This is a genomic window from Ectothiorhodospira sp. 9100, assembly GCF_022227565.1.
Taxonomy (GTDB): Bacteria; Pseudomonadota; Gammaproteobacteria; order Ectothiorhodospirales; family Ectothiorhodospiraceae; genus Ectothiorhodospira; species Ectothiorhodospira marina.
The window spans coordinates 1-56582 of the sequence record NZ_JAJNAN010000008.1 but is presented as its reverse complement, the minus strand read 5'-3'; the positions used below and the strand labels follow the sequence as shown (position 1 = coordinate 56582).

The window sequence follows — 56582 nt, the reverse complement described above, 5'->3', positions numbered from 1 at the left end:
AGGCCGGCAGGAGAGCGACCATGATCTTCAAGCGTAAGCCATCGCAGGATTTCAAATACAAGGGCATCCGGGCGGCCATGGACGGCAACACGGCGGTCATACACTGTGAGCGGGAGTCGTCGGACGCCGCCGGCGCCTATCCCATTACCCCTTCCACCCAGATGGGGGAGATGTGGGCAGAAGAGGTCTCCAAGGGCCATGTGAACATCTCTGACCGTTCCCTGGTGTTCATCGAGCCGGAATCCGAGCACGCTGCCGCCGCCGTCACCGCCGGCCTGGCCATGACCGGCATGCGGGCCATCAACTTCTCCTCGGCCCAGGGCGTGGCCTTCATGCACGAGTCCCTGTACGCCGCTGCCGGCAAGCGTCTGCCTTACATCTTGAATATGGGCTGCCGCGCCATCACCAAGGCCGCGTTGAATGTGCACGCTTCCCATGACGACTACCACTGTGTGGACGACACCGGATTCTTCCAGGTCTTCGCCAAGAGCGCCCAGGAAGCCGCCGACCTGAACGTGATCGCCCACAAGGTGGCGGAGCTCTCGCTGACCCCCGGGATCGTCGGTCAGGACGGCTTCCTCACCACCCATCTGATCGAATCCCTGAAGGTGCCCGAGCGGGAGCTGATCGCCGAGTACCTGGGCCGCCCCGACGACATGATTGATTGCCCCACGCCGGCGCAGCGCATGATCTATGGCGAGAAGCGTCGTCGTATCCCGGCCACCTGGGACGTGGACAACCCCATGTTGTCGGGCACCTCCCAGAATCAGGACGCCTACATGCAGCAGGTGGCTGCTCAGCGCCCGTACTTCTTTGATCACGTAGCGGATCTGACTGATCAGTGCATGGAAGAGTATTACGAGATGACCGGACGCCGCTATGAGCGTGTGTCCGGCTATCGCACAGATGATGCCGACTACCTGATCATGGGGCAGGGCTCCATGGTGGCCACCGCCGAGGCTGTGGCGGATCACCTGCGCAAGACTCGTGGCATCAAGCTGGGCGTGGTCAATCTGACCATGTTCCGTCCCTTCCCGGGCGCGAAACTGGCTGCCCTGCTGAAGGGACGCAAGGGCGTGGCCGTGCTGGAGCGTACCGATCAGCCCCTGGCCGAGGACCTTCCGTTGATGCGCGAGGCGCGCGCGGCCGTGAGCAAGGCCATCGAGAACGGCGTGGCCGGCAAGGCGCTGCCTCATGCCGACTACCCGGCCTTCCGCAGTGGTGACATCCCCCGTATGTACTCCGGAGCCTATGGCCTGGGTTCCCGCGATCTGCAGCCCGAGGGGCTGATTGCCGCAGTGGAAAACATGCTGCCCGATGGCGGTCAGCGCACCTTCTTCTACCTGTCGGTGGATTTCATTCGGGACAAGGCCTCCAGTCCCAAGCAGGAGCTGCATCAGCAGGCCCTGGAAGAGGCCTATCCCAAGGTGCGTCAGCTGGCCCTGCGTGGCTCGGAAAATCCCAGTCTCATGCCCGACGAGGCCATTGCTGTGCGTCTGCACTCCGTGGGCGGTTGGGGTGCCATGACCACGGGCAAGAACCTGGCCATGACCCTGTTCGATCTGCTGGATTTCCACATCAAGGCCAACCCCAAGTATGGTTCCGAGAAGAAGGGTCAGCCCACCACCTATTATCTGGCGGCTGCCCCCGAGCCCATCCGCGTGAGCAGCGAGCTCAAGACCGTGGATGTGGTGCTCTCACCCGATCCGAACGTGTTTGATCACTCCAACCCCCTGGCCGGTCTGAAGAAGGGTGGCGCGTTCATCATTCAGTCCAGCCTCGAGAATCAGGAGGCTGTGTGGCAGAGCTTCCCGCCTGCGGCTCAGCGCTTCATCATCGAGAACCAGATCCGCGTCTTCTACGTGGATGCCTTCAAGATTGCCCGTGATGAGGCCTCCAACGCCGATCTGCAGTTCCGCATGCAGGGCATCGCCTTCCAGGGTGCCTTCTTTGCTGCCTCCCCAGTGATGGAGCGTCGTGGCCTCACTGAAGAGACCCTGTTCAAGGCCATTGAAGAACAGTTGCAGGACAAGTTTGGTGGCAAGGGCGCCCGCGTGGTGGAAGACAACCTGCGCGTGGTGCGTCGCGGCTTTGAAGAGCTCAACGAAGTCACCGACAAGGTGGTCACCCAGGGTGCCATCGCATCCGACCAGATTCGCGTGCCGGACATGCCGGTGATGCTCAAGCGTTTGCCCCAGTCCACGTCGGCCAGCTCTGACATCCATCGTTTCTGGGAGCAGACCGGCAGCTTCTATGTGTCGGGGCAGGGCAACGACAACCTGGCGGATCCCTTCATCGCCCAGTCCATGATCCCGGCCTCCACCGGCATCTACCGGGACATGACCCAGATCCGTTTCGACTACCCGGAATGGAAACCCGAGAAGTGCACCGCCTGCGGCGACTGCTACACCATCTGCCCGGACAGCGCCATCCCGGGCCTGGCCAACACCCTTGGCGAGATCTTTGACACTGCCGTGCGTCGCATCGAGATCGGCGGCAAGCCCACCCGTCACCTGCGTCGTGCCGTGCGTGACCTGGAAAAGCGTCTGCGCCAGGGGTTGGTCGCCTCCGGTGATAGCGCCGATGTGCGTTCCGAACTGGACTTCGCCATCACCCACCTGCTGGCCGAAACCGAGCTGGCCGGTGATGACAAGGTGAAGCTGGAAGAAGAGCTGGGCTGGCTGAAAAACTCTATTGGAGATTTCCAGTTCGCCACCACCCGCCCGTATTTCAGTGCCCAGGAAAAACAGGCCAAGGGCACCGGCGGTCTGTTCTCCCTGACCATCAACCCCTACACCTGTAAGGGCTGCATGGAGTGCGTGAGCATCTGTGAGGAGGGTGCCCTGGAAGTGGTGCCGCAGACCCCCGAGTCCGTGGATATGCTGCGCCGCAATTGGGATTTCTGGCTGGATCTGCCCACCACCAACAGTCAGTACAACCGCATTGATGATCTGGACGAAGGTATCGGCGCCCTGGAAACCCTGCTCATGGACAAGCGCGCCTACAACTCCGTGAACTGCGGTGATGGCGCCTGCCTGGGTTGCGGCGAGAAGACCACCATCCACTTGTTCAGCTCCACCGTGACGGCGCTGATGCAGCCCCGGGTGAAGGCCCAGGTGAAAAAGGTGGACGGCCTGATCACCCGCCTGGAGCAGCACGTGCGTTTGAAGCTGGCCGAGGGCATGGACCTGTCCGACATCAATGCCGTGAACCAGGTGATCGGTCAGCACACCGACAAGGACCTGACTCTGTCCCGCCTGTCCGACGCACTGGACCAGGGCCGCGGTACCCATACGGTGGACCCGGAATGGCTGCAGTGGGTCAGTGGCGTGCTGGCGCAGCTCAAGGATCTGCGCTGGCGCTATGTGGAAGGCCCCACCGGTCGTGGCCGTTGCGATCTGGGCATGATCAACGCCACCGGTTGTACCTCGGTGTGGGGTGGGACCTTCCCATACAGCCCCTATCCGTTCCCCTGGGCCAGCCACCTGTTCCAGGACAGCCCCTCCATGGCCATGGGTATCTTCGAAGGCCACATGGCCAAGATGGCCGAGGGCTTCAAGGCCGTGCGTCAGGCCGAGCTGGAACTGGCCGGCAAGTATGATCCGCTGGAGCACGAGCCCTTCTTCTCCCAGTTCAACTGGGAGCAGTTCAGTGATGAAGAGTTTGCCCTGTGCCCGCCGGTGGTGAGCGTGGGGGGTGATGGCGCCATGTATGACATCGGTTTCCAGAACCTCTCCCGTGCCCTGATGTCCGGCATGCCCATCAAGGTGCTGGTGCTGGACACCCAGGTGTACTCCAACACCGGTGGTCAGGCCTGCACCTCCGGCTTCATCAGCCAGGTGTCCGACATGGCCCCCTATGGCAAGGCCTGGAAGGGCAAGGAAGAAACCCGCAAGGAGATCAGCCTGATCGGCATGGCGCACCGCACCAGCTATGTCATGCAGGGTGCCATCTCCCATGTGACCCACCTGCTGGAGAGCTTCATTGAGGGCCTGAACAGCCGTCGTCCAGCGGTGTTCAACGTGTACGCCGTGTGCCCGCCGGAACATGGTGTGGGTGACGACGTGGCCTTTGCTCAGTCCAAGCTGGCAGTGGAGTCCCGCGCCTATCCGCTGTTCCGTTACAACCCGGATCGCGGCGTGACCTTCCGCGAATGCTCCGATCTGGAGGGCAACCCGTCGATGGGAAGTGACTGGCCCACCTACACCCTCAAGTACCAGACCGAGGAAGGCCAGGAAGCGAGCATGGAACTACCCATGACCTTTGCTGACTTTGCCCTCACCGAAGGCCGCTTCCGCAAGCACTTCCGCCCGGCGCCCCAGAATACGTGGAACGACGACATGATCGCCTTGCATGAATTCCTGGAGATGTCGGAAGAGGATCGTGAAGGCCGCTTCCCGTTCATCTGGACCGTGGATGGCAAGAACCAGCTGGGCCGCGTGCTGGTGTCCGAGGAACTGGTGCGCTCCGCCGAGGAACGCCGTGACTTCTGGCATCAGCTCAAGGGCCTGCTGGGCATGGATCAGGAAGTGGTGGATGCCGACGCGGTGGCCGCACAGACCCGTAACGATATGGCCCAGCGCCTGAGTGCAGCCCTGCTGTCCCTGGCCAGCGGTGAAGGCAATGGGCAGTTGGCTGCGGCCCTGGAAGGGTCCGCTGCACCGGCCCAGGCACCGGCTCAGGTCCCTGCGGCAGCTGCTTCGGCTTCCACCCAGGCGGTATCCCAGGGGGTGGCCAACCCGGCCAACGATGGCGGCAATGGCGCCCCGGCCTGGGAATACGAGCCGGTGTGGGTGGAAACCAGTGAGTGCACCGCCTGTGATGAATGCCTGGAGATCGCACCGGGGGTGTTTGCCTACGACGATAACAAACAGGCCGTGGTGGTGGATCCCAAGGGCGGTTCCTATAAGGACATCGTCCGCGCCGCGGAGAAATGTGCCGCCATGGCGGTGCACCCTGGTACCCCGGCCAGCGCCAAGGAACCGGACGCTGAAAAGCTGATGAAGCGCGCCGCGAAGTTCAACTGATCATGGGCGTCATGTCATTCCTGACGGGATTGACCTTCCCCCGGGGGATTCACCCCCCGGAGCTGAAGGAAGACACCCAGCATCAGTCCATCCGGCGTCTGGCGTTTGCCCCTCGCATGGTGGTGCCGCTGCAGCAGCACTTTGGCCAGCCGGCCAAGGCGCTGGTCAGCCGCCACCAGGAGGTGCTTCGCGGTCAGCTGATTGCGGAGGCCGACGGTCATATGTCGGTGCCGCTGCACGCGCCGGTGACCGGCGTGGTGGAGGGGATCGAGTTGATGCCTTCTGCCCGCGGGCCCAAGGGTGAGGCCATCATCATTCGCACCGCCCCGGGCGACAGTCAGGCCGTGCGCTGTGCCAAGCCTCGGAATGATCTGATGCAAGCCTCGCGTCGCGAGATCATCCAGGCCATTCAGGATGCCGGTCTGGTGGGGCAGGGGGGGGCTGCGTTCCCCACCCACGTGAAGCTGGCGGTGCCCCAGGGGCATGCAGTGGACACCCTGTTGGTCAATGGTTGCGAATGTGAGCCCTATCTGACCACTGATCACCGCATCATGCTGGAGTACACCGATGATGTGATCACCGGCGTGCGCCTGGCCATGCGGGCGGTGGGAGCCGAACGAGCCATCATCGGCGTGGAGGACAACAAGCCCGACGCCATCCAGCGTCTGCGCGAGCGGCTGGGCAAGGACGATGTCATCTCTGTGGGGGTGGTGAAATCCAAGTATCCCCAGGGCTCGGAAAAGATGCTCATCAAGGCCCTGCTGAACCGGGAAGTGCCTTCGGGTGGATTCCCCTATAACGTGGGTACGGTAGTGAACAACGTCGGCACCATGTCGCAGATCGGGCGATTGCTGCCGGCGGGAGAGGGATTGATCGAACGTGTGATCACCGTGGCAGGGCCGGGCGTGCAGCGCCCGGGCAATTACCTGCTGCCGGTGGGCACGCCCATGCGTTACCTGCTGGAACAGGTGGGTTTCCAGGGGGAAGATGCCAGCCATCTCATTCTGGGCGGCCCCATGATGGGGAACACGGTGTCTTCGCTGGATGTGCCCATCACCAAAAGTGTCTCCGGCATGGTGGTGCTCCCCGAGGCAGATCCGGACTCCGAGGCGGCCCGGGTGCATCCCTGCATCCGTTGCGGTCGCTGTGTGGATGCCTGCCCTGTGGGGCTTAACCCCTCGGATCTCGGGCGTCTGGCCGCCAAACGCCAGTATGAAACCATGCAGGAACGTCTTCACCTGAGTGATTGTTTCGAGTGTGGTTCCTGCGCTTACGTGTGCCCGTCCAATATCCCGTTGGTGCAGTACTTCCGCATCGCCAAGGCCCTCAATAGGGAGCGTATTTCGTGACACCGCTGCGTATTGAACTCAAGACCTCGCCGCACCTGAAACAGGCCGGCAGCGTTGAGCAGATCATGCGCAACGTGGTGCTGGCCCTGCTGCCCATCTGCGGGTTCTCGGTGTATCTGTTCGGCATCAGCGCCCTGGCGCTGATGATCACCACCACGGTCACCTGTGTGGCCACCGAGCAGCTGTTCAACAAGCTGTCCGGGCGTCCTGGCACCGTGTCCGATTACAGTGCCGTGATCACCGGTCTGCTGCTGGCCCTGACCTTGCCACCGTCATTTCCCCTGTGGATGGCGGCCCTGTCGGGCTTCATCGGGATTGGTCTGGGCAAGGCCATGTTCGGTGGGCTGGGCTTCAACCTGTTCAACCCGGCGCTGATCGGCCGGGCCTTTGCTCAGGGGGCGTTCCCGGTGTCGGTGTCCACCTGGACGGTGCCGTTCCACCCGGATCGGTTCACCGAGTTCCTGTCCTCCACCTTGGCCATGCCGTTCACCACGCCGGCTTCGGTGGATGCCTTTACCACAGCCACGCCACTGGCACAGTGGAAGTTTCAGGGCATCCACACGGATAGCTGGGACCTGCTCACGGGTATGGTGTCGGGGTCGGCAGGGGAGACCTCCGCCATCATCATCCTGCTCTGCGGGTTGTATCTCATTGCTCGGCGCATGATGAACTGGCGTATCCCGGCTGCGGTGCTGGGCGGTGCCTTCCTCACGGCGGCGGCGTTTTACGCCATCGATCCGGAGTTTTATCCCACGCCATGGTTCGTACTGCTGTCGGGTGGCCTCATGCTCGGGGCCTTCTTCATGGCCAGCGATATGGTGGCCTCGCCGGTCACCCGGTCCGGGATCTGGATCTACGGACTCCTGATCGGTTTTCTGGCCGTCATCATCCGCTTCTTCGGTGGTCTGCCGGAGGGCATCATGTACGCCATCCTGCTGGGGAATGCCGCCTCGCCCCTGATTGAGCGCATCACCCAGCCTCGACCCTACGGAACCCGCAAACGGAGGCAGTCATGAGCAGCTCGGCATCGGTACAGCCACAAAGACCGAAGCCCACCTCCAGCGTCAAGCTCATTACCACCCTGGGCTTGATTGCTTTGTTCTCCGGGCTGCTGGTCGTGAGCGTCTTTGAATTCACCAAACCGTATATTGCCGAGAACCAGCGCATTGCGCTTGAGCGTGCTGTCCTCGAGGTGATCCCCGGCGCCGTGGAACGGCGAGATTTCATCCTCACTGATGAAGGTGTCTTCCCCAGGGATCAGGCCCCCGAATCGGGCAGCATCATTCATGCCGGCTTTGATGAGGCAGGCCGGTTTCAGGGCGTAGCCCTGGAGGCCTCCGGGCGCGGCTACGCGGATGTGATTCGGGTGCTTTACGGTTATGACCCGTCTTGCCAGTGCATCGTGGGCATGACCGTGCTCGAGAGCCGCGAAACCCCAGGCCTGGGCGACAAGATTGAAACAGACCCTTCGTTCGTGGCCAACTTCGAGCGCCTGGATGCCCGTCTGGCGGCCGATGGTTCCGGACTGGCCAACCGCATCCGCACAGTGGATCCGGGCGCCGCCGAACAGCCCTGGGAGATCGATGGCATCACCGGCGCGACCATCTCGGCGGAAGCCATCGGCAACATGCTCAACCGCAGCGCCGACTCGGTGTTGCCGGAGCTCGCCCCGCACTGGGCGGCGTTCGAACAGAATAATTAGGAAGATCCCATGGCGGCCAAGACCGACAACAACCCCATTACCATGGACACCTTCCTCAGCGGTATCTGGAAGGAGAACCCGGTATTCGTCATGCTCCTGGGCATGTGCCCGGTGCTGGCGGTCACCAACTCCGTGGCCAATGCACTGGCGATGGGCCTGGCGACCACCTTCGTGTTGCTGTGCTCCAATGCCCTGATCTCGCTGCTGCGTCACCACATCCCCAAGGAAGTGCGTATCGCGGCCTACATCGTGATCATCGCCACCTTCGTGACCGTGGTGGATTATCTCATCCATGCCATCAGCCTGGAGGTGTATAACGCCCTGGGTGCCTTCATTCAGCTCATCGTCGTGAATTGCATGATCCTGGGTCGCGCCGAGGCCTTCGCCTCGCGCCACCGGCTCAGCAGTACCCTGATCAACGGGCTGGGCATGGGGGTCGGCTTCACCATTGCCCTGCTGTGTCTGGGCTCGGTGCGCGAACTGCTGGGTGCTGGCACCCTGCTCGGTTTCCCCATCTTCGGCGAGGCCTTCGAGCCCTGGGTGATCATGCTGCTCCCGCCGGGGGGGTTCTTCGTGCTGGGCGCCTGGCTGCTGCTGTTCGCCTGGGTCAAGGAAAGACAGATCAAACGTTCCGCCGCTGCCAGCGTCGGGGAGGCTGCCGCCAATGCACGCTGATTCGCTGGGCTTCATCTTTCTCAATGCGGCCATCATCAATAACTTCGTGCTGGCCCTGTTCCTGGGGATCTGCCCCCTGCTGGGCGTCTCCGGCAAGCTGAACACGGCCTTCTCCATGGGCGTGGCCACGGCCCTGGTGATGTTGATCAGTTCAATCTCCGCGTGGCTGATCAATGAGGTGCTCACCCACTTCGATCTGGAGTTCCTGCGCCTGATCGCCTACATCGCGGTGATCGCCTCGGCGGTGCAGTTGGTGGAGATGACCATCAAGAAGTACAGTCCGCCGCTGTACCGGGCCCTGGGCATCTTCCTGCCCCTGATCACCACCAACTGCGCCATTCTCGGGGTGGCACTGTTTCAGACGAATTATGAGTACAGCTTCGTGCAGTCGCTGTTCTACAGTCTGGGTGCCGGGGCCGGCTTCATCCTGGCCATCGTGCTGATGGCCGGTCTGCGGGAAAAGCTGGAACTGGCGGATGTCCCCTCCATCGCCCGCGGCGCTGCCATGAGCCTGATGCTGGCGGGGATCCTGTCGCTGGCCTTCATGGGCTTCGCAGGCCTGGGGGGCTGAACAATAAAGGTAAGTTGCAGTTGGAGGGAATGGCCCGTAGGGGCGCTTCGAGAAGCGCCCGGCTGGAGCCGACCACGCCTCCCCTCTCAATGAAACGTTCGGAGGCAATGGATACCGCGCCAGGGCCGTTCGCGAACGGCCCGTACAGGTTGTCAGACGCCCAGCGCCAATCCACACCTGCACTGGGCTGCCTGATATTGAGGAGTTGTCCCGCATGATCCAGTACCTACTTGCCTTCCTGATCATCTTCGCCCTGTTCACCGGCTGGGTGCTGGTGCAACACGCCGCCCGCCGCTTCGCCCAGCATCATCCCGAGTTCGGGCCTGCCAAGGAAGAGGGCGGCGGTTGCGCCACTGGCTGCGGCGGCTGCGCCTCAGCCCACTCCTGCGGCAAGCGAGACTGACACCAGAAAAGGGGACAGATTTATTTTCCCGCCCCGAAGGGCCGGGAAAATAAATCTGTCCCCTTTTCTGGTAACGTGAACCCAGGTTCATGACGAAAGGATGCCTTGAATGGGAACGCTGCTGATCATCAAGACCGGGACCAAGATCCCATCCCTTCAGGATCACCCGGGAGATTATGAGCACTGGATTGCCCAAGGGATGCACTGGCCCATGGAGCAGGTGCATGTGGCCAACGTACAGGCCGGGGATCCCTTGCCCGACCCGTCCGGGTTGGCGGCAGCGATCATCACCGGCTCCGGCGCCATGGTGACTGAACAGGCCGCCTGGATGGTCCGCACCGCTCAGTGGCTCACCGTGGGGGTGGATCGGGGGCTACCGATCCTGGGCATCTGTTTCGGACACCAGTTACTGGCCTGGGCCCTGGGTGGGCATGTGGACTACAACCCCCGTGGCATCGAGGTGGGGACCACCACCGTGAACCTGACCGATGCCGCTGCCGAAGATGCCCTGTTCCAGGTGCTGCCAGAGCGGTTCCCGGCCCAGGTGAGTCATAGTCAGTCGGTGCTCACCCTGCCGGCGGGCGCGGCGCGCCTGGCCTGGAGTGACATGGATGAGCATCAGGGATTCCGCTATGGCCAGCGGGCCTGGGGGCTGCAGTTCCATCCCGAGTTCGATGAACGGATCGTGCCCCATTACGTGGAATACTACCGGGAGCGCCTGGTGGAGCAGGGGCGTAGCGCGGATGAGTTGCTCGGGAAGGTGCAGGCGGCGCCGGAGAGTGTGGGGGTGCTGGGGCGGTTCGGGGAGTTAGTGCGCGGATAGGAAAAGGGGACGAGGAAAAGGGGACAGACACCTTTTGGAAAAAAGGTGTCTGTCCCCTTTTCCTCGTCCCCTTTTCCGTTAAGCCCGGTCGAGCGCCTTGCGGTCTTCCTCCAGGCGCTTCACCGATACCTTCTCAACCGTGCGGATCTCCTGGGCGAACAGCGACAGGCGTAGCTCCTCGATGCGCCAGCGATAGCGTTGCAACTCCTGCTCCCTGTCGGGGTGTACGCCGGCCTTGAGGCGGGTCTTGCAATCGTCCCATAAGGGTTCGATGTCCACCCGGGCGCGGCGGTCCTTGTCCGGGGACTGATCCAGGCGCTCCAGGCGACGCTCGATGCCGGCCAGGTACTGAGGATAGCGAGCCAGCCACTCATGTGGTGTGTGCAGCACAAAGTGGGGATAGATCAGGTGATCCAGTTGATCCCGCACGTCGCCTGCCGCCTCGATCCAGGATAGGGGCAGGGCACCCTTCAAGCGTGAGCGGATGCCCTGGTACGCCTCCAGGATCGTGCCCAACTGTTCACACAGTTCGTTGCACTGCCCCACCAGTTCACTGCGCCCGGCCTCCAGGCGTGCTTCAAAGGTCTCGGCGTCACAGGGCCAGGGCTCGGCCATGAACACCCGCTCCACGGCGGCGAAGACCAGGTCATCCTTCAGGACCTCGCAGCGATCCACCGCGTTGTACTGCAGGCACAGGCGCTGGATGTTGGGCAGGTGGCGGTAGAGGTATTTCACCTGGTCCCGCACCCCCAGCATGAACAGCCGACGCAGGCCGGCCCGGTGGGTGGCCCGGGCCCGCACGGGGCTGTCGATGATCACCCGGGCAACGCTGTCGCCCCGATCCTCCAGGGCGGGGTAGCCCCTCAGTGTGGCCCCGTGCTGCTCGAACTCCACCCATTCCTCCAGGGGGCCGAAGTCCCACTGGGTGATCCCCTCGCGCTCGAAGCCCTCCGGGCGGTGCTCCTCGAAGCTTTCCTGGGCATGGCCGGAGAGTTCGGCCTTGAGGGCCTCCAGATCCCGCCCGGCGGTGAGTTCACCCCCTTTGCCATCCACCACCCGGTAGCGCAGGATCAGATGGGGTTCGAGCCGCTCCGGATGCCATTCATCCAGGGGGATGTCGGTGCCGGTGATCTCCCGCAGGGCCCGGCTGATGGCCGGGATCAGCGGCCCCTGCGGCTCGCTCATGCGCCCCCGAGCGGCCTTGGCGAACTCCGGGGCCGGCACGAAATGGCGCCGGAGGGCCTTGGGCAGGCTCTTGATCAGCGCAGTGACCTTCTCCTCCAGCAGGCCGGGGACCAGCCAGTCCCCCACGTCGGGATCCAGGGCATTGAGGGCGGCCAGTGGCACGGTGAGGGTGACGCCGTCGGCCTCGTGGGCGGGATCGAAGTGATAGCTCAGGGGCAAGCGCAGCCCGCCGGTGTGCAGCGAGTCGGGAAACTGCTGTGCATCCAGCGCCGGGGCCTCGCGCTGCATCAGGGTGTCCCGGTCCAGGTGCAGGATGGCCGGGTCCTCCCGCTCGGCCTGCTTGCGCCAGCGCTCGAAGGAGGCGGCGTCATGCACCCGGTCGGGGATACGGCTGTCATAGAAGTCGTATAGCACCTGCTCATCGGCCAGCAGATCCCGGCGCCGGCCTCTGGCCTCCAGGTCCTCGATCTCCCGGATCAGGTCCCGGTTATGGGTCAGGGCATCGGCGCGGCTGCGCAGGCGCCCGGCCACCAAGCCCTCGCGGATGAACACCCGGCGTGCGTCCTCCGGGGCCACGCGCCCATAGTTCACCTTGCGCTTGGGATTGATGATCAGGCCGTGCAGGGTGATGCGGTCGTAGCCGCCGACGGTGCCCCGCCGAGGCTCGAAGTGGGGGTTGAAATAGTGATGTTTGAGCAAGTGGCCGGCCACCTGCTCCAGCCATTCCGGGCGGATGGCGGCGCATTCCCGTGCATACACCCGCGTGGTCTCGGCGATCTCCGCCGCCATCACCCAGCCTGGCGAGCCCTTGAACAGGCCCGACCCCGGATGGATGTGGAATCGCCGGTTGCGTGCGCCCAGGTAGTCCCCGCGCTCGGTCTTCACGCCGATCTGATTGACCAGGCCGGTGAGCAGGGCCCGGTGGATGGCGGCGGGATCGGCCGGTTCCTGATTCTCCTTGAGCCCCATCTCCGTCAGGTGCTGGCGTAACTGGCCGTGCAGGTCCTGCCATTCGCGCATGCGGATGAACGAGATGAATTCCTCCCGGCACCAGGCGCGCAGCTTGGACTGGGACAAATGCCTTGACTGCTCCCGCCAGGCCTTCCACAGATTCAGATAGCCCAGGAAATCCGAACCCGGTTCCCGGTGCCAGGCATGGGCCTCGTCGGCCGCCTGGCGTTTCTCAGCGGGGCGTTCCCGCGGATCCTGGATGGCCAGCATGGCGACGATCAGGTTCACCTCTGCCAGGGCTTGTTCACGGGCGCCCGCCAGCAGGATGGCGCCGAGCATGGGGTCCACCGGCAATCGGGCCAGTTGCCGACCCACTTCGGTGATTCGATGAGCGCCATCCACTGCCTGCAGGGTCTCCAGCAATTTGAAGCCATCGCGGATCAGGCGAGTGTCCGGGGGTTCCACGAAGGGGAACTGCTCCGGATCACCCAGGTTGAGATGGGCCATCTGCAGGATGACCGACGCCAGATTGGAGCGCAGGATCTCAGGATCGGTGTATTCCGGCCGCAGCCCGAAGTCCTCTTCGGAATACAGACGTACACAGATGCCCGGTCCGAGCCGGCCGCAGCGCCCCGCCCGCTGGTTGGCCGAGGCCTGGGAGATGGGCTCCAGGGACAATCGCTGCACCCGTGAGCGCCAGGCGTAGCGGGCCACCCGAGCCAGGCCTGAGTCGATCACGTAGCGGATCCCGGGCACGGTCAGCGCGGTCTCGGCCACGTTGGTGGCCAGCACCACGCGGCGGCCGGTATGGGGAGCGAATACCTTGTTCTGCTCTGCCGCCGAGAGCCGGGCGTACAGGGGCAGGATCTCCGTGTGTTTGGGGTGATGCTTGCGCAGGGCCTCGGCGGCCTCGCGGATCTCCCGTTCACCGGGCAGGAATACCAGGATGTCGCCACGCCCCTCCGCAGCCAGTTCATCCACGGCCTGCAGCAGGGCATCGTTCAGATCCCGGTCGGTCTCGGCATCCTCTTCGCCGGTGACCGGGCGATAGCGGGTTTCCACCGGGTAGGTGCGCCCCGGCACCGTATAGATCGGGGCGTCATTGAAATGCCCGGCGATCAGCTCCGGGGCCAGAGTGGCAGAGGTGACAATCACCTTGAGATCGGGCCGACGGGGCAGCAGGCGCTTGAGATAGCCCAGCAGGAAGTCGATGTTGAGGCTGCGTTCGTGGGCCTCATCGATGATCAGCGTGTCGTAGGCGGTCAGGTCCGGGTCCGAGCGCATTTCCGCCAGCAGGATGCCGTCGGTCATGAGCTTGATGTGGCTTTGCGGGCCCACGTGGTCGGAAAAGCGCACCTTGAAGCCCACCGTCTCGCCAACCCGACCATGCAACTCCTCGGCAATGCGGTTGGCCACGGAGCGGGCAGCAATGCGTCGTGGCTGGGTATGGCCGATCAGGCCATCCACGCCCCGGCCCAGGGACAGACAGATCTTCGGGAGTTGCGTGGTCTTCCCGGAGCCGGTCTCGCCACAGATGACCACCACCTGATGCTTGTCGATGAGCCGAGCGATCTCGTCCCGATGCGCACTGACGGGCAGGTCTTCGGGGAAATCGGGTCTGGGCAGCGTGGCCAGGCGCTGCTCACGGGCCTGGGTGGAGGCCTGGATGCGTTGCTCAAGCCGAGTCTGAAGACGATCGGCGGGTTTGCCGGCGTTCAGGCGGCGACGCAGGCGGTCCACATCCTTGGCCAGGGTAGGGCGGTCGGGAGCCAGGCAATGGGGCAGGCGGGATAGCAGGGTGTCGGGGGAGGGGGTGGACATGGCGCCTATTTTGCCTTGGGCCGGCCCTCACCCCAACCCCTCTCCCCGAGGGGGAGAGGGGCCAGGAGGGGCTTCAACCGGATCCGGGCTTTCTCATCATCATCGTCTGGATCTGATTGTCATGCAGACGATCGCGGATGCGGTTCAGTTGATCCAGGTCGCTGAAGGGCCCCACCTGGACCCGGTGCCAGGTGTCGTTGTTCACTTCCACCTGACGGATGCTGGCTTCCACCCCCAGCATGGCCAGGCTGGCACGCATGCGGTCAGCGTCCTGGGAACCCCTGAACGAGCCCGCCTGCAGAATGTACTCGCCGGGCTCCTCTACCCGGGAGGGCGGTGGAGGTTCACCGCCCGGGGCCGACGGCGGATCCACGCGGGGCTCGGGAACCACCACTTCCAGTTCCGGGAGCAGGGTGTAGAACTCGAACCGATGCCGTGATTCCGTTTCCGGCCCCGCCGGTGGGGCCTGTTCCACGCGAGCCTGGGGTGATGGTTCCTGCACTGAGCCTTGAGTTTCCAGGTAGACCAGAAGGGCGGCAAACAGGCCGATGGCCAGGCCGGCCACACCCCAAACCCAACCGGGCAGGGGGGCCGTCTCCTGCGGTGGCGGCTTGCGTCGGCTGGCCTGGCGTCGGGTGTTGCGGGCCATTACATCTCCTCGGGTGCGGAAACGCCCAGCAGCTTGAGGCCATTGGCGAGCACGTGGCGCACGGCCAGGATCAGGTTCAGGCGGGCGTCTCTCAGGTCTGCATCGTCTACCAGGAACTGATGGGCGTTGTAGTAGGTGTGGAAGTCATTGGCCAGATCCCGCAGGTAGTTGGCCACTTGGTGGGGCTCCTCGGCCAGGGCGGCGGATTCCACCAGTTCCGGGTAATGGGCCAGGCTGCCGAGCAGGGCGGCCTCATGGTCTTCCGTGAGGCGCGCCAGATGGGACTGACCGTTGGCCAGGTCGTGGCTCAGCCCCTTGGCCTGCATCTGCCGCAGCACACTGCAGACTCGCGCATGGGCGTACTGGATGTAGTACACCGGGTTGTCTGCCGATTCGGACTTGGCCAGGTCCAGGTCGAAGTCCAGGTGCTGTTCACAGCGGCGCATCACGTAGAAGAAGCGTGCCGCGTCCTTGCCCACCTCGTCGCGCAGTTCGCGCAGGGTGACGAAACTGCCCGAGCGGGTGGACATCTGCACTCGCTCCCCACTGCGATAGAGGATGGCGAACTGCACCAGCAGCACGTCCAGGCGGGCATCATCCTGGCCCAGTGCCTGCAGGGCAGCCTTCACCCGGGGCACGTAGCCATGATGGTCGGCCCCCCACACGTCGATCACCCGGTCATAACCGCGCTCGAACTTCTCCATGTGATAGGCGATGTCCGAGGCAAAATAGGTGGTCTGACCATTGTCGCGTTGCACCACGCGATCCTTCTCGTCGCCGTATTCGGTGGAGCGGAACCATAGGGCACCGTCTTTTTCGTAGACCTGACCATGATTGCGCAAGATGTCCAGGGCGCGGTTCACGGATCCCTTTTCAGTGAGCGAACGCTCCGAGTACCAGGTGTCGTAGTGCACCCCGAACTCTCCCAGATCATCGCGTATGTCATCAAGGATGCTGTTCAGGCCCAATTCGAAGACGTAGCGGTACCGGTTCTCGCCCAGGGCTTCCTGGGCGCGGCGGATGATGGCATCGATGAAGATTTCCTTGTCGCCGCCGTCGGGCTCGTCGGCGGGCAGGCCACTCATCAGCGCCTCGGCGCTGATGGCGTAGTCCTTGCCGTGCTCCTGGAACAGGGTGTCGGCGATGTCGCGCACGTAGTCGCCCTTGTAGCCGTTGGCTGGGAAGTGGAAGTCGACGCCACAGCGTTCCAGGTAACGCAGCCACACGCTGGAAGCCAGTATGTCCATCTGCCGGCCGGCATCATTGACGTAGTATTCCCGGTGCACGTCAAAGCCAACGGTCTCCAGCAGATCCGCCACAGCGGCCCCGTAGGCGGCTCCGCGGCCATGGCCCACGTGCAGCGGTCCGGTGGGGTTGGCAGAGACGAATTCCACCTGCACGCGCTTGCCTTCCCCGAGATGGCTGCGACCGTAGTCTTCGCCGGATTCCAGCACCTGGGTGATTACCGCCAGCCGTGCGGCCTGGCTGATGAACAGGTTAATGAAGCCTGGTCCGGCAATCTCCACCTTTTCCACCAATGGCGACTCGGGTAGATGATCAATGAGGGTCTGGGCCACGTCCCGGGGCCTGGAGCCCATGGGTTTGGCCAGTTGCATGGCCAGGTTGGTGGCAAAGTCACCATGGGCCTTGTCCCGGGTGCGGGTCAGCTGCGCCTCCACATGATGCCCCTCATTGAGGGCGCCGCTTTGCTTGAGGGCTTGGAGGGATTGCTCGAGAAGGGCCTGGAGTTGCGGTTTCAAGGTTTTGGGTATCCGAGATTGGGGCGAAGGGCCTGATTTGCTGGCCAGATTTTACCGGGGTTGGTGGGGTGGGTGAATACCTTGGGGCAAACCCGGGCGGTATTGCCCGCCGTACGGGTCGTTCGCGAACGACCGTACAGGGTCGGAGATGTAGGAGTTTACCGTGCCTGCTGGGGTCGTTCGCGAACGACCCGTACAGGTTGGGGGTGTAGGGGTTTGCCGGACCTTGCTGGGGTCGTTCGCGAAAGACCCGTACGGGTTGGGGTGTAGGGGTTTGCCGGACCTTGCTGGGGTCGTTCGCGAACGACCCGTACGGGTTGGGGGTGTAGGGGTTGACCGGGCCTTGTAGGGGTCGTTCGCGAACGACCCGGGCAGGGCTTGGCGAAGCCTGAGGGATCGGGGCTCCCGTCACGTGAGATCCGCCGGGTCCACATCGATGGACCAGCGCACCTGCCGGGCACCCCGCAAGCGGGCCAGCGCTGTCAGCCAGGGCCCCAGGGCGCGCTGCAGATCCTGCCGCCGGGGCGCATGCAGCAGTAGATGCGCTCGATAACGCCCGGCACGTCGTTCCATGGGGGCGGGCGCCGGGCCCCAGGGATGAATTCCTGGCAGCGACAGCGTCTGCAGATGATCCCGCGCCTGCTCCAGAAAGGCCAGGGGTGTTTGTGCGTCCACGGCCTCGGCCCGCAGCAGGGCCAGGGAGGCATAAGGGGGTAGGTTGGCCTCGCGTCTTTCCGCCAGAGCGGTGCGTGCAAAGGCCCTGTAGCCACCGCCCAGCAGGCTGGACAGCAGAGGGTGATCCGGTTGGTGGGTCTGAATCAGCACTTCGCCGGCCCGCAGGGCACGACCCGAGCGGCCCGCCACCTGGATGATGGTCTGTGCCAGGCGTTCCACGGCACGGAAATCCACACTGAACAGGCCCTGATCCGCATCCAGGATGGCAGCCAGGGTGACATTGGGGAAATCATGCCCTTTGGCCAGCATCTGCGTGCCCACCAGGATGCGGAATCGGCCCTCGCGCACGCCCTCCAGGGCGGACTCAAGCGATCCCTTGCGGCGCGTGCTGTCCCGGTCGATGCGAATGGCAGGGTGGTGGGGGAAGTGCTTGTGCAGAGCCTGTTCGATACGCTCCGTACCCTGCCCCCGCGGGGCCAGGGGGCTGCCACAGGAGGGGCAGCGGGCGGGAAGCCCGGTCTCGTGACCACAATGGTGACAGCGCAGCTGATGCGCGCCGGCATGCCAGGTCATGCGGGCGTCACAGCGGTGACAGTCAGCCACCCAGCCGCAATCATGGCAGATCAGGGCTGGGGAAAAGCCGCGCCGGTTGAGGAACAGCAACACCTGACCATCCGCATCCAGATGGCGTTGCATGGCATCCAGCAGGGCTGTGGACAGCCCCTCGTCCATGAACTGTTGCCGCACGTCCAGCACCTTCAGATGGGGTGCCACCGCCCCCCCGGCGCGGCCAGGGAGTTCGATTCTCTGATACTGCCCCCGCTCCACGTTGCCCAGGCTCTCCAGCGAAGGGGTGGCCGAGCCCAGCACCACCGGCACGGCTTCCCTGTGCCCGCGCATCACGGCCAGATCCCGAGCGTGATAGCGAAAGCCCTCTTGCTGCTTGAGGGATGCGTCATGTTCCTCGTCCACGATGATCAGTCCCGGGCGGGCCCAGGGTGCGAAGACCGCCGAGCGGGTGCCAATGATCACCCCGGCCTCGCCGCCGCGGGCCGAGAGCCAGGCACAGTGACGTTCACCCTCGTTCAGGCTGGAATGCAGCACGGCGATGGGGGTGGCCAGGCGCTGGCGAAAGCGCTCCAGCAGTTGAGGGGTGAGGGCGATCTCGGGTACCAGCACCAGGGTTTGCAGGCCGCGTTCCAGCACTTGTTCAATGGCGTGCAGATACACCTCGGTCTTGCCGCTGCCGGTCACCCCCTCCAGCAGATGACACGTAAAGCCCCCAAGGCTTTCCGTGATACTCGAGACGGCGGCCTGCTGGGCCGCATTGAGTGCCGGTGCGTCCGGGCGTTCATTCCGGGGCGGTTCCAGACAGGGCTGGTGATGTCGCTCCACCAGTCCCTTGTCGATCAGGGCCCTGAGGGCCGCGCGCGGATCGGTGTCCTGACCTTCGCGCAATTGCTCCAGGGTGATTCCTTCAGGATTTGCCTGAAGGCGACGCAGCACCGATGCCTGGCGGGGGGCGCGGGTGAGGCTGTCGGGGGCGATGGTCCGGCCGGACTCAGTGACATGGTAGCGTTCGATGCCTCGGGCGATGGCCAGCTTGCCCTGGCGCAGGGTCTGGGGCAGGGCGGCACTGATCACTTCGCCGAGGGGGTGGTGATAATAGTCGGCGGCCCAGCGCAGCAGGTTCAGCAGCGGGGCGTCCAGCAGCGGTGTCTCGTCGAGCACGGCCTCGATGCGTTTGAGCCGGGCATCCGGCAGCGCCGAGCCTTGCCCATGCCCCACCACCAGCCCGACGATCCGGCGTCGCCCGAAGGGCACCCGCACCCGCCCACCCACCGGGGGGAGCGGGCCCTGGGCAGGGGGCAGGTAGTCGAAATGCCCATGCAGTGGCGTGGGCACGGCGACCTGAACGATGGTGGGGGGGGATGAACTCGGCATGCACCTGATGACTCAAGGCCGGGGACTGGCACCCTGAATCTCATGCATCACGGTAGTGAGGCATTTCGACGATGAAAGAGGGTGACTTACCAAGCCCCTCTACCCTGCGGGGAGAGGGGTTGGGGTGAGGGGGAGGGCCGGCACCGTGCCTGCCTTGCCCCCTCACCCCCGGCCCTTCTCCCCCTCGGGGGAGAAGGGAGTGTTTGTGGCTGAACCTTGCCTCGTTCACGTTAACTCTCCTTGCGCCCAAAAAAAAGCCCGGGCACAAGGCCCGGGCTCCTCAAGCTGGCAACCCTCGAGAGGGTTAGCCCATTTCCTTGATGCTGGAGATGAGCTGACCGGCTACCTTCTGGCCGTCGCCGTACAGCATGCGCGTGTTGTCGGCGTAGAACAGATGGTTCTCCACGCCGGAGAAACCCGCCCCCTTGCCGCGCTTGATGACGATGACGTTCTTCGCTTCGTCGGCATTGAGGATGGGCATGCCGTAGATCGGGCTCTCCGGGTTGGAGCGGGCGACGGGGTTGACCACGTCGTTGGCACCGATCACCACGGCCACATCGGCCGTCTTGAACTCGTTATTGATCTCATCCAGATCATAGATGACGTCGTAGGGCACGCCGGCCTCGGCCAGCAGCACGTTCATGTGACCGGGCATGCGACCCGCCACCGGGTGGATGGCGAACTTCACCTGCACATCACGTTCCTGCAACAGCTGGGTGAGTTCCCAGATCTTGTGCTGTGCCTGGGCCACGGCCATGCCGTAACCGGGGACGATGATCACCTTGTTGGCAAAGGCCATCATCACGCCGGCATCGGAGGCCTCGATCTCCTTCATGCTGCCGCTGACTTCTTCCTGCTCGCCGCTGGGCGTTTCGCCAAAGGAGGAGAACAGCACGTTGGTCAAAGGCCGGTTCATGGCCTTGGCCATCAGCTGGGTGAGCAGCGTGCCGGCGGCACCCACCACGATACCGGCGATCATCAGCGCGGCATTGTCCAGCACCAGGCCCTTGAGGCCTACCGCCAGGCCGGTGAGGGCGTTGTACAGGGAGATGACCACCGGCATGTCGGCGCCGCCGATGGGGATGGTCATCAGCACACCGAAGGCCAGGGCCAGCAGCACGAACAGGAACAGCAGAGTGCCGTTCACTTCGGCCCCACTGAAGGCGATGATGATGCCCAGCAGCACGGTGGCACCCAGTACGCCCAGGTTGATCTTCTGCTGCATGTCAAAGCGCAGCGACTTCTTGATCAGGCCTTGCAGCTTGCCGAAGGCGATCAGAGAGCCGGAGAAGGCCACGGAGCCGATGATCACACCGGCCACGGCAATGAACTGGATCGTCCAGCTCATGCTGTAAGAGCCCATCAGGGCCACGATGCCGATACCGGCCGCGGCCCCGCCGCCCATGCCGTTATACAGGGCGATCATCTGCGGCATGTCGGTCATGGGCACGCGCTTGCCCGTGTACCAGGCCAGGCCGCCGCCGATGCCGATACCGGCGATGATCAGCAGATAGTTGACGAAGCCGATCACCTGGGGGTGCAGGAAGGTCACGACGGTGGCGATGACCATGCCCCAGCCGGCCCAGATGATGCCGCGTCGGGCGGTCACCGGCGAAGCCATCTGCTTCAGGCCGATGATGAACAGGATGGCCGCCGCAAAGTAGGCGAGATTGACGATAAAGCTCATTTACTTGGCCCCCTTGCTGGACTTGAACATCTCAAGCATGCGCTCGGTCACCACGTACCCGCCCACGGCGTTGCCAGCGGCCAGGATCACGGCCACGAAGCCCACCAGTTGCTGCAGGCCGGTCTCTGACTGGCCCAGGGCCACCATGGTGCCCACGAGCACGATGCCGTGGATGAAGTTGGAGCCGGACATCAATGGTGTGTGCAGGATCACCGGCACCTTGGAAATGACCTCGTAGCCGGTGAAGGCGGCGAGCATGAAGATATAGAGTGCGACGAAACCCTCGATCATGATTGACCTCCTTCTACAAGGCTGCGGGTCGCTTCGTGCTTGATCTCACCCTCGTGGGTGAGACAGCTCTTGGCAATGATCTCATCTTCCCAGTCCAGCTCCAGCTTGCCCTCGGGCAGCATGGGGGTGAGGAAGTTGAGCAGGTTTTTGGCATACATCTCGCTAGCGTGCAGCGGCACCTGGCTGGCCACATTGAGCGGCCCATGGATGGTGACCCCCCCCTTGTTGATGGTCTTGCCGGGCTTGGTGAGTTCGCAGTTGCCACCGCCCTCGGCGGCCAGGTCGATGATCACCGCACCGGACTTCATGCCGTTCACCATCTTCTGCGGGATGAGCATGGGGGAGGGCTTGCCGGGGATGGCGGCAGTGGTGATCAGCACGTCGGCCTGACTGATGAACTTGGCCAGGGCCTCCTGCTGCTTATCCTTTTCCTCATCGGTGAGTTCGCGGGCATAGCCGCCTTCACCTTCGGCCTTCACGCCCAGGTCCAGGAACTTGGCGCCCAGGGATTCCACCTGCTCCTTGGTGGCCGAACGCACATCATAGGCCTCCACCATGGCGCCCAGACGGCGTGCGGTGGCGATGGCCTGCAGGCCGGCCACGCCGGCGCCGATGACCACGACCTTGGCCGGGCGGATGGTGCCGGCTGCCGTGGTCAGCATGGGGAAAAAGCGGCAGGACAGATCCGCCCCCATGATCGCGGCCTTGTAGCCGCCCACGGCGGCCTGGGAAGACAGCGCGTCCATGCTCTGGGCACGCGAGATACGCGGAATCAGTTCCATGGCAAAGCTGGAGATCTTCTTCTCCTGCATGGCTTTGACCACTTCCGGGTTCTTGTGGGCGTGGAAGAAGCCGGCGATCATGGCGCCGTCCTTCATCATTTCCACTTCTTCCTTGCTGGGTGGTGCCACTTTCACGACGATATCCGCTTCGCCCAGCAGGGCCTTGGCATCGTTCACCACGCGGGCATCCGCGTAGGCCTCGTCGGGGAACTGAGCCTCGGCACCCGCCCCCTTCTGAATCATGACCTCGAGACCCATCTTGGCGAATCGGGAGGCCACCGAAGGGTCCAGGGCAACTCGCCGCTCACCGCGGTCGGTCTCTTTGGGTATTGCAAGTTTGATCGGCATGGCTTAACTCCGTCTGCCCGTGCAGGGATAATGGCCGGCGGTCGACCGATCCTGGCGTTATAGGACTGCAACGGTTCTGGGGTGAATATTGACCATTCGGGGGGCCGTCAGGCCCAGCTTTACTGAATTTTTCCGGGATGTGCCCAAAAACAGGGCATGGTAGCGGAATTTTGCCGACCTTTGAACATCAAAGCTCTGTCCGGGGCGCGTTTCGAGGCGGTGTGGCGGCTTGATAATTGCTTTCTGGGCGGGATTGGGGCAGAGTCATGACGTGCCGGTATAACCTCCGGGGGGCGCAGGGGTGTACGAGTTCACTCAGCAGGTGCTTCGCACTGATGCTTCAGGCATGCCGATGGAGTGGATCGACTATCAGCAGGCCGTGCGGCTTTATCACGCTCAACAGGTGGCGTTTACCTGCGGCGCGGTGCTTTACCGTATTCACGGGGGTGTCAATGCACGCTCCGGGCGCCGCAGCGTGGTGGAGGTGAACTCCATCATCGCCACCTACGGCACCAACAGGGCAGTACGTGAGCGCTACGTGCCACCGCTCAACAACTCGGCCCTGTTCAAGCGCGACGCTCACCTGTGCCTGTACTGCGGCCATCCCTTCCCGTACCGGGATCTGTCGCGGGATCACGTCACCCCCATCAGTCAGGGGGGGCAGGATCACTGGAGTAACGTGGTGACGGCCTGCAAGCGTTGCAACAATCACAAGGCGGGTCGCACACCGGAACAGGCCGTCATGCAGTTGCTGGCCGTGCCCTTCGTGCCCACCCATGCCGAATACATCTACCTGCAGGGACGGCGGGTGCTGGCGGATCAGATGGAATTCCTGCAGGCGCATTTTCCGCGGACCAGTCCGCTACGCCTCAGGGCCTTACAGTAGTGCAGTCACGCCGGGTCGCTTCCCGGGGCGGAATGCGACAAAACCGAAACCAAGTCAAAGCATGGCGCCTGAACTCTGGTGAATCGACGCGTGTCGGTTTACAGTCTCGCCTTGTGTTCTGGGGGATGAGTCCATATGGCTCTTGAGTTGTACAGAGAAGCGGTCGATCTTGATGCCCCGGTAACGCGTCGCAAGGACGAGTCGGCGGAAACCTCAGCGGATCGTTCGCCCTCGGGGCTGTCTTCAAACCAAAAAGCAGAACGTACCATGACCTATATTGGCGAGCCGGACTATCGTCATGGGAGCCCCCAGAGTCTGGGAATCCTGATCACCAACCTGGGGACTCCGGATGCCCCCACGCCGGCGGCACTCAAGCGCTATCTCAAGGAGTTCCTCTGGGATCCGCGGGTGGTGGAGGCGCCGCGCCCCCTGTGGTGGTTGCTGCTCAATGGCCTCATCCTCAACACGCGCCCTCGCAAGAGCGCCGCGAAATATGCCCAGATCTGGGGCGAAGACGGCTCGCCGCTGCTGACTACCACGCGTGCGCAGGGCGCCGCCGTGGCAGAACGCATGGCGGAGCGCCTTCCCGGTCCGGTGAAGGTGGCTGTGGCCATGCGCTACGGCAATCCCTCCATCCGCGCCGGTCTGGAAGAATTGCGCCGCGCCGGTGCCCGGCGCATCCTCGTGTTGCCGCTTTACCCGCAATATGCCGCATCCACCACCGGTTCCACCTTCGATGCGGTCACCCACGAGGTGAGTCGCTGGCGCTGGGTGCCCGAACTCCGTTTCATCATGGGGTATCACAGTGATCCCGCTTATGTTCAGGCGGTCGCGGACAGTATCCGCGAGCACTGGCAGGCCAACGGCCAGGGCGAGCGCCTGTTGTTCTCCTTCCACGGCATTCCCCGGGACTACCTGGACCAGGGAGACCCCTATCACTGCTACTGTCAGACCACGGCACGCCTGGTGGCAGAAAATCTGGGGCTGCCCGAGCACCAGTGGCAGGTGGCCTTCCAGTCTCGCTTTGGCCGCCAGCAGTGGCTGACGCCCTATACCTCGGAGACCATCACCGGTCTGCCGGAGCAGGGCGTGAAATCCCTGGATGTGGTCTGCCCCGGGTTCTCGGCCGACTGCCTGGAAACCCTGGAGGAGATCGCCGATGAAAGCCGCGAGGCCTTCCTGGAAGCTGGCGGCGAACGCTTCAGCTACATTCCCTCCCTGAATACACGGCGCGACCATACCGACGCACTGGCCGACCTGATCCTGCGTCATATTCAAGGCTGGCCGGAGGCGGATACAGGTTATGACTACGAAGCCAGGCGGGAACTTGGGGAACAGGCACGGGAGCGGGCCCTGGCCATGGGCGCGAAGAACTGAAGTGGGGGATGGCGTGCATATCACCGCCCTGATCATCGGTGACGAGCTGCTGTCCGGTAAGCGTCGTGACAAGCACATGGAGTTCCTGATCCAGGCCTTGAGCCAGCGGGGCCTGGAGCTGTCCTCTGCGCGCTTTGTAGGTGATGATGCCGATTTGCTGACCGAGCATCTCCGCCAGACCCTGGCCAGCGGTGCCGTGGTCTTCAGTTTTGGTGGCATCGGGGCCACGCCTGACGACCGTACCCGGCAGTGCTTTGCGCGGGCCGCCAACGTGGATCTCACCCTGCATTCAGAGGCAGTGGCCATTCTGGAGGAGCGTTTCGGGGAGTCGGCCTATCCGCATCGCATCCGCATGGCGGAGCTGCCTGCGGGGGCCTCGTTGATTCCGAACCCGGTGAACCGCATTCCGGGTTTCAGCATGCAGCATCATCACTGTGTGCCGGGCTTTCCCAACATGGCCTGGCCCATGGTGGAATGGGTGCTGGATACTCATTACACCCATCTGTTCGGCAAGGTGCCGGTGATCGAGCGACTGGTGCTGGTGAGTGGTACGCCGGAATCGGACCTGGTGTCGATCATGGAGGCGGTCATGGAGCGTTTCCCCGGGATTCGCCTGTCCAGCCTGCCATCCACCCAGGCGGGCTGTCGTGAGGTGGAGTTGGGCATCAAGGGCCCGGCGGATGATGTCATGGAGGCCGCTCAGATGCTCCTGGCGGCGCTGGATGCACAGGGGGTTCGCTGGCAGGAGCAGCCCCAGGTGAGTGCGGTGGCCAAGCCCTAGGCCCAGACCTTGGGCATCGGGCCACGGACGAGCCGTCATCAAAAAAGCGGCCCTTGGAGGCCGCTTTTTTGATGACGGAAATGGATCTGACGGGCTGTGCTCCTCCCAAGACGGCGGGAGAGGCACAGCCCGTTGCCTTAGCGGCCCAGGCTGATCCGGTGCATGACCCAGTCGCCGCGACGCTTGTGACGCAGGCCGGCACCGATATGCAGCACCAGCACGGCGATGATGCACAGTCCCAGAATCATGTGAGCCTGGAAGAGCTGTTCCGCCAGGGCCGGGTTCTCGGCGATCATGGCCGGCAGTTCCCAGGTGAAGAAGTTGACCGGGAAGCCGGCAGCCGCTGTGGCCAGGCTGCCCACGATAGGAATGGCGATCACCATCACGTACAGCAGGAAGTGCACCAGCCGGCTCATGAACCGCTGGAATCCGGACAGCTCCACCGCGTAGGGCGGTGTGCCCTGGAGCAACCGCACCACCAGGCGCAGCACCATGAGACCCAGGATGGTGATGCCCAGCGTCTTGTGAGCCATATAGGCGATATTGGCGATATCCGTGCCCACGAGCTCCACAATGCGCTCATGGCCCAGGGTGCCCAGGGTGAACCCGCCGATCAGCGAGAAGGCCAGCAGGACGGCAATCAGCCAGTGCAATACGCGCAGGGGAAAGGAATGGCGCGGCAGCCCGGAGGCTACGCCAACACTCGGATAGTCTGTACTCATGGTCGCTCCCTTATTGGTTTGTGATGGGGCCGGCTTCGAGCGCGGTTTGCGTTGACCGACCCATTGGTTAACCCGCACACAGTTTAAGCCCTATTTCGGTCTTAATATAAGCCGCAGGGCTGTCATCGGACCTGTTCGGGTGCGTTGTTCATGTGATGTTTTCGCACCCCGTCCCTCCCCAGCTTGGCCGTACTCGCCGTTCGCCGTGCTGATCTGTGTCAGTGTGTTGGGCTGGTGAGGCGCAATCGGACGCACTCCCCACGCAATCCCACGGTGTTCATCAGGTGGAACCTGGCGCTCATCTGGATCATAGTAGTATGCCAATAGGATCTGGTTAACCCCGGCGCGTCACGGTCGGGGCTGTTCGCAAACGACCTGTACAACTCACGTCAGCTGCATGTTTGGGTTGGCTCGTACTGGTTTGCCAAGAGGAGTCGGGCTATGTGGTGGTTCGTGGTCGGATACGTCATCGGGCACATCGGCTTCATGCTGGGCTCCATGCCCATCCTGGCGGTAGGGGGCGCGTTGTTCCTCTATGGGGCCTATGTGGTGGTGTATGGGACGAGCAGGGAAGAATGAGGAGGGTTTCGGTGGCCAGGGATCAATCTGGTCGAAGGCATCCCTGTGAGCCGTATATGGACAACCTTCCACTGACGTAGCAACATGCCTACATGGGTGGTTCATTTGGGAGGTGTCACCATGACCATCACGACCTTATCCAGTCGAGAACTTAACCAGAATGTTACCCGCGCAAAGCAGGTGGCCAAGAGTGGGCCCGTATTCATTACGGATCGCGGTAGGCCTGCTCATGTGCTGTTGAGCATCGAGGAATACCAGCGACTTACGAGGCAGCGCCGCAACATTGCGGATTCGCTAGCCATGCCGGGGGTTGCCGACATCGAGTTCGAGCCGCCACGTGTGACTATCGGAGCCCGGCCGGCTGATTTCTCGTGAGGTTCGTTCTCGACACCAACGTGGTGTCCGAGCTGCGAAAGGTGCGGATTGGCAAGGCTGACCCGAACGTTGCGGCATGGGCCGAAAGCGTCGATGCCGCTGACCTTTTCGTGTCAGCGATCACGATGCGCTCATTGCAGCAACGGCCCTGGTGCATGGCATGACGGTGGTGACTCGCAATGTCGCCGATTTTGAACCCACAGGAGTGACCCTCCTCAACCCGTGGAAGGCGTAGAGATGGTCGATGTAAATGGTGGGCCCGGTCGGACTCGAACCGACGACCAAGGGATTATGAGTCCCCTGCTCTAACCAACTGAGCTACAGGCCCGGTATTGATGGGCAAAACATGAAAGGGGTCGGACTACAGGGGCGGTGGGTGCCTCGTGGTTGTAGCCCGACCCACGGGAGAAACAATTACTCCAGGTCGAGGAAGCTGCGCAGCATCTCCGAGCGGGAGGGGTGGCGCAGCTTGCGCAGGGCCTTGGCCTCGATCTGACGGATGCGCTCGCGGGTCACATCGAACTGCTTGCCCACCTCTTCCAGGGTGTGGTCGGTGTTCATGTCGATGCCGAAGCGCATGCGAAGCACCTTGGCCTCGCGCGGGGTCAGGCTGGCCAGCACCTCGCGGGTGGTCTCCGACAGGCTCTCCCGGGTCGCGGAGTCGATGGGCGACTGCACATTCACATCCTCGATGAAGTCACCCAGGTGCGAGTCCTCGTCGTCGCCAATGGGCGTTTCCATGGAGATGGGCTCCTTGGCGATCTTGAGTACCTTGCGCACCTTGTCCTCCGGCATTTCCATGCGGTGGGAGAGTTCTTCCGGGGTGGCCTCGCGGCCCATCTCCTGGAGCATCTGCCGGCTGATGCGGTTGAGCTTGTTGATGGTCTCGATCATGTGCACCGGGATGCGGATGGTGCGTGCCTGGTCGGCGATGGACCGGGTAATGGCCTGACGGATCCACCAGGTGGCGTAGGTGGAAAACTTGTAACCACGCCGGTATTCGAACTTGTCCACCGCCTTCATCAGGCCGATGTTGCCCTCCTGGATCAGGTCCAGGAACTGCAGGCCACGGTTGGTGTACTTCTTGGCGATGGAGATCACCAGGCGCAGGTTGGCCTCCACCATCTCTTTTTTGGCGCGACGGGCCTTGGCTTCGCCGATGGACATGCGGCGGTTGATGTCCTTGATCTCGCCGATGCTCAGGCAGGACTCTTCCTCGATATCCACCAAGCGGTTCTGGGCCTTGATGATCTCATCCCGGTGCTCCGCCAGTTGCGTCTTGTAGCGGGCGGCCTTGCCCTTGAGCACGCCATCCAGCCATTTCAGGTTGGTTTCGTTCTCCGGGAAGGTGGAAATGAACTCCTTGCGGGGCATGTTGCACTGGTCCACGCAGGTGCGCAGGATCACGCGCTCCTGACCGCGAATGCGGGCCACCATGCCATGCAAGTCAGCGGTAAGCTGGTCCACCAGGCGTGGTACCAGCTTGAACTCCATGAAGTAGCGGGCCATTTCTTCCCGGGCCTGAGCGTATTCCTCGTTCTTGCCCTGGGCGGCGCACTCCATGGCGCGCTCATACATGTCCTCCAGCTGCGTGAAGCGCGCACGCGCCTCTTCAGGATCCGGGCCGGTGTCTTCGGGGGCGGCATCAGCGTCGGAATCGTCCGAGTCGCTGTCGTCGCCGTCATCGTCGTTGTGATCCGAGGCCTCCGCGGCGGCTGGTGTGGCCGGGGAGTCCTCGCGGGGCGGAGCCACGGAGGCAATCTCGTCGGCGTCCGGATCCATGAAGCTCACGATGATGTCGGTGAGCTTGATTTCTTCCGCCTCCACACGGCCATATTCCGATAGCAGCGATGCGATGGACTTGGGATAGTGCGCCAGGGCGAACAGGACCTGCGAGAGGCCTTCCTCGATGCGCTTGGCAATCTTGATCTCGCCTTCACGGGTGAGCAGTTCCACGGTGCCCATCTCGCGCATGTACATGCGCACCGGGTCAGTGGTGCGCCCGAATTCCCCGTCCACGGAGGCCAGCGCAGCGGCGGCTTCCTCGGCGGCATCCTCGTCGGTGGACACGGAGTTGTCGGACAGGATCAGGCTGTCGGTGTCCGGCGCCTGCTCATGGACAGTGATCCCCATGTCGTTGATCATGGCGATGATGTCTTCGATCTGCTCCGGATCGACAATGGTGTCCGGGAGGTGGTCATTCACCTCCGCATACGTCAGGAAGCCCTGTTCCTTGCCCTTGGCGATGAGCTCCTTGAGGCGGGATTGCTGTTCTTCGTGATTCATGGAAACCTGCTCAAGCTGGACCTGTGCGAACCGGGTGAGGCGCTGGCCAGGGGTTAAACGGTCAAGTATAGCATTGCGATGGGTTGACGACCACTTTCAATCGGCGTAGTGATATCAGGTTGGGTCTTGCATGCCGAACTTGCCCTTTCGGGGTTTGAGCGCCGCTTTCAACTCTGCCTTTTCCGCCTCCGTCAGTGGCTGTTGCGCCGCCCGGGCCAGCAGGGCATCGGCGCGCTGGTGCTCGTACTGACGATACAGGCGGTCCAGGGCATCATCGATCATGCGTTCCAGGTGGGCTTCCTCCGAAGGCGGAGGTTGCCACTGAGCCAATTTTAGTAGATGCGGCCACGCTGCGCTGTCGCGCCAGCGCTCCAGCAACGCTGCGGTGGTTAGATGGGGGTGTGCGTGCAGAGTTTCAAGGACCTCGGCCAGAAGCTTCACCCCAGGTACTTCCATCGACTTGAGCCAGGCGCTGTTTTCTGCACGCGCAGCCAGTGATGGACGCTCCAGCAGCAGGGAAAGCGCCAGTCGGACCGGTGTCACTGCCAGCTTGCGCCCCAGGGCTTGTCGTTGAGCGGGCCGCCGGACGGGTTCGGTCGGCACGGCCGTGGCGGTCGAGCTCGGTGCGCCCATTCGTCTCTCGAACTGCTCGGTGGACACACCCGACAGGCGAGCGATATCGCCGATGATCTGGCTGCGCAGTAGCCCTTCGGGCATGGTCGAGAGGAGTTTGGCAGCCTCGGTCCCCAGCGCGGCCCGGCCCTCGCGGGATGCCACGTCATGGCGCCTACGCAGCCCTTCCAGCAGGGCATCGGACAGGGGCTGGGCGGCCTGGATGCGCGCCTGCACGCCCTCGGGGCCTTCCTGACGGATCAGCGTATCCGGGTCTTCGCCCTCGGGCAGGAACAAGAAGCGCACCTCGCGGCCGTCCCGCAACGTGGGCAGGGCCTGTTCCAGGGCGCGCCAGGCCGCCTTGCCCCCGGCGGCATCGCCATCAAAACAGAACACCACCCGGGAGACCACCCGGAACAGCCGCTCTAGGTGGTCGCGGGTGGTGGCGGTGCCCAGGGTGGCCACCGCGTTGCGCAAGCCAAACTGCGCCAGGGCGATCACATCCATGTAGCCCTCCACCACCAGCAGTTCCTCCAGTCGCGGTGCTGCCTTGCGGGCCTCGTAAAGGCCATAGAGTTGTTGTCCCTTGTGGAAGACGGGGGTCTCCGGGGTGTTCAGGTATTTGGGTTCCCCCGGGCCCAGCAGGCGACCACCGAAACCTACCGTGCGACCGCGTGGGTCGCGGATGGGGAACATGATGCGGCCGCGGAAACGGTCAAAGGGGCGTCCGCCTTCCTTGCGGGAGGTGAGGCCCGCGGTCTGGAGTTCCTTTTCGTTGAATCGACCGGATAGCACCTGGCTCAGGTCATCCCAGGCCTCCAGGGCAAAACCAAGGCGATAATCCCGGGCAATGGCCCCGGTGAGGCCACGTTGTTTCAGGTAGTCCACTGCCTGGGGGTGCCGGCGCAGGTTCTCGACAAAATGCTCTGCTGCAGCCTCCTGTGCCTCGATCAGGCGGGTGAAGCGGTCGTTGTCTTCCCGCTGCCCGGACTCGCGGGGGACCTCCATGCCCGCCTGTCGGGCCAGTTCCTCTACGGCCTCCACAAAACCCATGTTGTCGTGGTTCATGAGAAAACCGATAGCAGTGCCGTGGGCACCACAGCCGAAGCAGTGATAGAACTGCTTGCGGGGGCTTACATAGAACGAGGGGGTCTTCTCACTGTGGAAGGGGCAGCAGGCTGCGTATTCGCTGCCCTTTTTCTTGAGTTGCACGCGGGTGTTCACCACATCGACGATATCGGTGCGGGACAGGAGTTCGTCGATGAAGGCGGAGGGAATGCGGGACATGGGGCCGCGGGGCGCGGCCCCGGGTGGGGGCCGCTTCCAGGGGATCAGTCGGCCATGGCGTCCTGCACGGCACCAAAGCTGCGGATGAAGGGCTGATTGCGTCGGATGTCAGCGGGCAGGGCGGTGATGGCACTACGGGCCGCGGTGGCGCCGGGGTAGGAGCCGAACACCAGCGCGTACATGTCCTGTCCATCGCGCCGCATGCGGAACCAGGCGACGTCGCCAGGCAGGTCGGCGTCCTGGGCGAAATCCTGCACCCCGGTTTCGCTGCTGCTCACCAACAGTTGCACGGTGTAATGGGTGGGGTTCTGGTCGCGCAGCCACTGGGCGTCACGGATGCGTTTGTCACCGCCAAGCTCCGGTTCGGGTTCCCCTGCCGGTTCCGGAGTGGGTTCTGGCTCGGGTTCCGGTTCCGGTGCTGGGGTCGGTTCCGGCTCTGGTGCGGGCTCGGGTTCTGGTTCCGGCGTCGGCACCGGTTCGGGCCTGGGGGCTGGCTCTGCCGGCACTTCGGCCCGGGGGGGCGACGTGGGCTCGGGGGCGCTGGCTGGAGGCGGTTCTGGAGCAGCCGGTGCGCGTGGTGGTTGCTCCGGCAGCACCAGGGGTTGGCTGCGCACCGGCTGAGGTTCATCGTCGGAGCCGCCCAGCAGACTCAGCAGCGTGACCAGTGCCGCCACCAGAATGATCCCCGCCACGGCCGGCGCAAACCAGCGTTGCTGCCAGAAGGCCTTGCCGCCATGACTGGCGGCGGTGGCTTGTTCCCCTTGTGTCGCTGGTGTCATGGCGCCCCCCTCACAGATGTCCCGCAGGCGTTCCATGGCGCACGTGTTGATGCGACCCGGTAGCCCGGCGGAATCTCGATGGATATCTTCAATGGTTTCCCGATCCAGTAGATCGGTCCTTTCCAGTCCGGCAGCCTGCAGGCGATGGTTCACATAGGCCCCCGTCTGTTCTCGGGTGAGCGCGCGAACCTGCACGGTCATCTGGGCCTCGGGGATGTCCAGGCCCTCATCCACTGCGGTCAGTCGTTCCTCGATTTCCGGTTCACCCACCAACAGCAGGCCAAAGCGGCGGTCGCACTGATCGTGAATGCGTTGCCGGGTCTGAATAAGCTGGCGCAGGACATCCGGCTCCAGCAGGTGGGCATCGTCGATGGCCAGCACCGGTCGCATGCCACTCTGGATCAGGCGGGTGAGAAACTGCTCCAGGGGTTCATTGCCCTCCTGTTCGACCGGCGCGGCTTCCTTCCAGTACTGGCGCACGGTGTACTCCACCGCCGCCAGGCTGATACCGGAGCGGGCCTTGAAGGCGCAAAAATCCATATTCTCCCGACCCTGGGCCAGCACTCGCAGCAGTTGCGTGCTCTTGCCGGCGCCCTGCTCGCCCTTGAGAATGACCACGTTCTGGTCATTCTCAAGGTGCTCAAGGGTGACGTTCACCGGCATGTCGGTGGCCGGGTCGGAATAGAGGAAGTCTTCGCCAGCAATGGAGGCGAACGGTTGTTGCCTCAGCCCCAGTTGGTCGAGGCAGTCGGCGGGCAGCGTGTCGTTGGCCATGGGATCCCTGGATGTCATGAAAGTGTGTTCGGGTCGAACAGACGGCCGTGTTCGGCAATGGCAAAACGGTCGGTCATGCCGGCCACGTAATCCGCCACGGCGCGGGCACGGCCGGCGTCACCGGACTGGGCGGACAGGCGTCGTGCCTTGTCCTCGTGCTCCGGGGGCAGCAGGGCGGGCTCGGCCATATAGGCGGCAAACAATTCCCTGAGCACCCGGGCCGCCTTCATGGTCATGCGGTTCACCCGATAATGCCGGTAAAGATGCTGACGTAGAAACCGTTTAAGTTCAAGGTTGTATTCTCGGATCTGTGCACTGAAGCAAATCAGCGGGCGCCCCTGGGCGCGCACGGTGTCCGGGTGGTCGGGGGCGGCCTCGCGGATGCGGGCCAGGCTGCTGTCCACCAGATCGGTGACCAGACGGTTGATCATGCGCCGGATCACCTCGTGGCGGGCACGTTTTTCGGGCAGCGCTCCGTAACGCAAGCGCACAGCCTCGAATGCCTCCCGGAACAGGGTCACCTCCATGAGCTGCTCCAGGGTGATCAGCCCGGAGCGCAGGCCGTCGTCCACGTCGTGATTGTTGTAGGCGATCTCGTCGGCCAGGTTGTTCAGTTGTGCCTCCAGCGTGGGCTGCTGCCCCTCCACGAAGCGCCGGCCCACCTCGCCCAGGGTGGCGGCCACCTTGGGGTCACAGTGCTTGAGGATGCCCTCGCGGGTCTCGAAGGTGAGGTTCAGGCCATCGAACTCGGCGTAATGGGCCTCAAGGGACTCCACGACCCGCAGCGACTGAAGGTTGTGTTCAAAACCGCCATAGTCGGCCATGCAGGCGTTGAGGGTGTCCTGGCCGGCATGGCCGAACGGTGTGTGGCCCAGGTCGTGGGCCAGGGCGATGGCCTCGGTGAGGTCTTCGTTCAGGCGCAGCACCCGGGCGATGGCGCGGGCGATCTGTGCCACTTCCAGGCTGTGGGTGAGGCGAGTACGGAACAGGTCCCCCTCGTGATTGATGAATACCTGGGTCTTGTATTCCAGGCGCCGAAAGGCAGTGGAGTGGATGATGCGATCCCGGTCCCGCTGAAACTCGCTGCGGTAGACCGGGGAGTCCTCCGGATGGCTGCGGCCACGGCTCAGGTCATCCCTGGCTGCGTAGGGAGCCAGGTAGGCGGGATCGTTCAGTGCGGCCGGTGCGGTGTTCATGGGCGGGTCAGGGTGCTCAGGGTGCTGTCAAGTGCCCCGGGGTCGAAGTCTGCCGTCACCACGGATGTGCCGATGCCCTTGAGCAGTACCAGTCGCAACTGGCCCTGGAGGACCTTCTTGTCGCCCGCCATGATCTGTTTGAAGCGCTCGGCGGACAGCCCCGTCGGCGGGGCCACCGGCAGGCGCGCCGCCTGGATGAGGTGGGTGGTGCGATTCAGGTCGTCGTCATCGATCCAGTCCATCTGCCGTGACAGGTGGGCCGCCATGATCATGCCGGCGCCCACTGCCTCGCCGTGCAGCCACTGGCCATAGCCCATGCCGTTCTCGATGGCGTGGCCGAAGGTATGGCCCAGGTTCAGCAGGGCGCGGCGTCCGGACTCCCGCTCATCCTGGGCTACAACCCGCGCCTTGTCGGCGCAGGAGCGGCAGATGGCCCAGGCCAGGGCTTCAGGGTCACGGGCCAGCAGGCGGGGCAGGTGTTCCTCCAGCCAGACGAAGAATTCCGCATCGTCGATCAGGCCGTACTTGATCACCTCGGCCAGGCCGGCGCTGAGCTCCCGGTCGGGCAGGGTGTTGAGCGTATCGGTGTCGACGACCACCAGCCGCGGCTGGTGAAAGGCCCCGATCATGTTCTTGCCCAGGGGATGATTGACGCCGGTCTTGCCCCCCACGGAGGAGTCCACCTGGGAGAGCAGGGTGGTGGGCACCTGGATGAAGTCCACGCCGCGCAGATAGGTGGCGGCGGCAAAGCCGGTGATATCGCCGATCACACCACCTCCCAGGGCGATGATCATGGCGCCGCGGTCCAGGTGCCGCTCCAGCAGGAAGGTGTAGATGCGGTTGAGGGTGTCAACGTTCTTGTATTGCTCTCCATCGGGCAGTATCAGGGCCTCGATGGGACCATCGTGCACGGGCTTCAGGGTCTGTTTGAGGGTGTCGAGGTAAAGCGGGGCCACGGTCTCGTTGGTAACGATCACGGCGCGGCGTCGCTTCAGCAAGACCTCGAAGAGCCCCGGCTCTCGTAACAGCCCCCGGCCGATGTGAATCGGGTAGCTGCGTTCGGCAAGATCAACGGTGAGGGTGTCCATGCCCGAATGATACTAAGGGGGGCATCGTGAAAGCCACCGTGACGGTATTACTCCGGGGCGGAAACGGGCCGGCAGGGGCGGGCCTTGTTCGGGTGGGGCGCGCGATTTCTGAAGCGTCGGGCCACGGTGCGTACTGTACCGCGCAGATGTTCCCGATCCGTGTCTACCACCAGATGGGCGATCTCCCGATACAGCGGGTCGCGAATCCTGAGCAGTTCCTCCAGCCGGGCGCGGGGGTTTTCCGTTTGCAGCAGAGGGCGGTTGCGATCCCGTGCGGTGCGGCGCAGCTGCACCGCCACCGAGGTGCGCAAATACACCACCAGGCCGCAGCGTTTCAGGCATTCCCGGTTTTCAGGGCGCATGACCGCGCCGCCTCCTGTGGCCAGGACGATGCCTTCGCGAGTGCACAGGTCGGCGATGACCGCCGCCTCCCGCTGGCGAAAGCCGTCTTCGCCCTCGTATTCAAAGATGGTGGGGATATCCACGCCCATGCGACGTTCGATCTCCCGGTCGCTGTCCACGAACGGCAGGTGCAGGTGGCTTGCCAGGTGCCGGCCCACGGTGGACTTGCCGGCGCCCATGGGGCCGACCAGGATGATGTTGGATTTTTCCGGTAACGGAGGGCGTCTGGGTGGCTTCATGGCGCGCTGAGACCCGGCCCATCAGTGGGCCGGGCCCAAGGGATGCTTATTTCTGGAAGGTCACCACAATGATCTGGGTGAGGATGACGATCCCGATGATCGCATACAGGGCCACCATGAAGGGTACGCCCAGCTGCAAAGAGGCCACGGTCTGGCCTGCGAGTTCTTCTGACATGGTTCCACCTCCTGAGTTGATTGGGTCGGTTGTTTGCGCCGAGGCCGTCTCTGCGGTCTTGATGCATCGGGCGCTCGCGTGGGCTAACACACCCGTATAGAGGGTGGATCATTGGCGCCTTGGTGGCAACCCTGCCGGGAGAGGCAGGGCGTGGACAATCACGAATGGGGCCTGCTGGACTGGAAAGTTCAGTCACCCATGACTATTATTAAACTAAGACTAATTATCATTTAATGGTGGTGTCATGGGATACATCCGCATCGTCGTGTTGCTCGTGCTGGCTTTGGGCGCGGTTTCACCGCTCGCCGCCAACGAGGCCCTGCGGGTGGTGGCCACTTTTTCCGTCCTGGGGGATCTGGCCCAGCGAGTCGCGGGGGAGGATGCCCGGGTGGACGTGTTGACTCCCGTGGGTGCCGAGGTGCACGACTGGGAGCTGACGCCGGATAATTTCAAGGCTCTGGAGAAGGCCGACCTGGTGCTCTATAACGGCTACATGCTGGAGCAGTGGATGGGGCAGGTGCGCGCCACCACGGTACGCGATACACCCGTGGTCGCCGTGGCTGAGCAGTCCGGAGTGGAGACCCAGCCCATCATGGTCGGTGATTTCGAAGGCGATCCCGATCCACATTTGTGGATGGACCCCCGCAATGCTGCCGCCTATGGCCATGTCATCGCCCAGGCCTTGGGGGCGGTCGATCCCCAACGGTCCGAGGCATTCACGGCTCGTGCCCAGGCGCTGGAGGCGGACCTTGAGGCGCTTCATAAGGAGATCCAGGAGGCCCTGTCGGTCATTCCTGAGGGGCATCGCCTGTTGGTCACCAGCGAGGCGGCGTTCATCTATTTTGGTGCCGCCTATGATCTGCGCCATGACGGCATCTGGGGCAACAACGCCGAGACGGAAGGCTCTCCCCGGCAGATCATGCGCGTGGTGGACCGGGTGCGCGAACAGTCGCCAAAGGCTATCTTCTGGGAAAGCACCATCTCGGATCGCCACGTGCGCAGTGTGGCCGAGGATGCCGGGGTGACCGTGGCCGGCCCATTGTACGTGGACTCCGTCGGACAGCCGGGCAGTGGTGCAGGGGACTATTTCGCCATGATGCGCCACAACAAGGTGTTGCTGAAGGACCATCTGGGAGGTGGCCGGGATGAATGACACCATGCCTCACCCCGCGCCCGCCGTGGAGGTTCATCATGTGTACGCGGCCTATCACGGGCAGCCGGTGCTGGAGGATGTGGATGTCGATCTGCCCGCCGGCCAGTGGACGGCCATCATCGGCCCCAATGGGGCCGGCAAGTCCACCCTGTTTCGCATCCTGCTGGGGGTGATGAAGGCCCTGCGGGGACGCGTGCGGGTGCTGGGGGAAGATCCGGCCAGCCAGCGCCGCGCCGGGGTCATGGCCTATATGGCGCAACAGGAGGCGGTGGAATGGGACTTCCCCATCTCGGTGAAGGATACGGTGCTCACCGGTCGCTATGGGCATATGCGCGGCGATGCCTTCTGGCGACGCATCCTGCCGCCGCGCTGGTGCGATCCCCGGCACTGGGCTGTGGTGCATCAGTGCCTGGAGGCCGTGAACATGCTGGATCATGCCGACCGGCCCATCGGTGCCCTGTCCGGCGGTCAGAAGAAGCGCGTGCTGCTGGCTCGGGCCCTTGCCCAAGAGGCCAGGATACTGCTGCTGGACGAGCCTCTGGCCGGGGTGGATACCGCCAGTGAACACCTCATCATGGAGGTGCTGGACGGTGAGCGCCGGTCGGGGCACACCGTGATCATGGTGACTCATGATATGGAGAGTGCCCGCCGTTATGCCGACAAGGTGTTGCTGCTCAATCGGCAGGTGGTGGGCATGGGGGTCCCCGAGCACATGCTGGTGGACGAGATGCTGGCCCGCACCGCTGCGGCGGGGTGGGTGCGCGGCCATGAGCCGTTGGTGGAGGCCTGATGATGGTCTGGTTCGAGACCCTGGGCAGGGCGATGATCGACACGCTGATCGCTGGGCTGATGATGATTGTGGGGCTGTTTCCCGAGGCCCTGTCGGCCCCCTTTGACTACGCCTTCATGCAGCGGGCCCTGCTCACCTCCATCCTGGTAGGGGCCATCTGCGGATTGTTGTCGTGTTTTGTGGTGCTCAAGCGCTGGTCGCTGCTGGGGGATGCGATTTCCCATGCGGTGCTGCCTGGTGTGGCCATCGCCTATCTGCTGGGCTGGCCGTTCTTCATCGGTGCCTTCCTGGCCGGCGCCGTCTCGGCCCTGGGGATTGGGGCCCTGGAGCGGCACACGCGCATCAAGTCTGATGCGGCCATGGGACTCATGTTCACCTTTGCCTTCGCCCTGGGAGTGGTGATCATCGGCAAGATCGCCACCAACACCCATCTGATGCATATCCTCTTCGGGAACGTGCTGGGTGTTCAGTACCCGGCCCTGATGCTCACCCTGTTCTCCGGTGTGGTGGCCCTGATGGCGATATGGATCTTTTATCGGCCCCTGGTGCTCTACACCTTCGACCCCATGCAGGCCCAGGCCCTGGGTTTCAACACCAGTGTGGTGCATTACGGCCTGATCCTGTTGCTCACACTGACCATCGTGGCCAGCCTGGAGACGGTGGGCATCATTCTGGTGGTGGCCATGCTCATCACGCCCGGGGCCACCGCCCACCTGCTCACGGAACGGCTGACCACCATGATGTTGCTTTCGGTGGGCACCGGGGTGCTGTCGGCGGTGCTGGGCCTGTATCTCTCCTTCCAGTTTGATCTGGCCTCTGGGGGGGCCATTGTGCTGGTGGCCACGGCACTGTTCACCGTGGCCCTGCTGGCAGCGCCCCGTCATGGCCTGGTGGGGCGCTGGTGGCGCCGACGCCAGGGGCCGGGTACCACGACCTCATGACGGTGGGAAAAATTTTCTCTCCGGCGCCCTCAAGTTGACTCCCGTTTGGCCGCCAACCCGAGCAGAGAACCTTCGAAAGACGGTTCAACACTCACGCATGCGATGTATCGGAGGTCTCCGTGGAAGCCAGTGCCATTGCCAATCTCTCCACCCAGTTGAGTCAGCAGCAGACCGCCCTTGAGGTAGGAACGGCCGTGACCAAGAAGGCGATTGATGCCCAAGCCCAGGTGGCCGCCAACCTGGTGGAAGCCTTGCCCGACCCGGGCGCCCAGGTGCTGCCAGCCAATCTGGGCAACAACATCAATGTGACGGCCTGACGGGCCCCGAAGGCGTAGCCCCCTATTGGGAACGGCCTCTTCGGGGCCGATTCACTGAGCCCCTCGCCCCTTGGGGGAGAGGGGTTGGGATGAGGGGTGCGGCTGCAAGGACTTGATGCCCTCGCCCGGTTGGCTTAGTCTGCCCCTGCCCGCCCTCGGCTCGGCCCACAAGGAAATGGATATCGTCACAGGAGGTGACCCCCATGCCAGCCCGACTTCCCTGTCCCCCCTTAGCACCCCGTCGTCTCCAAGGCTTCACCCTCGTCGAAGCCCTGGTTGCGCTGCTGGTGCTTTCCATCGGCCTGCTCGGCCTGGCGGGGTTGCAACTGTTCTCCCTGCAAAGTGCCCATTCCGCCTACCAGCGCACCGTGGCCAGCATCATGGCCATGGATGCCGGTGAACGTCTGTGGCTGGCGGCAGCCACGGGTGTGGCGGACCCGGAATCCGTGCAGGGGCCATGGCGTGGCCACTGGCAACATGATCCCGATGCCCCCGAGCGCGTCGGCCTGCCCGAGGCTGGCGATAGCGCGCTGAACTGCGATGCCTCGGGCTGCACCGTACGCATCCAGTGGGTGGATGGTCGGTTCGAGGAGGAAGGGAGCGGCGGGCCGGCCTTTGAATATGCGCTGCAACCGCCGTCGGCGTGGTTGCCATGAGCGCCGCACATCGTCCAGCCGAGTCATGGCCAGGGGTACGGGGCTTTTCACTGGTCGAGTTGATGGTCGCCATGGTGATCGGCCTGATCCTGATGGCCGGTGTGGTGCAGGTCTTCCTCGCCAATCACACCGCCTATCGGGAGGCCCAGCGGTTCTCCCAGCTCCAGGAGACCATGGCCTTTGCCGTGGACTACCTGGCCCGGGACATTCGCGGGGCCGAGCATGTCACCCATGCGGATGGTGAGCTGGAGGTGGTCCGGGATCGTGTTATCGACTGGTGCGGTGCACCGCCAGGGCTGCACGCGGTGACCTATTTCATCCAGAACGACGCCCTGCGCTGCCGGCATGGATCGCTGCACAACCATGAGTTGCTGCGCGGTTTCCAGCCCGGCTCCGAACTGATGGCCGACCTCCTGCCTGATGCGGCGGATCCGGTGGCCGTGCGATTGGGGCTGATGCTGCAAAGTGGCGTGGGGCAGGGTGTGCCGCTACGGGAGCATGATCTGGAGTTTCATGTGGCATTGAGGAACCGGATACTGGCACCAGGTACATCCCCGTAGTGATCAGGGGCCGTCCACGGATTTATCCCCAATACCTCCTGAACCGCTACAATCACGTCTCAGTCAATGATCGGGAGATCCCATGTCTTACAGCATGACCGGTTTTGCACGATGCGAGTCTTCGGGCGAATTCGGTTCGCTTGTCTGGGAGTTGCGCAGCGTCAATCATCGCTATCTGGAGATTTCACCCCGGCTGCCGGAGGAGCTTCGCGGCCTGGAGGGCAAGGTGCGCGAGCGCATCCAGTCCCGGGTGGGGCGGGGCAAGGTGGAGTGCAACCTGCGGTTTCGTCGCGGTGCCGCAGCCCAGGACACCATCGAGCTCAACGACGAACTGGCCAAGGAGGTGATCAGCACGGTCGTGCGAGTGGAACACTGGATGATGAACGCAGCACGCATGACGGCGATGGACATCCTGCGCTGGCCGGGCGTGGTGGTCGAGCCCGAGCAGGATCTGCAACCCGTGATGACCGCCGCCCTGGAACTGCTGGATGAGGCTCTGAACACCCTGGTGGAGAATCGCGGTCGTGAGGGGGCGCACATCAAGGAACTGCTTCAGGCCCGCTGCAAGGCCCTTGCCGAGCAGGTGGCCCGGGTGCGCGCACGGCGACCCCAGGTGGTGGAGGCCCTGCGCGAACGGGTTCGCAGTCGCATTCAGGAACTGGGCACCGACCTTGAGCCCGGCAGGCTGGAGCAGGAACTGGCCCTGCAGGCCCAGAAGCTGGACGTGGCCGAGGAGCTGGATCGCCTGGACGGTCACGTGAAGGAGATCCACGCCGTGCTGGCACGCCGCGAGCCGGTGGGACGGCGCCTGGATTTCCTCATGCAGGAGCTTAACCGCGAGGCCAACACCCTGAGTTCCAAGTCCAATGACATGGAAACCACCCAGGCTGCCGTGGAGCTCAAGGTGCTCATCGAACAGATGCGCGAGCAGATCCAGAATCTGGAATAGCATCCGTGCATCACTATCACTTTCGCCTGGACATCCCCCGTGACGAATTCCTGCGCTACTATTCCGGGTCGGCGGCCTCCGTGGTGGCTTCTTCTCAGGAGGGTCGCACGGTGCGGTTCCCGGCCTCGGCCCTGCGCCCGCATGTGACCCATGACGGCGTACGCGGGCGGTTCCGTCTGACCGTGGACGACCAATTCCGGCTGCAGTCCCTGGAGCGTATCGGCACCGGATGAGCGGTCATCCAATGACCCTTGAAATTCTCCCCACGACCCCTATATCGGATAGCGAAAGGCGATGTTGCCTTGACTGACGAGATAAGTGGAGGTGATAGCCATGTTGACGACCCGTTATGAACCCTGGAGCCTGCTGAATCAGTTGTCCCGGGAGCTGGATCGCCTCAACCCGGCCATGGGCGGCGGCGAAGAGGCCGCAGCCACCAGTGACTGGGTGCCGGCGGTGGATATCCGGGAGGAGAAGGAGGCCTATGTGCTGCACGCGGATGTGCCCGGCGTGGACCCCAAGGACATTGAAGTCCATATGGAGAACGGCGTGCTGACCATTCGCGGTGAGCGCAAGGCGGAAAGCGCGGAAGAGCGTGAAGGGTACAAGCGCGTGGAGCGCATCCGCGGCAGCTTCTATCGTCGCTTCTCCCTGCCCGACACGGCAGACGCCGAGCGCATCAGCGCCCGCAGCGCCAACGGTGTGCTGGAGGTGCGCATTCCCAAGCAGGAAAAGGTGCAGCCCCGGCGCATCACCGTGGAAGGATAACCCCGGACTCCATTCGGAAGGCGTTCGGCAGGACGCAACCTGCGCCGCGTGATCACGCGGCGCTCTTGTTTTGGAGTATCGTAGGCGGTTATGGAATACAAAGATTACTACAAGGTGCTGGGAGTGGATCGCTCCGCCTCCCAGGACGAGCTCAAGAAGGCCTATCGCCGGCTGGCGCGTAAATACCATCCCGATGTGAGCAAGGAGGCCAATGCCGAGGATCGCTTCAAGGAGGTCAATGAGGCGTACGAGGTCCTGGGCGACGCGGAAAAGCGCAAGGCCTATGATCAGTTGGGCCAAGACTGGCGCTCGGGTCAGGATTTTCGTCCGCCCCCGGACTGGGATGCCTGGTTCGGTGGCGGTGCGGGCGGTCCCCAGGCCGGTGGCTTTTATGACGCCGGCCCCCAGGCGGGTTTCAGTGAGGGCGACTTCTCCGACTTCTTCGAGACCCTGTTTGGCGGTGGTGCGCGGCGTACCCGGGGGCATCGCACCCAGCGAGGTTTTGCCAGCCGTGGGCAAGACCAGACGGCCCGTATCCAGCTGGATCTGGAGCAGGCCTTTCGGGGTGGCTCCGTGCCGGTCCGCATTGGTGAGCGCAGTCTGCAGGTGAAGATCCCCGCCGGGGTCACCGAGGGCAAGCGCATCCGCCTGTCCGGTCAGGGTGCTCAGGGCGTCGGTGGGGGGAATGCCGGTGATCTCTATCTGGAGGTTCGCATTCGCCCCCATCGTCATTTTCGTCTGGAGGGGCGTGACATCCATCTGGATTTCCCCATGACCCCCTGGGAGGCAGCGCTGGGGGCTACCGTGAGCGTGCCCACCCTGGAAGGCTCGGTGGACATGAAAGTCCCGGCCGGCTCCCGCTCAGGCAGCAAACTGCGCCTGAAGGGCCGCGGGATGCCTGGTTCACCTCCCGGTGACCAGTACCTGATACTGCAGATCGTCACGCCCCCGGCAGACTCGGATAAGGCCCGCAAGCTCTATGAGCGTATGCAGAAGGAGATGCCTTTCAATCCCAGGGAACACCTGCCGGGTAACAACTGACGCGATCTGAGCCCTTCTCACAAGGCCTGCTCTACTAGAGCCCCTCGCCCCCCTGGGGAGAGGGGTTGGGGTGAGGGGAAGGGGAGACCCACCTTCGCCCCCCATCCTCCAGTTCCTCCTGCTTCCAGAACGGTGCACGCTCCTTGAGCGCCTCCATCAGGAACTGGCAGGCCTCAAAAGCCGCCTGGCGATGGGCCGACCATGTTGCCACCACCACAATGGGTTGCCCCGGCTCGATCCGGCCCACCCGATGACCGATCAGGGAGTCCTGAATCGGCCATCGGGTTCGGGCGTCATCCTCGATGAGCGTAAGCTCACGTTCGGTCATCCCCGGATAGTGCTCCAGGGTCATGCCCGTGACCCTGTCCCCATCGTTGAAATCCCGCATGGTGCCCACGAACAGCGCGCAGGCCCCGAAACTTCCCGGGGCCAGGCCGCGCTCATGCTCGCTCACCAGGCTGAAGGGCTCCAGGGGATCGCTGTGCAGCACAACCGTCATCTCAACCCCCCGTCACTGGTGGAAAAAAGGCCACTTCATCCCCGTCCCGGACGGGATCTTCCAGTGACGCATGGGCATGGTTCAGGGCCGCCAGCACGCGGGGCGGCAGGTCACGGTCCGGTTGAGCGCGCTGCCAGACATCGGCCACGCAGTGAATTCCATCGGTGGGCACCGAGGCCTCCGAGACACCCAGCTGCTCTCTCAGGCTGGCAAAGTAACGTACGGTAATGGACATGGCGTGTGGATCCCGGTCAGTCTTCGATCACAGCTTAATCATTGGCTGATCCCAAGCACCATACCCGACAGGATGCCATCCATGAACGATCTCACGCATTTTGATGCCGCCGGCCAGGCCCGTATGGTGGACGTGGGCCATAAGTCGCCCACCCGCCGCGTGGCCGTGGCCGAGGGGCGAATCCGCCTTAAGGCCTCCACCCTGGAGCGGATCCGCCAGGGTGACCACAAAAAGGGAGATGTGCTCGGCATCGCCCGGGTCGCTGCCATCATGGCCAGTAAACGCACCGCCGATCTGATCCCCTTGTGCCACCCGATTGCCCTGAGCCGGGTGCAGGTGGACCTGGAACCCATGGCCGAACCGTCCGCCGTGTATTGTCGCGTGACCGCGGAGACCACCGGTCCCACCGGCGTGGAAATGGAGGCCCTCACCGCTGTGCAGGTGGCCCTGCTCACCCTCTACGACATGTGCAAGGCCGTGGACCGGGGCATGGTCATGGAGGGGATCGGCCTGGTCAGCAAATCAGGCGGGCAGTCCGGCGATTGGCGGCGGACGTAAAAAAGCTGACAGACGCGGCTCAGCGCTGCATCAGCCGCATGGAATTGGCCAGCAGGCGCACACGGCGCTTCACGTCATCGCGCATGCGCCTGAAGGGTTCCAGATCATCCCCATCCGTGGCGAAACGGCTGGGCGGATCCATGGGCCAGTTCTTGCACACAAAACTCTCGGCAGCGGGCAGGGGTAGCTTGGCGGGATCGGTACACAGGGTGATGATCATGTCTGCCCATGCCACCAGGTCCCGATCCAGGGCCTTGGCCTCCAGGGCGTGGGATTCGAGATCCTCCTCCCGTAGCACCGTCATGACACGGGGCTGTGCCTTGCCCGCCTGCAGGCCAGCGGAGCGGACCTCCACCAGGTCGGGCATCCGTTGTCGGGCATAGGCCTCGGCGACCAGGGTGCGGGCCGTGTTGGTGTGGCCCAGGAACAGGATGTGAGGCTTGCGCCGCAGGTCGGGTTTCTCGGGCATGGGCGGGATTTCAGCGGGAAGCGGCCAGTATGTGTGGATTGTACTCACCGCCTTGGCAGGAAAGCCAGATCTGCCACCCCCGTTCCTGGGGTATCCCTGCCTGTAAGGAGAGGGTGAACAGGCGATCATCTCCCTGTCATGGCTTTAACGCCCCTGGCCTTAGTACACTGATCAACATGCTGGCTCGCTGGACCCAAGTGAATGGTTCCGTAAGGCGGATCGACGACGTACATGCGACCGACGAGGTAATGACTCAATGAAATGGATCAAGCGTGGCCTGCTGGCCCTCTTCGGGCTACTGGTGCTGTTCGTGGTGCTGGTGGGTTTTCTACTGGTCACCGTGGACCCCAACGACTACAAGGACCGCATCAGCGAGGTGGTGGAGGAGCAGACCGGGCGCACCCTGGTGATCTCTGGCGACATCGGCCTGTCCGTGTTCCCGCGACTGGGTCTGGAGCTGGGCGAGGCGACGCTATCCAATGCCGAGGGTTTCGAAGAGGCGCACTTTGCGCGGGTAGGGGAGGTGGACGTAGCCGTGGCCCTGCTGCCCCTGCTGCGCCGGGAACTCCAGGTACAGCAGGTCCGGCTCGAGGGGCTTGAACTCAACCTGGCGCGCGACGCTGACGGCCGCGCCAACTGGGATGACCTGGTGGATGCAGAGGCGATCGCCGAGCAGCCGGAAGGGGAGGCCTCGCCGGTGACTCGGTCTGGCGATGACTCCGCAGTGCCCGAATTCCTGCGGGGCCTGGATGTGGCGGGGATACAGGTACGTGATGCCCGTCTCAACTGGCGTGATGATCAAAGCGGTACGCGCATGAGCGTCGACCCGTTCAACCTGGAACTGGGGCGCCTGCGTCTGGCCGAGGAGACCACCCTGAAACTCTCCATGCGGACCCGCATGGATGACCTGGAAACCGGCGTGGAACTGCAAGGGCTGCTTTTGCTGGATGTGTCCAATCAGCGTTACGCCCTGCGCCGCATGGTGGCCCAGCTGGACGCAACAGGCGATGCCCTGCCCGCTCCGATCGAGGCGCGGGTGGAAGCGGATCTGATCGCTGACCTGCGCAATGACCTGGCCAAGGTGGAGCGTCTGACTGTCAATGCCTTCGACACCCAGTTCACCGGGTTGGTGGAGGTGGCGGAACTCAGCACCGAGCCTCGTATCCATGGCGAATTGCGCAGTGGCCGTTTCAGCCCGCGGCGCATGATGGAGACGCTGGCCATCGAGCCCCCTGAAACAGCGAACCCTGACGTGCTCACCAACGCCGCCATGGATCTGGCCTTGACCCTGCAGGGGAATGTGCTGGACCTGACCCAGTTGATCGTCACCCTGGATGACAGCACCCTGACCGGGCAGGCGACCGTGAAGAATCTGGCCAGCCCCGATGTCAGCATGGCCATGCAACTGGACCGCATCAACCTGGACCACTACCTGCCGCCGACCGCTGATCCCGATGGCAACGGCGGTGGCAGCGATGACACCCAGGCCCGTGATGGCTGGCCCGACGAGCCCCTGGAACTGCCGGTGGATAGCCTGCGGGAGTTGAAAGTGACGGGGGATCTGAGTGTGGGCAACCTGACGGTGGCCGGCCTGAGCCTGCAGGATGTGAACCTCGAGCTGCGTGCCCGTGATGGTCGCCTGGATGTGGAATCGATCCGTGCCGCCCTCTACGAGGGGCAGCTGGATGGCAGCCTGGGCCTGGATGTCCGCCAGGATACTCCGCGCATCCAGGCCCGCCAGGCCCTGGAGGGCATCCGCTTCGGCGGTCTGCTGGAAGATCTCACCGGCAAGGCCATGGTCACCGGCGGTGCGAATGTGAGTTTCGACATCACCAGCCGCGGCAACTCGGTGAAGGCCCTGATCAATGGCCTCAACGGCAATGGGCAGATGCGCGTTGCCGATGGTGCCGTCAAGGGCATCAACGTGGCCCAGATCATCCGCGATGCCGAGGCGCGCGTGCGCGGGCGCTCTCCCGAGGAGACCGACGAGCCGCGTCAGACCGACTTTACCGAGATCACTGGCAGCTTCAACATCAATGACGGCGTGGTGAAGAACGATGATCTGCAGGCGGCCTCACCGCTTCTGCGTATCCGGGGTCGGGGCGAAGCCGACCTGAACCGGGAGCGCCTGGACTACCGCCTGGATACCAGCCTGGTGGGGACCCTGGAAGGTCAGGGTGGTCGCGACCTGTCGGATCTGCGCAACGTGAACCTGCCCATCACCATCCGTGGCAGCTTCAGCGAGCCTAGCTTCGGCCTGGACCTGCGCTCGGTGTTCGAGAGCCGCGTGCGGGAAGAGGCCGAGGAGCGGGTCCGTGAACAGGTGGATCCCGTGATCGAGGAACAGCGTGAACGCCTGCGGGAAGAGGGCGGTCGACTCCAGGAGGAGTTGGGTGACCGACTGCTTGACCGGTTGCGCTGAGTCTCCGGGGGATTTCGCGGCGCGCCTGCTGGTGTGGTACGACCGGCACGGCCGCCATGATCTGCCCTGGCAGAAGGATGTGACCCCCTACCGGGTCTGGGTGTCGGAGATCATGCTCCAGCAGACCCAGGTGGGGACGGTCATCCCCTATTTCCAGCGTTTCATGGCCCGTTTCCCGGATGTGCACGCCCTGGCGGCGGCCACACAGGATGAGGTGCTGCACTACTGGTCGGGCCTGGGCTATTACGCCCGGGGTCGCAACCTGCACCGGGCGGCGCAGCAACTGGTGGACCACTGCCAGGGGCAGTTCCCCCGGCAGCGCCAGGCACTTGAGGCCCTGCCCGGCATCGGCCGCTCCACGGCTGCGGCCATTCTGGCCCTGTCCGGAGGGCAGCACGAGGCCATTCTGGATGGCAACGTCAAGCGGGTACTCGCGCGCCATCGGGCCGTGCAGGGCTGGACTGGCGAGGCAGCGGTGCAAAAACGTTTGTGGGCGCTGGCGGAATCCCTTACACCCGCCGAGCGTGTGGCGGACTACACCCAGGCCATCATGGACCTGGGGGCCACCGTCTGCACCCGTGGCCGGCCTCGCTGCGATGCCTGTCCGGTAGCCGACGACTGCCTGGCCCGTGCCCAGGGGCTGCAATCCAGCCTGCCCACCCCCAGGCCCCGTCGGAAACAGCCCCTGCGCCAGGTATGCGTGCTGATCATTCAGGGGCCGCAAGGCATCCTGCTGGAGCAGCGCCCGCCCACCGGGTTATGGGGTGGTCTGTGGGGCTTTCCCGAAGTGGCGTCCGTGGCAGAGGCGTCGGGATGGTGCCAGGCACAACTGGGGGGCGAGCTCGTGCGCCATGAGGCCATGGAACCCTTCGTGCACACCTTCACGCATTTTCGCTTGCACATCACCCCGGTTCGGGTGTGGGTGCAAAACCCTGCCGGAGGCGTGATGGAAGCGGTTGGCCGCGTCTGGTATAAAGACACGGCTCAGGCAGGCCTGGGGCTGGCTGCACCGGTGACCCGGCTGCTGAACCAAATCACGCAAGAAGACGGAGAGATCAATGGCTCGCATGGTGAAATGCGTAATGCTGGGTGAAGAGGCCGAAGGCCTGGACTTCCCTCCCTATCCCGGTGAACTGGGCAAGCGGATCTTCGAGAACGTCTCCAAGCAGGCCTGGCAGAAATGGATGGGTCACCAGACCATGCTCATCAACGAGTACCGCCTGACCCCCATCGACCCCAAGGCCCGCCAGTTCCTGGAGGAGGAGATGGAGAAATTCTTCTTTGGTGAAGGCGCCACCACGCCCGAGGGCTACGTTGATCCGAACAAATAGGGCGCTCATGGACTTGACGAATGCGGTCAGTCCGGCTTTAATACGCACCTTCGCTGCGGCGCCCTCGTCCAGCAGCGTTCAGATCAGATCAAATCAGGCCAGGTAGCTCAGTTGGTAGAGCAGGGGATTGAAAATCCCCGTGTCGGCGGTTCGATTCCGTCCCTGGCCACCATATTCTTCAACGACTTGGCCCGCCCTTGAGCGGGCTTTGTTGTATCTGGGCCCCTGCCAGTCAGGCTCAACCGGTTGCGCGAAGCAGGCAAGAACGTCCCCTTGGCGTATCTTTGATACGCTGGCGGGTAGAATATGGGCCCTATTTGCTATCCTGCATCGATAGGGGTGACCCGATCGACGTCTGGCGTCTTCTGCATGATCAAAGAGACACCGCGACGCGCGCCTCAAGGAGGATTGAGGAAGGAGGGAGGACGTGAACGCTTACACGGAGTCATCAACGACGCGGTATTGCATCCCCATCCGGGCGATACCCTTGCCAGCATTGCTCGTTGATGCAAAAGGGGGCCTTCTGGATGCGAATCCGGAGTTGAGGAAATGCCTCGGGTTGGAAAATGATCCAGGACAATGGCCCGACCTGAGCCATTTCCTGTTGTCGCTGGAGCCTGACGAGTTGCAATCGCGGCTTCGTCAATGCCCGCACAGCGGCGAGGCAGTGGCGCATCGAGTGCGATGCCGTAACGCCCAAGGGCAGCCCTGCGAGGCCATCTTGCACATGGCGGGCCTGGGTAACGGTCTCTACCTATGCACCTTCACCCGTCTGCACTGGATGTGGGACTCACACAAGGAGCAACCCGATGCCCGTGGTCTGGAGGCCCAGCGCTGGCGTTTTGCGGTGCATGGTGCCGGAGATGGCGTATGGGACTGGGATGTGGCCACCAACGAGGTGGCATTCTGTCACCGGTTTGCCGGTATTTTGGGTTACACCGATCGGGAGCTGGATCACAGCTTTGACCAGTGGCTCAAATTGGTCCATCCGGACGACCTGCGCCGATTCAGTGCCGAGTTGCAGGCGCATCTTCAGGGGGATCACGACCACCATACGGCGGAGTACCGTATGCGGCATCGGGAAGGCCACTGGGTGTGGGTGATGAGCCGGGGTCGGGCGATCTCCCGGGACGCGCGTAACCATCCATGTCGGGTGGTGGGCACCCTGTCGGATATTGCCGACCGCAAGCAGATGGAGGAGGAGTTGCGTCGCATGGCCACTACGGATTTCCTCACTGGCCTGCCCAATCGTCGGCACTTTCTTTCCCGCATCGAGGACGAACTGGCCCGGGTCAAACGCAAGCCGGAGCAGGGCGGCGCCGTGCTGATGCTGGACCTGGATCACTTCAAGGGCATCAATGATGTCTATGGGCATTCCACCGGCGATGCCGTATTGCGGCATTTTGCCTCGGTGTTCAGTTCGGCCCTGCGCCACATGGATCTGGCGGCCCGCATGGGGGGCGAGGAGTTCGCGGTTCTGTTGCCGGGCACCCACCTGCAGGATGCCCGGGTGCTGGCCGAGCGCCTGCGCCGACGCATCAAGAGCACCCCGGCGGTGCATCAGGGGGCCATCATGGCGGTTACCGTGAGCATTGGTGTGGCTGAACTGCACCCGGAGGATGGCTCCCCGGATGACACCCTCCACAGGGCGGACGCCGCCCTGTACCGTGCCAAGGGTGATGGCCGCAATCGGGTGGAGGTGGCCCGCCCGCCCGGTGAGGAAGGCCATGGGGAGGATTTCTTGTGATGACGCCTCAGCCTATCATGCCTCAGTGGCCAGTCCCCCAGGGGGTGAAAGCCGCGGTGACCACCCGGGCGGGTGGGGTGAGCCACCCGCCCCACGATAGCCTGAATCTGGGGTTGGGCAACGGGGATGACCCGGCCGCTGTGATGGAGAATCGCCATCGGCTGCGCCAGGCTCTGAACCTGCCCAATGAGCCGGCATGGCTTCATCAGGTGCACGGCTTTCAGGTGGTGGAGGCCCGTGAAGTGAATCCCGATAAGCCTCCCAAGGCCGATGCCACCATCACCCGCATTCCCGGCGTGGTGTGCGCCGTACTCACGGCGGATTGTTTGCCGGTGCTGTTCTGTGACCGCGTGGGGGGGCAGGTGGCCGCTGCCCACGCCGGCTGGCGCGGCCTGGTGGCCGGTGTGCTGGAGGCCACGGTGGAAGCCTTCGATTGCCCGCCGATGGATGTCATCGCCTGGCTGGGCCCTTGCATCGGGCCGCAAGCCTTCGAAGTCGGTTCCGAAGTGCGCCAGGCCTTCATCGATGACGACCCGGGCGCAGACGCTGCCTTTGTCCCTTCCCCTCAGGGCCGCTGGCTGGCCGATCTGCACCGCCTGGCCCGCCGCCGCCTGCATGACTGCGGCGTCACCCAGATCGCCAGCATCGAAGCCTGCACCCACAGCGACCCAGAGCGCTTCTACTCCTACCGCCGGGACGGCGAAACGGGCCGGATGGCCAGCCTGATCTGGCTGGAGGTGTAAAGTTCTAAGGCTGCCCCCCCAGCAGTCGGTACTCATTGAACACCCGCTCGATGTAGCCCCGGGTTTCCCGGAAGGGGGGCACGCCGCCGTATCGCTCCACGGCGCCGGGGCCGGCATTGTAGGCGGCCAGGGCCAGTGTGAGATCACCCTCAAAGCGGTCCAGCATTCGAGCGAAATAGGTCACCCCGCCGCGGATGTTCTGTTGGGGGTCGAAGGTATTCTCCACCCCCACTTCCCGGGCCGTGCCCGGCATGAGCTGCATCAGCCCCTCGGCGCCCACCCGGGAGACCGCGAATCGATCGAAACAGGACTCCACGGTAATGATGGCCCGAATCAACTCCTGATCCACCCGGTGATGTCGGGCGTAGTGCATCACCCAGCCCATCTGATCCGCGGCCCGCTGATCCAGCATGGCGCGGGTCAAGCCCTGGCAGGCATGCCGGGCGGTGGGTCGTCCGTAACGGCGCACAAAGGTGTAGTCCGGCCCCATGTCCCGTTGATCGGTGAACATCGGGACGCCATCGCGACCCTCGTGCATATAGATGTCCGCCCTCGACACACCGGGCCCGCAGGCCAGCAGCATCGCCAGGGCGAGGCCGGCGGGAAGTGTCCAGGTCGAGAAACGGTGCGTCTGCATTGTGTTTACATCCCCCTGCACGGATCATAGGGACACACCCAAGATACACGCAACGCATGCGCCAGGCCTCGCTCCCCGACCATCGCCCGATTTTCCCGGACGGTTTGCTTACCGTGCTGGCCCGCGGCCCGCAAACGAGCCCTCAGGCACTGGCCCTGGCCTTGGGGGTGCCCGAGGCGACCGTGCGCCAGGGGCTCAACACCCTGCGCGATCTGGGGCTGGCCCTCCATGAGGATACCCACGGTCTGATCCATCTGGATACCCGCCTGGATGTGCTGGATGAGCGAGGAATTCAGGCCGGTTTTGACGATCCTGAATCCGCCCCACCCATCCAGGTGCTGGAACAGGTGGATTCCACCAGTGCCTGGCTGGACCGGGCTCGCCAACAAGGTGCCCGAGGCCCGTTGGCCTGCTGCGCGGATGTGCAGACCGCTGGTCGGGGGCGTCGTGGTCGCCAGTGGCTGATGCCGCCGTGTGCTGGTCTGGCCCTGTCACTGCTTTGGGACACTGCCTCCTGGCCCGGCCCGGACCCTACCGTCACCCTGGCCACTGGGGCCGCCTTGGTGCAATGCCTGGAATCCCTCGGGGCACAGGGGCTCGGCCTTAAATGGCCCAATGACATCCAGATGGACGGCCTCAAACTGGGGGGCATCCTGGTGGAGGGCCGCCTCAACCGGGGCGGCGGCGGGGCCTTGATCCTGGGTGTGGGGCTGAACTTGCGCCTGCCCGGGGATCTGCCCATCGACCAGCCCTACGCAGACCTGCACCGCGCGGGCCTTGACCCCCTGCCGGATCGCAGTTGGCTTGCGGGGCGCCTGTTGCAGGCTCTGATCCGGATGCTGGAGACCTACCCGGAACCAGGCTTCGAGGCCTGGCAGGCTCTGTGGCAGGACCGGGATGTCTGCCGGGGTCGGGCAGTGACCCTCGCCGGAGATCCGGCCATTGAAGGCATCGCCCAGGGTGTGGACGCCGCAGGGCGTCTGTGTGTGGAGACCGCCAGCGGGCAAAACTGGGTGGAGGCCGGTGAGGTGAGTCTGCGGGTGGGGCCATGAAACTGCTGCTGGATGGGGGCAACTCCCGCCTCAAATGGGCCTGGTGGGCGCAGGGGGCCGTGCGCGAGCAGGGCGCCCTGGCCCATGAGGGTGCCGCCCGGACCCACTGGTCCGGGTTTTTGTCATCCCTGACAGCACTGAGCGCCGGAGGCCCGCCGGCGCGGATCCTGTGTGTGGAGGTGCTCGGCAGGGCCTTTCGTGAGGCCCTGGCAGCCTGGGCTCGGGATCTGGGCTGGCCCGCCCCCCGCTTCCTCAGCGCCGATCCGGCACTGCACGGCATTACCAGTGACTACCACGACCCCGCCCGGCTGGGCCTGGATCGCTACGCGGCCATGGCCGGGGCCAGGGCACTGGGTCATGAGTCCGCCGTGATCATCGATTGTGGCACGGCGGTGACCCTGGATCGGCTTGATCAGGGTGGACATCACCGAGGCGGGCTGATCCTTCCCGGCCTGGGTCTGATGCGTCGTAGCCTCGGTGCGGCTCCCGGGGTGTCCGGGTTACCGGAGGGCCGGGCGGACTGTATCCCGGCGGTGTGTACCGCCGATGCCGTGGCCACCGGCACCCTGATGGGGCTTGTCGCGGCCATCGACCATTTGTCCGCGCAACTGCTGCCAGACAGCGCTGGCCCGATACCCCGGCTCATCACTGGCGGTGACGCGTCGCAACTGGTCCCGCATCTGACGGGGGATGTCCTGTGGCTGCCGGATCTTGTCTTCACCGGTCTGGCGCAGATGGGGAAGGGGGGCTGATGCGCGTCCTCTTTGTCCTGTTGGTGCTGTTCAACCTGGGATATCTCGGATTCGTTCTGTGGAGCGATGCGCCATCCTCGCCATCAGCGGCAATATCGCCCGTCTCCGTCGACCGGCCGGATGTCCCCCTGCTGCAGCGCCTGGGAGAGCAGCAGCCTCCGGCACCGGGCAGTCAGGTGCAGGCCAGCACCTGGGGGTGTTTCAGCCTGGGGCCTTTCGATGATGACCTGGTAGCCCGCCGGGCCCTGCTGGACTGGGAAGCCGCCGGGGCGAGAGGGATGATTCGTCCGGCGCAGGCCGCGCGACCGGCGTCCTATTGGGTGATTCTGCCCCCGCATGATGGCTCTCAGGGCGCGGAGGCTGCCCGGCAGCGGTTGAATGATGAGGGCGTGGATGATCATTACGTGATCACCGAGGGGGAGCATGAACAGGGCCTGTCCCTGGGGCTGTTCTCGTCCAAGGAGCGTGCCCGGCGTCGTCAGGTGCAGATCCAGGGCCTGGGCCTGGAGCCGCGGGTGATGACTCGATATCGGGAACAGACCGTCTATTGGGTGGACCTGGAGATCCATCGTGCCCTGGATGTCGGTGCGCGTCCGGCAGTCGGGCCCGGCCTGCAGTGGCAGGCGCGGGTCTGCCCATAGCCTTGTTGATTGCGGACCCCGAAGTGCTGGTCTAAGATAACGCCTCTCGCAACACACGCCGGAGTAGCTCAGCTGGTAGAGCAGGGCACTTGTAATGCCAAGGTCGTAGGTTCGACTCCTATCTCCGGCACCAACACGATCCACTCTTCAAGGGGCGACACTTCGGAGGTCGCCCCTTGTCGTTCTGCTCCCGGGTGATTGAAAGATGGCGCCTCAGCCGAGGGTGTAAGGGGGTGTTCATGCCGCTTGTCGCCTCGGCAACCTCCTTTGGTGACCTATCCTCACGTGCAAGGGTGGATTTGTAAAAAAATGCGACTACACTTTGAGTAGGGCTTGCAAAGTGTGACCGACGTCACATAACCTTCGTGAAAAGGATCAAGAATAGAGGGGCGTTCACAGCAGGAACGTCGATCTTGCGACTGACCCGTGGGACCTCAGCTGAGGTTCACATGCGCCAGTCATTAACCCAAGCAAGAGAGGTTTGGGTCTATGGGAAATCCAGCAGAAAACCGGTTGTTGTCCGTGGTGGAAACCGCTGACGTCGTTCAGGAGAAGCAGCGCGCGCCCGGTAAGCGTACGCCGCCACCACCACCCAGACTGGTCAGGCCAAGTGAGGCCAAGAGGCGCCCCGTCCGGGTTCGCCACAGCCATTTTCACATTCTTGGAAGGGACGTCTCTACCCCGTTTCTTCTCCTGGCCACGCTCGAGGTGCTGGTCCTGGCGCTGGCCTTTCTGGGCGCCACCCAGTTGAGTCTCCCCACCGAACTGGCCTTCGCGGGGCAGGCAAGTACCCTGCAGATGCTGCTGTTCGTGGGCATCAGCATGGTGGGTATGGTGAGCATGGGGCTCTACCGCAGAGGGTTTCGCGGCGGCGCCACGGCCACCGTCCTGCGCATCCTGGCATCCGGTGTCCTGGCCATTGTCATGATGTCCATGCTGTTCTATGTCTTCCCCCACCTCATGCTCGCCCCCACCACCCTGGCGGTGGCCCTGGGCCTGGCAGTACCGGGTATCCTGGTCACTCGATTCGGCATGCTCAAGGTGCTGTCCCACGAGGCCTTCAAACGTCGGGTGCTGGTGCTGGGAGCGGGCGACACAGCCAGCCTGTTCCTGCGGTTGCGCCGCAAGTCGGATCAGATGGCCTTCACCGTGGTGGGTTTTGTCCCGGGGCAGGGCGACTCGTCCAAGGTGGGAACCGAGAGCCTGGTGGACATGGATGAATCCCTCACCGAATTTACCCGCCGCCATCATGTTGATGACGTGGTCATTGCTTACGACGACCCCCGAGGCGGTTTCCCCACGGATGAACTCATGCATTGCAAGATGCACGGCGTGAACGTGCTGGACGTGGCGGACTTTTTCGAACGCGAGGCCGGGTTGCTCAAACTGGATATCCTGCGTCCCTCCAGCATGATCTTCGGGCGCGGTTTCCGTCAGTGCATCTACCGCGACTATGCCAAGCGCGTACTGGACCTGGTGAGTAGCCTGGGCCTGCTGGCGATCACCTGGCCCTTCATGCTGGTCTGCGCCATTGCCATCTTCATCGAGAGCAAGGGTCAGGGCTCGGTCATCTTCAAGCAAGTGCGCACCGGTCAGCACGGACAGCCCTTCACCCTGTTCAAGTTCCGCAGCATGATCATGGACGCGGAAAAGGACGGTAAGGCCGTGTGGGCCCAGCAGAAGGACCCGCGCGTGACCCGCTTCGGCCACTTCATGCGCAAGACTCGCCTGGACGAACTGCCGCAGTTGTTCAACGTGATTCGTGGGGACATGAGCTTCGTCGGGCCACGCCCCGAGCGCCCGGAGTTTGTGGAAACCCTGGGCGCCAAGCTGCCCTACTACCACCACCGCCACTGGGTGAAGCCGGGCCTCACCGGTTGGGCACAGATCCATTATCCCTATGGTGCCTCCGAGAAAGATGCTTTCGAGAAGCTCAAGTACGACCTGTACTACGTGAAGAATCAGAGCATGCCCCTGGATATTCTCACCATTGTGCAGACGGTTGAGGTGGTGCTGTGGGGGCGTGGGTCCCGGTAGAGGGGCTCGCTCGCTAATCTCCCTTCTCCCCTCGGGGGAGAAGGGCCGGGGATGAGGGGGCCGAGGGCACCATGCCCCCATAA

General features: G+C 63.8%; 52 protein-coding genes and 3 tRNA genes. 35 read left to right on the top strand and 20 right to left on the bottom strand.

All coding sequences use genetic code 11. The annotated features are described in order from the left end of the window. Positions 1 to 20: 20 nt before the first annotated feature. The 8 genes from LPW29_RS04330 (at position 21) to LPW29_RS04295 (ending at position 10550) form a co-directional block, all read left to right on the top strand. A complete protein-coding gene (locus LPW29_RS04330) occupies positions 21 to 5027 on the top strand; it encodes a 2-oxoacid:acceptor oxidoreductase family protein (protein ID WP_238627020.1) in 5007 nt (1668 codons plus the stop codon). Between the two features lie 2 nt (positions 5028 to 5029). After that, positions 5030 to 6376: an electron transport complex subunit RsxC gene (rsxC, locus tag LPW29_RS04325; RefSeq protein WP_238627019.1), complete on the top strand. Its 1347-nt coding sequence runs from the start codon at positions 5030 to 5032 to the stop codon at positions 6374 to 6376. Next, complete coding sequence (locus LPW29_RS04320; RefSeq protein ID WP_238627018.1) at positions 6373 to 7392, top strand: RnfABCDGE type electron transport complex subunit D; 1020 nt, start codon at positions 6373 to 6375, stop codon at positions 7390 to 7392. The genes rsxC and LPW29_RS04320 overlap by 4 nt, the downstream gene beginning before the upstream one ends. Beyond that, positions 7389 to 8078, top strand: a complete 690-nt coding sequence (locus tag LPW29_RS04315) for an FMN-binding protein (protein WP_238627017.1) — start codon at positions 7389 to 7391, stop codon at positions 8076 to 8078. The genes LPW29_RS04320 and LPW29_RS04315 overlap by 4 nt, the downstream gene beginning before the upstream one ends. Positions 8079 to 8087: 9 nt before the next feature. Continuing rightward, complete coding sequence (rsxE, locus tag LPW29_RS04310; protein ID WP_238627016.1) at positions 8088 to 8753, top strand: electron transport complex subunit RsxE; 666 nt, start codon at positions 8088 to 8090, stop codon at positions 8751 to 8753. Then, a complete protein-coding gene (locus LPW29_RS04305; protein ID WP_238627015.1) occupies positions 8743 to 9324 on the top strand; it encodes an electron transport complex protein RnfA in 582 nt (193 codons plus the stop codon). The genes rsxE and LPW29_RS04305 overlap by 11 nt, the downstream gene beginning before the upstream one ends. A gap of 214 nt (positions 9325 to 9538) precedes the next feature. After that, complete coding sequence (locus LPW29_RS04300; protein ID WP_238627014.1) at positions 9539 to 9727, top strand: hypothetical protein; 189 nt, start codon at positions 9539 to 9541, stop codon at positions 9725 to 9727. Positions 9728 to 9836: 109 nt separating this feature from the next. Further along, positions 9837 to 10550 carry a glutamine amidotransferase gene (locus LPW29_RS04295; RefSeq protein ID WP_238627013.1) on the top strand — a complete coding sequence of 238 codons (714 nt, stop codon included), beginning with the start codon at positions 9837 to 9839 and terminating at the stop codon, positions 10548 to 10550. Positions 10551 to 10628: 78 nt separating this feature from the next. Here LPW29_RS04295 and hrpA read toward each other — a convergent pair whose 3' ends face one another. The 7 genes from hrpA to LPW29_RS04260 form a co-directional block, all read right to left on the bottom strand. Then, on the bottom strand, positions 10629 to 14507 hold the full coding sequence (gene hrpA, locus LPW29_RS04290) for an ATP-dependent RNA helicase HrpA (RefSeq protein WP_238627012.1): 3879 nt from the start codon (positions 14505 to 14507) through the stop codon (positions 10629 to 10631). Positions 14508 to 14580: 73 nt separating this feature from the next. After that, complete coding sequence (locus LPW29_RS04285; RefSeq protein WP_090255300.1) at positions 14581 to 15156, bottom strand: SPOR domain-containing protein; 576 nt, start codon at positions 15154 to 15156, stop codon at positions 14581 to 14583. Continuing rightward, complete coding sequence (gene argS, locus LPW29_RS04280) at positions 15156 to 16916, bottom strand: arginine--tRNA ligase (protein ID WP_238627011.1); 1761 nt, start codon at positions 16914 to 16916, stop codon at positions 15156 to 15158. Before argS ends, LPW29_RS04285 begins: the two co-directional genes overlap by 1 nt. A gap of 408 nt (positions 16917 to 17324) precedes the next feature. Then, positions 17325 to 19535, bottom strand: a complete 2211-nt coding sequence (locus tag LPW29_RS04275; RefSeq protein WP_238627010.1) for a primosomal protein N' — start codon at positions 19533 to 19535, stop codon at positions 17325 to 17327. Positions 19536 to 19839: 304 nt separating this feature from the next. Further along, positions 19840 to 21222, bottom strand: a complete 1383-nt coding sequence (locus LPW29_RS04270; protein WP_238627009.1) for an NAD(P)(+) transhydrogenase (Re/Si-specific) subunit beta — start codon at positions 21220 to 21222, stop codon at positions 19840 to 19842. After that, on the bottom strand, positions 21223 to 21516 hold the full coding sequence (locus tag LPW29_RS04265; protein ID WP_177169978.1) for an NAD(P) transhydrogenase subunit alpha: 294 nt from the start codon (positions 21514 to 21516) through the stop codon (positions 21223 to 21225). Beyond that, the gene (locus LPW29_RS04260; RefSeq protein ID WP_238627008.1) at positions 21510 to 22643 is read right to left on the bottom strand and encodes a Re/Si-specific NAD(P)(+) transhydrogenase subunit alpha; all 1134 of its coding nucleotides are present in this window, start codon (positions 22641 to 22643) and stop codon (positions 21510 to 21512) included. The genes LPW29_RS04265 and LPW29_RS04260 overlap by 7 nt, the downstream gene beginning before the upstream one ends. Before the next feature lie 346 nt (positions 22644 to 22989). Here LPW29_RS04260 and LPW29_RS04255 point away from each other — a divergent pair, with 346 nt between their 5' ends. From LPW29_RS04255 to LPW29_RS04245, 3 genes are all read left to right on the top strand, one after another. Continuing rightward, a complete protein-coding gene (locus LPW29_RS04255) occupies positions 22990 to 23529 on the top strand; it encodes an HNH endonuclease (RefSeq protein WP_238627007.1) in 540 nt (179 codons plus the stop codon). A 267-nt stretch (positions 23530 to 23796) separates the two neighbouring features. Next, a complete protein-coding gene (gene hemH / locus LPW29_RS04250; RefSeq protein ID WP_090255328.1) occupies positions 23797 to 24906 on the top strand; it encodes a ferrochelatase in 1110 nt (369 codons plus the stop codon). 13 nt (positions 24907 to 24919) lie between these two features. After that, positions 24920 to 25687 (top strand): competence/damage-inducible protein A, encoded by a 768-nt coding sequence (locus LPW29_RS04245; protein WP_238627006.1) that lies wholly within the window; start codon positions 24920 to 24922, stop codon positions 25685 to 25687. 137 nt (positions 25688 to 25824) lie between these two features. On the opposite strand, the gene LPW29_RS04240 is transcribed toward LPW29_RS04245, so the two are convergent. After that, positions 25825 to 26409: a cytochrome b gene (locus tag LPW29_RS04240; protein ID WP_090255314.1), complete on the bottom strand. Its 585-nt coding sequence runs from the start codon at positions 26407 to 26409 to the stop codon at positions 25825 to 25827. 441 nt (positions 26410 to 26850) lie between these two features. Here LPW29_RS04240 and LPW29_RS04235 point away from each other — a divergent pair, with 441 nt between their 5' ends. Then, positions 26851 to 26988: a hypothetical protein gene (locus tag LPW29_RS04235; RefSeq protein WP_238627005.1), complete on the top strand. Its 138-nt coding sequence runs from the start codon at positions 26851 to 26853 to the stop codon at positions 26986 to 26988. 120 nt (positions 26989 to 27108) lie between these two features. Next, positions 27109 to 27363, top strand: a complete 255-nt coding sequence (locus tag LPW29_RS04230; RefSeq protein ID WP_238627004.1) for a type II toxin-antitoxin system Phd/YefM family antitoxin — start codon at positions 27109 to 27111, stop codon at positions 27361 to 27363. Between the two features lie 251 nt (positions 27364 to 27614). Here the strand turns inward: LPW29_RS04230 and LPW29_RS04225 are convergent. From LPW29_RS04225 to LPW29_RS15470, 8 genes are all read right to left on the bottom strand, one after another. Further along, a tRNA-Ile gene (locus tag LPW29_RS04225) sits at positions 27615 to 27691 on the bottom strand. Between the two features lie 86 nt (positions 27692 to 27777). Continuing rightward, positions 27778 to 29718: an RNA polymerase sigma factor RpoD gene (gene rpoD / locus LPW29_RS04220; protein ID WP_338018674.1), complete on the bottom strand. Its 1941-nt coding sequence runs from the start codon at positions 29716 to 29718 to the stop codon at positions 27778 to 27780. A gap of 45 nt (positions 29719 to 29763) precedes the next feature. Next, complete coding sequence (gene dnaG / locus LPW29_RS04215) at positions 29764 to 31548, bottom strand: DNA primase (RefSeq protein ID WP_238627002.1); 1785 nt, start codon at positions 31546 to 31548, stop codon at positions 29764 to 29766. A gap of 44 nt (positions 31549 to 31592) precedes the next feature. Continuing rightward, the gene (locus tag LPW29_RS04210) at positions 31593 to 33119 is read right to left on the bottom strand and encodes an AAA family ATPase (protein WP_238627001.1); all 1527 of its coding nucleotides are present in this window, start codon (positions 33117 to 33119) and stop codon (positions 31593 to 31595) included. Next, a complete protein-coding gene (locus LPW29_RS04205; protein WP_238627000.1) occupies positions 33116 to 34297 on the bottom strand; it encodes a deoxyguanosinetriphosphate triphosphohydrolase in 1182 nt (393 codons plus the stop codon). The genes LPW29_RS04210 and LPW29_RS04205 overlap by 4 nt, the downstream gene beginning before the upstream one ends. Continuing rightward, on the bottom strand, positions 34294 to 35385 hold the full coding sequence (gene aroB, locus LPW29_RS04200) for a 3-dehydroquinate synthase (RefSeq protein ID WP_238626999.1): 1092 nt from the start codon (positions 35383 to 35385) through the stop codon (positions 34294 to 34296). The genes LPW29_RS04205 and aroB overlap by 4 nt, the downstream gene beginning before the upstream one ends. Positions 35386 to 35432: 47 nt before the next feature. Beyond that, a complete protein-coding gene (gene aroK, locus LPW29_RS04195; protein ID WP_238626998.1) occupies positions 35433 to 36026 on the bottom strand; it encodes a shikimate kinase AroK in 594 nt (197 codons plus the stop codon). 46 nt (positions 36027 to 36072) lie between these two features. Next, positions 36073 to 36201, bottom strand: coding sequence for a hypothetical protein (locus LPW29_RS15470; RefSeq protein ID WP_255705760.1), 129 nt, complete (start codon positions 36199 to 36201; stop codon positions 36073 to 36075). 244 nt (positions 36202 to 36445) lie between these two features. Here LPW29_RS15470 and LPW29_RS04190 point away from each other — a divergent pair, with 244 nt between their 5' ends. The 10 genes from LPW29_RS04190 (at position 36446) to LPW29_RS04145 (ending at position 43376) form a co-directional block, all read left to right on the top strand. Next, entirely contained in the window at positions 36446 to 37354 is a 909-nt protein-coding gene (locus tag LPW29_RS04190; protein ID WP_238626997.1) for a metal ABC transporter solute-binding protein, Zn/Mn family, read from the top strand. Continuing rightward, the gene (locus LPW29_RS04185; RefSeq protein WP_238626996.1) at positions 37347 to 38144 is read left to right on the top strand and encodes a metal ABC transporter ATP-binding protein; all 798 of its coding nucleotides are present in this window, start codon (positions 37347 to 37349) and stop codon (positions 38142 to 38144) included. The genes LPW29_RS04190 and LPW29_RS04185 overlap by 8 nt, the downstream gene beginning before the upstream one ends. Beyond that, entirely contained in the window at positions 38144 to 39085 is a 942-nt protein-coding gene (locus LPW29_RS04180; RefSeq protein ID WP_238626995.1) for a metal ABC transporter permease, read from the top strand. The genes LPW29_RS04185 and LPW29_RS04180 overlap by 1 nt, the downstream gene beginning before the upstream one ends. Positions 39086 to 39204: 119 nt before the next feature. Then, positions 39205 to 39402 carry a YjfB family protein gene (locus LPW29_RS04175; RefSeq protein ID WP_238626994.1) on the top strand — a complete coding sequence of 66 codons (198 nt, stop codon included), beginning with the start codon at positions 39205 to 39207 and terminating at the stop codon, positions 39400 to 39402. A gap of 203 nt (positions 39403 to 39605) precedes the next feature. Beyond that, positions 39606 to 40058 (top strand): type IV pilus modification protein PilV, encoded by a 453-nt coding sequence (gene pilV / locus LPW29_RS04170; RefSeq protein WP_238626993.1) that lies wholly within the window; start codon positions 39606 to 39608, stop codon positions 40056 to 40058. Then, positions 40055 to 40618 (top strand): PilW family protein, encoded by a 564-nt coding sequence (locus LPW29_RS04165; RefSeq protein ID WP_238626992.1) that lies wholly within the window; start codon positions 40055 to 40057, stop codon positions 40616 to 40618. Before pilV ends, LPW29_RS04165 begins: the two co-directional genes overlap by 4 nt. A gap of 82 nt (positions 40619 to 40700) precedes the next feature. Beyond that, complete coding sequence (locus LPW29_RS04160; protein WP_238626991.1) at positions 40701 to 41567, top strand: YicC/YloC family endoribonuclease; 867 nt, start codon at positions 40701 to 40703, stop codon at positions 41565 to 41567. A 5-nt stretch (positions 41568 to 41572) separates the two neighbouring features. After that, complete coding sequence (locus tag LPW29_RS04155; protein WP_090255557.1) at positions 41573 to 41800, top strand: DUF2835 domain-containing protein; 228 nt, start codon at positions 41573 to 41575, stop codon at positions 41798 to 41800. A 100-nt stretch (positions 41801 to 41900) separates the two neighbouring features. Next, positions 41901 to 42335 carry an Hsp20/alpha crystallin family protein gene (locus tag LPW29_RS04150; RefSeq protein ID WP_090255559.1) on the top strand — a complete coding sequence of 145 codons (435 nt, stop codon included), beginning with the start codon at positions 41901 to 41903 and terminating at the stop codon, positions 42333 to 42335. Between the two features lie 90 nt (positions 42336 to 42425). After that, positions 42426 to 43376 carry a DnaJ C-terminal domain-containing protein gene (locus tag LPW29_RS04145; protein WP_090255561.1) on the top strand — a complete coding sequence of 317 codons (951 nt, stop codon included), beginning with the start codon at positions 42426 to 42428 and terminating at the stop codon, positions 43374 to 43376. A gap of 34 nt (positions 43377 to 43410) precedes the next feature. On the opposite strand, the gene LPW29_RS04140 is transcribed toward LPW29_RS04145, so the two are convergent. Both LPW29_RS04140 and LPW29_RS04135 read right to left on the bottom strand, forming a co-directional pair. Continuing rightward, positions 43411 to 43875, bottom strand: a complete 465-nt coding sequence (locus LPW29_RS04140) for a molybdenum cofactor biosynthesis protein MoaE (protein ID WP_238626990.1) — start codon at positions 43873 to 43875, stop codon at positions 43411 to 43413. Between the two features lies 1 nt (position 43876). Then, positions 43877 to 44110 carry a MoaD/ThiS family protein gene (locus LPW29_RS04135; protein ID WP_238626989.1) on the bottom strand — a complete coding sequence of 78 codons (234 nt, stop codon included), beginning with the start codon at positions 44108 to 44110 and terminating at the stop codon, positions 43877 to 43879. A gap of 81 nt (positions 44111 to 44191) precedes the next feature. Between LPW29_RS04135 and moaC the strand changes: the two genes are divergently transcribed. Further along, positions 44192 to 44668, top strand: a complete 477-nt coding sequence (gene moaC, locus LPW29_RS04130; protein ID WP_238626988.1) for a cyclic pyranopterin monophosphate synthase MoaC — start codon at positions 44192 to 44194, stop codon at positions 44666 to 44668. Positions 44669 to 44687: 19 nt separating this feature from the next. Here moaC and LPW29_RS04125 read toward each other — a convergent pair whose 3' ends face one another. Further along, on the bottom strand, positions 44688 to 45137 hold the full coding sequence (locus tag LPW29_RS04125; protein ID WP_238626987.1) for an arsenate-mycothiol transferase ArsC: 450 nt from the start codon (positions 45135 to 45137) through the stop codon (positions 44688 to 44690). Positions 45138 to 45393: 256 nt separating this feature from the next. Here LPW29_RS04125 and LPW29_RS04120 point away from each other — a divergent pair, with 256 nt between their 5' ends. The 6 genes from LPW29_RS04120 (at position 45394) to pgeF (ending at position 51380) form a co-directional block, all read left to right on the top strand. Next, the gene (locus LPW29_RS04120; RefSeq protein ID WP_238626986.1) at positions 45394 to 47559 is read left to right on the top strand and encodes an AsmA family protein; all 2166 of its coding nucleotides are present in this window, start codon (positions 45394 to 45396) and stop codon (positions 47557 to 47559) included. Further along, a complete protein-coding gene (mutY, locus tag LPW29_RS04115; protein WP_238626985.1) occupies positions 47531 to 48652 on the top strand; it encodes an A/G-specific adenine glycosylase in 1122 nt (373 codons plus the stop codon). Before LPW29_RS04120 ends, mutY begins: the two co-directional genes overlap by 29 nt. Beyond that, positions 48618 to 48890 (top strand): oxidative damage protection protein, encoded by a 273-nt coding sequence (locus tag LPW29_RS04110; RefSeq protein ID WP_090255571.1) that lies wholly within the window; start codon positions 48618 to 48620, stop codon positions 48888 to 48890. The genes mutY and LPW29_RS04110 overlap by 35 nt, the downstream gene beginning before the upstream one ends. A gap of 96 nt (positions 48891 to 48986) precedes the next feature. Then, positions 48987 to 49062: transfer RNA gene (locus tag LPW29_RS04105), tRNA-Phe, on the top strand. Positions 49063 to 49449: 387 nt separating this feature from the next. Beyond that, positions 49450 to 50637, top strand: a complete 1188-nt coding sequence (locus LPW29_RS04100) for a GGDEF domain-containing protein (RefSeq protein ID WP_238626984.1) — start codon at positions 49450 to 49452, stop codon at positions 50635 to 50637. Continuing rightward, positions 50637 to 51380 (top strand): peptidoglycan editing factor PgeF, encoded by a 744-nt coding sequence (pgeF, locus tag LPW29_RS04095; RefSeq protein WP_238626983.1) that lies wholly within the window; start codon positions 50637 to 50639, stop codon positions 51378 to 51380. The genes LPW29_RS04100 and pgeF overlap by 1 nt, the downstream gene beginning before the upstream one ends. Positions 51381 to 51384: 4 nt before the next feature. Here pgeF and LPW29_RS04090 read toward each other — a convergent pair whose 3' ends face one another. Beyond that, positions 51385 to 52017 carry a lytic transglycosylase domain-containing protein gene (locus tag LPW29_RS04090; protein WP_238626982.1) on the bottom strand — a complete coding sequence of 211 codons (633 nt, stop codon included), beginning with the start codon at positions 52015 to 52017 and terminating at the stop codon, positions 51385 to 51387. A 56-nt stretch (positions 52018 to 52073) separates the two neighbouring features. Here LPW29_RS04090 and LPW29_RS04085 point away from each other — a divergent pair, with 56 nt between their 5' ends. From LPW29_RS04085 to LPW29_RS04065, 5 genes are all read left to right on the top strand, one after another. Then, entirely contained in the window at positions 52074 to 53069 is a 996-nt protein-coding gene (locus tag LPW29_RS04085; protein ID WP_238626981.1) for a biotin--[acetyl-CoA-carboxylase] ligase, read from the top strand. Continuing rightward, a complete protein-coding gene (locus LPW29_RS04080; protein ID WP_238626980.1) occupies positions 53066 to 53821 on the top strand; it encodes a type III pantothenate kinase in 756 nt (251 codons plus the stop codon). The genes LPW29_RS04085 and LPW29_RS04080 overlap by 4 nt, the downstream gene beginning before the upstream one ends. Next, the gene (locus LPW29_RS04075) at positions 53821 to 54462 is read left to right on the top strand and encodes an SPOR domain-containing protein (protein WP_238626979.1); all 642 of its coding nucleotides are present in this window, start codon (positions 53821 to 53823) and stop codon (positions 54460 to 54462) included. The genes LPW29_RS04080 and LPW29_RS04075 overlap by 1 nt, the downstream gene beginning before the upstream one ends. A gap of 57 nt (positions 54463 to 54519) precedes the next feature. Further along, positions 54520 to 54595 (top strand) — tRNA-Thr (locus LPW29_RS04070). 356 nt (positions 54596 to 54951) lie between these two features. Beyond that, on the top strand, positions 54952 to 56499 hold the full coding sequence (locus LPW29_RS04065; RefSeq protein WP_238626978.1) for a TIGR03013 family XrtA/PEP-CTERM system glycosyltransferase: 1548 nt from the start codon (positions 54952 to 54954) through the stop codon (positions 56497 to 56499). The last annotated feature ends 83 nt before the right edge of the window (positions 56500 to 56582 follow it).

What these genes read in the sequence shown, in the direction of transcription:
- LPW29_RS04160 (WP_238626991.1), top strand. Translation starts at nt 40,701, where the DNA reads ATGTCTTACAGCATGACCGGTTTTGCACGATGCGAGTCTTCGGGCGAA.
- LPW29_RS04080 (WP_238626980.1), top strand. Translation starts at nt 53,066, where the DNA reads ATGAAACTGCTGCTGGATGGGGGCAACTCCCGCCTCAAATGGGCCTGG.
- LPW29_RS04285 (WP_090255300.1), bottom strand. Translation starts at nt 15,156, where the DNA reads ATGGCCCGCAACACCCGACGCCAGGCCAGCCGACGCAAGCCGCCACCG.
- LPW29_RS04210 (WP_238627001.1), bottom strand. Translation starts at nt 33,119, where the DNA reads ATGACATCCAGGGATCCCATGGCCAACGACACGCTGCCCGCCGACTGC.
- LPW29_RS04240 (WP_090255314.1), bottom strand. Translation starts at nt 26,409, where the DNA reads ATGAGTACAGACTATCCGAGTGTTGGCGTAGCCTCCGGGCTGCCGCGC.
- LPW29_RS04255 (WP_238627007.1), top strand. Translation starts at nt 22,990, where the DNA reads ATGCCGATGGAGTGGATCGACTATCAGCAGGCCGTGCGGCTTTATCAC.
- LPW29_RS04185 (WP_238626996.1), top strand. Translation starts at nt 37,347, where the DNA reads ATGAATGACACCATGCCTCACCCCGCGCCCGCCGTGGAGGTTCATCAT.
- LPW29_RS04205 (WP_238627000.1), bottom strand. Translation starts at nt 34,297, where the DNA reads ATGAACACCGCACCGGCCGCACTGAACGATCCCGCCTACCTGGCTCCC.
- aroK (WP_238626998.1), bottom strand. Translation starts at nt 36,026, where the DNA reads ATGAAGCCACCCAGACGCCCTCCGTTACCGGAAAAATCCAACATCATC.
- LPW29_RS04075 (WP_238626979.1), top strand. Translation starts at nt 53,821, where the DNA reads ATGCGCGTCCTCTTTGTCCTGTTGGTGCTGTTCAACCTGGGATATCTC.
- aroB (WP_238626999.1), bottom strand. Translation starts at nt 35,385, where the DNA reads ATGGACACCCTCACCGTTGATCTTGCCGAACGCAGCTACCCGATTCAC.
- hemH (WP_090255328.1), top strand. Translation starts at nt 23,797, where the DNA reads ATGACCTATATTGGCGAGCCGGACTATCGTCATGGGAGCCCCCAGAGT.
- LPW29_RS04145 (WP_090255561.1), top strand. Translation starts at nt 42,426, where the DNA reads ATGGAATACAAAGATTACTACAAGGTGCTGGGAGTGGATCGCTCCGCC.
- hrpA (WP_238627012.1), bottom strand. Translation starts at nt 14,507, where the DNA reads ATGTCCACCCCCTCCCCCGACACCCTGCTATCCCGCCTGCCCCATTGC.
- LPW29_RS04305 (WP_238627015.1), top strand. Translation starts at nt 8,743, where the DNA reads ATGCACGCTGATTCGCTGGGCTTCATCTTTCTCAATGCGGCCATCATC.
- LPW29_RS04235 (WP_238627005.1), top strand. Translation starts at nt 26,851, where the DNA reads ATGTGGTGGTTCGTGGTCGGATACGTCATCGGGCACATCGGCTTCATG.
- LPW29_RS04090 (WP_238626982.1), bottom strand. Translation starts at nt 52,017, where the DNA reads ATGCAGACGCACCGTTTCTCGACCTGGACACTTCCCGCCGGCCTCGCC.
- LPW29_RS04300 (WP_238627014.1), top strand. Translation starts at nt 9,539, where the DNA reads ATGATCCAGTACCTACTTGCCTTCCTGATCATCTTCGCCCTGTTCACC.
- LPW29_RS04135 (WP_238626989.1), bottom strand. Translation starts at nt 44,110, where the DNA reads ATGTCCATTACCGTACGTTACTTTGCCAGCCTGAGAGAGCAGCTGGGT.
- LPW29_RS04150 (WP_090255559.1), top strand. Translation starts at nt 41,901, where the DNA reads ATGTTGACGACCCGTTATGAACCCTGGAGCCTGCTGAATCAGTTGTCC.
- LPW29_RS04110 (WP_090255571.1), top strand. Translation starts at nt 48,618, where the DNA reads ATGGCTCGCATGGTGAAATGCGTAATGCTGGGTGAAGAGGCCGAAGGC.
- LPW29_RS04330 (WP_238627020.1), top strand. Translation starts at nt 21, where the DNA reads ATGATCTTCAAGCGTAAGCCATCGCAGGATTTCAAATACAAGGGCATC.
- LPW29_RS04085 (WP_238626981.1), top strand. Translation starts at nt 52,074, where the DNA reads ATGCGCCAGGCCTCGCTCCCCGACCATCGCCCGATTTTCCCGGACGGT.
- LPW29_RS04065 (WP_238626978.1), top strand. Translation starts at nt 54,952, where the DNA reads ATGGGAAATCCAGCAGAAAACCGGTTGTTGTCCGTGGTGGAAACCGCT.
- LPW29_RS04140 (WP_238626990.1), bottom strand. Translation starts at nt 43,875, where the DNA reads ATGACGGTTGTGCTGCACAGCGATCCCCTGGAGCCCTTCAGCCTGGTG.
- LPW29_RS04295 (WP_238627013.1), top strand. Translation starts at nt 9,837, where the DNA reads ATGGGAACGCTGCTGATCATCAAGACCGGGACCAAGATCCCATCCCTT.
- LPW29_RS04270 (WP_238627009.1), bottom strand. Translation starts at nt 21,222, where the DNA reads ATGAGCTTTATCGTCAATCTCGCCTACTTTGCGGCGGCCATCCTGTTC.
- LPW29_RS04120 (WP_238626986.1), top strand. Translation starts at nt 45,394, where the DNA reads ATGAAATGGATCAAGCGTGGCCTGCTGGCCCTCTTCGGGCTACTGGTG.
- pilV (WP_238626993.1), top strand. Translation starts at nt 39,606, where the DNA reads ATGCCAGCCCGACTTCCCTGTCCCCCCTTAGCACCCCGTCGTCTCCAA.
- moaC (WP_238626988.1), top strand. Translation starts at nt 44,192, where the DNA reads ATGAACGATCTCACGCATTTTGATGCCGCCGGCCAGGCCCGTATGGTG.
- LPW29_RS04275 (WP_238627010.1), bottom strand. Translation starts at nt 19,535, where the DNA reads ATGCCGAGTTCATCCCCCCCCACCATCGTTCAGGTCGCCGTGCCCACG.
- LPW29_RS04230 (WP_238627004.1), top strand. Translation starts at nt 27,109, where the DNA reads ATGACCATCACGACCTTATCCAGTCGAGAACTTAACCAGAATGTTACC.
- rsxC (WP_238627019.1), top strand. Translation starts at nt 5,030, where the DNA reads ATGGGCGTCATGTCATTCCTGACGGGATTGACCTTCCCCCGGGGGATT.
- dnaG (WP_238627002.1), bottom strand. Translation starts at nt 31,548, where the DNA reads ATGTCCCGCATTCCCTCCGCCTTCATCGACGAACTCCTGTCCCGCACC.
- pgeF (WP_238626983.1), top strand. Translation starts at nt 50,637, where the DNA reads ATGACGCCTCAGCCTATCATGCCTCAGTGGCCAGTCCCCCAGGGGGTG.
- LPW29_RS04180 (WP_238626995.1), top strand. Translation starts at nt 38,144, where the DNA reads ATGATGGTCTGGTTCGAGACCCTGGGCAGGGCGATGATCGACACGCTG.
- LPW29_RS04165 (WP_238626992.1), top strand. Translation starts at nt 40,055, where the DNA reads ATGAGCGCCGCACATCGTCCAGCCGAGTCATGGCCAGGGGTACGGGGC.
- LPW29_RS04260 (WP_238627008.1), bottom strand. Translation starts at nt 22,643, where the DNA reads ATGCCGATCAAACTTGCAATACCCAAAGAGACCGACCGCGGTGAGCGG.
- LPW29_RS04125 (WP_238626987.1), bottom strand. Translation starts at nt 45,137, where the DNA reads ATGCCCGAGAAACCCGACCTGCGGCGCAAGCCTCACATCCTGTTCCTG.
- LPW29_RS04315 (WP_238627017.1), top strand. Translation starts at nt 7,389, where the DNA reads ATGAGCAGCTCGGCATCGGTACAGCCACAAAGACCGAAGCCCACCTCC.
- rsxE (WP_238627016.1), top strand. Translation starts at nt 8,088, where the DNA reads ATGGCGGCCAAGACCGACAACAACCCCATTACCATGGACACCTTCCTC.
- LPW29_RS15470 (WP_255705760.1), bottom strand. Translation starts at nt 36,201, where the DNA reads ATGTCAGAAGAACTCGCAGGCCAGACCGTGGCCTCTTTGCAGCTGGGC.
- LPW29_RS04190 (WP_238626997.1), top strand. Translation starts at nt 36,446, where the DNA reads ATGGGATACATCCGCATCGTCGTGTTGCTCGTGCTGGCTTTGGGCGCG.